Origin of the sequence: Shewanella sp. ECSMB14102, from assembly GCF_000813075.1 — a bacterium.
Classification (GTDB): Bacteria; Pseudomonadota; Gammaproteobacteria; order Enterobacterales; family Shewanellaceae; genus Shewanella; species Shewanella indica.
On sequence record NZ_JWGX01000013.1, the window covers coordinates 1 to 57,671 of the forward strand.

The 57,671-nt window shown below is 53.3% G+C and carries 52 protein-coding genes (1 of these 52 running past the window's edge); 27 read left to right on the forward strand and 25 right to left on the reverse strand.

The features are described from left to right. Window positions 1–362: 362 nt before the first annotated feature. Window positions 363–1,007 (forward strand): alpha/beta family hydrolase, encoded by a 645-nt coding sequence (locus tag RC73_RS05455; RefSeq protein WP_039033709.1) that lies wholly within the window; start codon window positions 363–365, stop codon window positions 1,005–1,007. 2 nt (window positions 1,008–1,009) lie between these two features. Then, the gene (locus tag RC73_RS05460; protein WP_039033710.1) at window positions 1,010–1,399 is read left to right on the forward strand and encodes a DUF423 domain-containing protein; all 390 of its coding nucleotides are present in this window, start codon (window positions 1,010–1,012) and stop codon (window positions 1,397–1,399) included. 180 nt (window positions 1,400–1,579) lie between these two features. On the opposite strand, the gene RC73_RS05465 is transcribed toward RC73_RS05460, so the two are convergent. Then, window positions 1,580–3,718, reverse strand: coding sequence for a M3 family metallopeptidase (locus RC73_RS05465; RefSeq protein WP_039033711.1), 2,139 nt, complete (start codon window positions 3,716–3,718; stop codon window positions 1,580–1,582). A 273-nt stretch (window positions 3,719–3,991) separates the two neighbouring features. Here RC73_RS05465 and RC73_RS05470 point away from each other — a divergent pair, with 273 nt between their 5' ends. Together RC73_RS05470 and RC73_RS05475 are read left to right on the forward strand one after the other, a co-directional pair. Beyond that, window positions 3,992–4,570, forward strand: coding sequence for a thymidine kinase (locus tag RC73_RS05470; RefSeq protein ID WP_039033712.1), 579 nt, complete (start codon window positions 3,992–3,994; stop codon window positions 4,568–4,570). Between the two features lie 78 nt (window positions 4,571–4,648). Next, window positions 4,649–5,659: a tetratricopeptide repeat protein gene (locus RC73_RS05475; RefSeq protein WP_039033713.1), complete on the forward strand. Its 1,011-nt coding sequence runs from the start codon at window positions 4,649–4,651 to the stop codon at window positions 5,657–5,659. Window positions 5,660–5,677: 18 nt separating this feature from the next. Here the strand turns inward: RC73_RS05475 and RC73_RS05480 are convergent, their stop codons facing one another. From RC73_RS05480 to barA, 13 genes are all read right to left on the reverse strand, one after another. Next, window positions 5,678–6,793, reverse strand: coding sequence for an FUSC family protein (locus tag RC73_RS05480; RefSeq protein WP_039033714.1), 1,116 nt, complete (start codon window positions 6,791–6,793; stop codon window positions 5,678–5,680). A 205-nt stretch (window positions 6,794–6,998) separates the two neighbouring features. Beyond that, a complete protein-coding gene (locus RC73_RS05485) occupies window positions 6,999–7,460 on the reverse strand; it encodes a methyltransferase family protein (protein ID WP_039033715.1) in 462 nt (153 codons plus the stop codon). Between the two features lie 214 nt (window positions 7,461–7,674). Beyond that, window positions 7,675–9,066, reverse strand: a complete 1,392-nt coding sequence (locus RC73_RS05490) for an NAD-dependent succinate-semialdehyde dehydrogenase (protein ID WP_039033716.1) — start codon at window positions 9,064–9,066, stop codon at window positions 7,675–7,677. Between the two features lie 340 nt (window positions 9,067–9,406). Further along, window positions 9,407–10,519, reverse strand: a complete 1,113-nt coding sequence (locus RC73_RS05495; protein WP_039033717.1) for a glycerol dehydrogenase — start codon at window positions 10,517–10,519, stop codon at window positions 9,407–9,409. Window positions 10,520–10,832: 313 nt separating this feature from the next. Continuing rightward, complete coding sequence (locus tag RC73_RS05500; RefSeq protein ID WP_313954992.1) at window positions 10,833–11,414, reverse strand: hypothetical protein; 582 nt, start codon at window positions 11,412–11,414, stop codon at window positions 10,833–10,835. 154 nt (window positions 11,415–11,568) lie between these two features. After that, on the reverse strand, window positions 11,569–12,609 hold the full coding sequence (locus tag RC73_RS05505) for a linear amide C-N hydrolase (protein WP_039033718.1): 1,041 nt from the start codon (window positions 12,607–12,609) through the stop codon (window positions 11,569–11,571). 80 nt (window positions 12,610–12,689) lie between these two features. Beyond that, on the reverse strand, window positions 12,690–13,133 hold the full coding sequence (locus RC73_RS05510; RefSeq protein ID WP_039033719.1) for a hypothetical protein: 444 nt from the start codon (window positions 13,131–13,133) through the stop codon (window positions 12,690–12,692). 64 nt (window positions 13,134–13,197) lie between these two features. Further along, window positions 13,198–13,620 carry a DUF1801 domain-containing protein gene (locus RC73_RS05515; RefSeq protein WP_052248011.1) on the reverse strand — a complete coding sequence of 141 codons (423 nt, stop codon included), beginning with the start codon at window positions 13,618–13,620 and terminating at the stop codon, window positions 13,198–13,200. Between the two features lie 100 nt (window positions 13,621–13,720). Next, window positions 13,721–14,110, reverse strand: coding sequence for an NUDIX hydrolase (locus tag RC73_RS05520; protein WP_039033720.1), 390 nt, complete (start codon window positions 14,108–14,110; stop codon window positions 13,721–13,723). A gap of 39 nt (window positions 14,111–14,149) precedes the next feature. Next, a complete protein-coding gene (locus RC73_RS05525; RefSeq protein ID WP_052248012.1) occupies window positions 14,150–15,292 on the reverse strand; it encodes a DUF5694 domain-containing protein in 1,143 nt (380 codons plus the stop codon). 506 nt (window positions 15,293–15,798) lie between these two features. After that, a complete protein-coding gene (locus RC73_RS05530) occupies window positions 15,799–16,065 on the reverse strand; it encodes a DUF3319 domain-containing protein (RefSeq protein ID WP_039033721.1) in 267 nt (88 codons plus the stop codon). Further along, the gene (locus RC73_RS05535) at window positions 16,058–16,666 is read right to left on the reverse strand and encodes a YjaG family protein (RefSeq protein WP_039033722.1); all 609 of its coding nucleotides are present in this window, start codon (window positions 16,664–16,666) and stop codon (window positions 16,058–16,060) included. Before RC73_RS05535 ends, RC73_RS05530 begins: the two co-directional genes overlap by 8 nt. After that, the gene (gene barA, locus RC73_RS05540; RefSeq protein WP_039033723.1) at window positions 16,656–19,439 is read right to left on the reverse strand and encodes a two-component sensor histidine kinase BarA; all 2,784 of its coding nucleotides are present in this window, start codon (window positions 19,437–19,439) and stop codon (window positions 16,656–16,658) included. The genes RC73_RS05535 and barA overlap by 11 nt, the downstream gene beginning before the upstream one ends. A gap of 99 nt (window positions 19,440–19,538) precedes the next feature. On the opposite strand from barA, the gene rlmD reads away from it, so the two are divergent. The 3 genes from rlmD to mazG all read left to right on the forward strand — a co-directional run bounded on the left by rlmD (window position 19,539) and on the right by mazG (window position 24,145). Then, window positions 19,539–20,876, forward strand: a complete 1,338-nt coding sequence (gene rlmD / locus RC73_RS05545) for a 23S rRNA (uracil(1939)-C(5))-methyltransferase RlmD (protein WP_039033724.1) — start codon at window positions 19,539–19,541, stop codon at window positions 20,874–20,876. 126 nt (window positions 20,877–21,002) lie between these two features. Further along, window positions 21,003–23,213 carry a GTP diphosphokinase gene (relA, locus tag RC73_RS05550; RefSeq protein ID WP_039033725.1) on the forward strand — a complete coding sequence of 737 codons (2,211 nt, stop codon included), beginning with the start codon at window positions 21,003–21,005 and terminating at the stop codon, window positions 23,211–23,213. Between the two features lie 122 nt (window positions 23,214–23,335). Then, complete coding sequence (gene mazG, locus RC73_RS05555) at window positions 23,336–24,145, forward strand: nucleoside triphosphate pyrophosphohydrolase (RefSeq protein WP_306295061.1); 810 nt, start codon at window positions 23,336–23,338, stop codon at window positions 24,143–24,145. Window positions 24,146–24,271: 126 nt separating this feature from the next. Here mazG and RC73_RS21105 read toward each other — a convergent pair whose 3' ends face one another. Then, complete coding sequence (locus RC73_RS21105) at window positions 24,272–24,418, reverse strand: hypothetical protein (RefSeq protein WP_232786079.1); 147 nt, start codon at window positions 24,416–24,418, stop codon at window positions 24,272–24,274. Between RC73_RS21105 and RC73_RS05560 the strand changes: the two genes are divergently transcribed. The 13 genes from RC73_RS05560 to RC73_RS05620 all read left to right on the forward strand — a co-directional run bounded on the left by RC73_RS05560 (window position 24,360) and on the right by RC73_RS05620 (window position 37,616). Further along, complete coding sequence (locus tag RC73_RS05560; protein WP_233962801.1) at window positions 24,360–25,940, forward strand: CTP synthase; 1,581 nt, start codon at window positions 24,360–24,362, stop codon at window positions 25,938–25,940. The two genes, RC73_RS21105 and RC73_RS05560, sit on opposite strands and share 59 nt — an antisense overlap. 147 nt (window positions 25,941–26,087) lie before the next feature. Beyond that, window positions 26,088–27,383 carry a phosphopyruvate hydratase gene (gene eno / locus RC73_RS05565; protein WP_039033728.1) on the forward strand — a complete coding sequence of 432 codons (1,296 nt, stop codon included), beginning with the start codon at window positions 26,088–26,090 and terminating at the stop codon, window positions 27,381–27,383. Between the two features lie 98 nt (window positions 27,384–27,481). Continuing rightward, a complete protein-coding gene (gene ftsB / locus RC73_RS05570) occupies window positions 27,482–27,784 on the forward strand; it encodes a cell division protein FtsB (protein WP_039033729.1) in 303 nt (100 codons plus the stop codon). 28 nt (window positions 27,785–27,812) lie between these two features. Continuing rightward, window positions 27,813–28,565 (forward strand): 2-C-methyl-D-erythritol 4-phosphate cytidylyltransferase, encoded by a 753-nt coding sequence (gene ispD, locus RC73_RS05575; protein ID WP_052248014.1) that lies wholly within the window; start codon window positions 27,813–27,815, stop codon window positions 28,563–28,565. A 15-nt stretch (window positions 28,566–28,580) separates the two neighbouring features. Continuing rightward, the gene (gene ispF / locus RC73_RS05580) at window positions 28,581–29,060 is read left to right on the forward strand and encodes a 2-C-methyl-D-erythritol 2,4-cyclodiphosphate synthase (protein ID WP_039033730.1); all 480 of its coding nucleotides are present in this window, start codon (window positions 28,581–28,583) and stop codon (window positions 29,058–29,060) included. Window positions 29,061–29,095: 35 nt separating this feature from the next. Then, the gene (truD, locus tag RC73_RS05585; protein ID WP_039033731.1) at window positions 29,096–30,160 is read left to right on the forward strand and encodes a tRNA pseudouridine(13) synthase TruD; all 1,065 of its coding nucleotides are present in this window, start codon (window positions 29,096–29,098) and stop codon (window positions 30,158–30,160) included. After that, window positions 30,157–30,903, forward strand: a complete 747-nt coding sequence (gene surE, locus RC73_RS05590) for a 5'/3'-nucleotidase SurE (protein WP_039033732.1) — start codon at window positions 30,157–30,159, stop codon at window positions 30,901–30,903. The genes truD and surE overlap by 4 nt, the downstream gene beginning before the upstream one ends. Continuing rightward, entirely contained in the window at window positions 30,900–31,535 is a 636-nt protein-coding gene (locus RC73_RS05595; protein ID WP_039033733.1) for a protein-L-isoaspartate(D-aspartate) O-methyltransferase, read from the forward strand. Before surE ends, RC73_RS05595 begins: the two co-directional genes overlap by 4 nt. 54 nt (window positions 31,536–31,589) lie before the next feature. Then, window positions 31,590–32,501 (forward strand): peptidoglycan DD-metalloendopeptidase family protein, encoded by a 912-nt coding sequence (locus tag RC73_RS05600; protein WP_052248025.1) that lies wholly within the window; start codon window positions 31,590–31,592, stop codon window positions 32,499–32,501. Between the two features lie 78 nt (window positions 32,502–32,579). Then, entirely contained in the window at window positions 32,580–33,536 is a 957-nt protein-coding gene (rpoS, locus tag RC73_RS05605; RefSeq protein WP_039033734.1) for an RNA polymerase sigma factor RpoS, read from the forward strand. A 695-nt stretch (window positions 33,537–34,231) separates the two neighbouring features. Continuing rightward, window positions 34,232–34,921 carry a phosphate regulon transcriptional regulator PhoB gene (gene phoB / locus RC73_RS05610; protein WP_025011640.1) on the forward strand — a complete coding sequence of 230 codons (690 nt, stop codon included), beginning with the start codon at window positions 34,232–34,234 and terminating at the stop codon, window positions 34,919–34,921. 74 nt (window positions 34,922–34,995) lie between these two features. Continuing rightward, complete coding sequence (gene phoR, locus RC73_RS05615; RefSeq protein WP_039033735.1) at window positions 34,996–36,297, forward strand: phosphate regulon sensor histidine kinase PhoR; 1,302 nt, start codon at window positions 34,996–34,998, stop codon at window positions 36,295–36,297. Window positions 36,298–36,644: 347 nt separating this feature from the next. Beyond that, window positions 36,645–37,616 (forward strand): PstS family phosphate ABC transporter substrate-binding protein, encoded by a 972-nt coding sequence (locus tag RC73_RS05620; RefSeq protein ID WP_025889126.1) that lies wholly within the window; start codon window positions 36,645–36,647, stop codon window positions 37,614–37,616. Window positions 37,617–37,669: 53 nt separating this feature from the next. Here the strand turns inward: RC73_RS05620 and RC73_RS05625 are convergent, their stop codons facing one another. Continuing rightward, window positions 37,670–38,572, reverse strand: a complete 903-nt coding sequence (locus RC73_RS05625) for a LysR family transcriptional regulator (protein ID WP_039033736.1) — start codon at window positions 38,570–38,572, stop codon at window positions 37,670–37,672. Between the two features lie 223 nt (window positions 38,573–38,795). Between RC73_RS05625 and RC73_RS05630 the strand changes: the two genes are divergently transcribed. Together RC73_RS05630 and recN are read left to right on the forward strand one after the other, a co-directional pair. Next, a complete protein-coding gene (locus RC73_RS05630; protein ID WP_039033737.1) occupies window positions 38,796–39,749 on the forward strand; it encodes an AEC family transporter in 954 nt (317 codons plus the stop codon). A 96-nt stretch (window positions 39,750–39,845) separates the two neighbouring features. Further along, complete coding sequence (recN, locus tag RC73_RS05635) at window positions 39,846–41,507, forward strand: DNA repair protein RecN (protein WP_039033738.1); 1,662 nt, start codon at window positions 39,846–39,848, stop codon at window positions 41,505–41,507. A gap of 148 nt (window positions 41,508–41,655) precedes the next feature. Here recN and RC73_RS05640 read toward each other — a convergent pair whose 3' ends face one another. From RC73_RS05640 to RC73_RS05675, 8 genes are all read right to left on the reverse strand, one after another. Continuing rightward, on the reverse strand, window positions 41,656–42,312 hold the full coding sequence (locus tag RC73_RS05640; RefSeq protein WP_039033739.1) for a CoA transferase subunit B: 657 nt from the start codon (window positions 42,310–42,312) through the stop codon (window positions 41,656–41,658). 15 nt (window positions 42,313–42,327) lie between these two features. Further along, window positions 42,328–43,029 carry a CoA transferase subunit A gene (locus tag RC73_RS05645; protein WP_039033740.1) on the reverse strand — a complete coding sequence of 234 codons (702 nt, stop codon included), beginning with the start codon at window positions 43,027–43,029 and terminating at the stop codon, window positions 42,328–42,330. 64 nt (window positions 43,030–43,093) lie between these two features. Further along, the gene (locus RC73_RS05650; protein ID WP_039033741.1) at window positions 43,094–43,984 is read right to left on the reverse strand and encodes a hydroxymethylglutaryl-CoA lyase; all 891 of its coding nucleotides are present in this window, start codon (window positions 43,982–43,984) and stop codon (window positions 43,094–43,096) included. A 2-nt stretch (window positions 43,985–43,986) separates the two neighbouring features. Further along, on the reverse strand, window positions 43,987–46,044 hold the full coding sequence (locus RC73_RS05655; RefSeq protein ID WP_039033742.1) for an acetyl/propionyl/methylcrotonyl-CoA carboxylase subunit alpha: 2,058 nt from the start codon (window positions 46,042–46,044) through the stop codon (window positions 43,987–43,989). A gap of 13 nt (window positions 46,045–46,057) precedes the next feature. Continuing rightward, entirely contained in the window at window positions 46,058–46,912 is an 855-nt protein-coding gene (locus RC73_RS05660) for an enoyl-CoA hydratase-related protein (RefSeq protein WP_039033799.1), read from the reverse strand. Window positions 46,913–46,923: 11 nt separating this feature from the next. Then, window positions 46,924–48,531 (reverse strand): carboxyl transferase domain-containing protein, encoded by a 1,608-nt coding sequence (locus RC73_RS05665; protein ID WP_025009397.1) that lies wholly within the window; start codon window positions 48,529–48,531, stop codon window positions 46,924–46,926. A 68-nt stretch (window positions 48,532–48,599) separates the two neighbouring features. After that, window positions 48,600–49,769 carry an isovaleryl-CoA dehydrogenase gene (locus tag RC73_RS05670; protein WP_039033743.1) on the reverse strand — a complete coding sequence of 390 codons (1,170 nt, stop codon included), beginning with the start codon at window positions 49,767–49,769 and terminating at the stop codon, window positions 48,600–48,602. Window positions 49,770–49,829: 60 nt separating this feature from the next. Continuing rightward, window positions 49,830–50,237, reverse strand: coding sequence for a MerR family transcriptional regulator (locus RC73_RS05675; protein WP_025009395.1), 408 nt, complete (start codon window positions 50,235–50,237; stop codon window positions 49,830–49,832). 391 nt (window positions 50,238–50,628) lie between these two features. Between RC73_RS05675 and RC73_RS05680 the strand changes: the two genes are divergently transcribed. The 3 genes from RC73_RS05680 to gndA all read left to right on the forward strand — a co-directional run bounded on the left by RC73_RS05680 (window position 50,629) and on the right by gndA (window position 54,847). Continuing rightward, complete coding sequence (locus RC73_RS05680) at window positions 50,629–52,545, forward strand: propionyl-CoA synthetase (protein WP_039033744.1); 1,917 nt, start codon at window positions 50,629–50,631, stop codon at window positions 52,543–52,545. A gap of 291 nt (window positions 52,546–52,836) precedes the next feature. After that, complete coding sequence (sugE, locus tag RC73_RS05685; RefSeq protein WP_039033745.1) at window positions 52,837–53,151, forward strand: quaternary ammonium compound efflux SMR transporter SugE; 315 nt, start codon at window positions 52,837–52,839, stop codon at window positions 53,149–53,151. 157 nt (window positions 53,152–53,308) lie between these two features. Further along, entirely contained in the window at window positions 53,309–54,847 is a 1,539-nt protein-coding gene (gndA, locus tag RC73_RS05690; protein WP_039033746.1) for an NADP-dependent phosphogluconate dehydrogenase, read from the forward strand. Window positions 54,848–54,957: 110 nt separating this feature from the next. On the opposite strand, the gene RC73_RS05695 is transcribed toward gndA, so the two are convergent. Beyond that, a complete protein-coding gene (locus tag RC73_RS05695; RefSeq protein ID WP_039033747.1) occupies window positions 54,958–55,833 on the reverse strand; it encodes a 1,4-dihydroxy-2-naphthoate polyprenyltransferase in 876 nt (291 codons plus the stop codon). 233 nt (window positions 55,834–56,066) lie between these two features. On the opposite strand from RC73_RS05695, the gene RC73_RS05700 reads away from it, so the two are divergent. Together RC73_RS05700 and tesB are read left to right on the forward strand one after the other, a co-directional pair. Next, the gene (locus RC73_RS05700; protein ID WP_052248016.1) at window positions 56,067–56,951 is read left to right on the forward strand and encodes an SDR family NAD(P)-dependent oxidoreductase; all 885 of its coding nucleotides are present in this window, start codon (window positions 56,067–56,069) and stop codon (window positions 56,949–56,951) included. A gap of 70 nt (window positions 56,952–57,021) precedes the next feature. Then, window positions 57,022–57,671, forward strand: partial view of an acyl-CoA thioesterase II gene (gene tesB / locus RC73_RS05705; protein ID WP_039033748.1) — the 5' portion only. It continues 214 nt past the right edge of the window; 650 of the gene's 864 nt are visible here — the first part of the coding sequence; the start codon lies at window positions 57,022–57,024; its stop codon lies beyond the right edge, outside the window.

Genomic DNA, 57,671 nt, shown 5'->3' on the forward strand with positions numbered 1-57,671 from the left:
AAGGCAGCCTAATTTAGCGAGTGGTGCACTTCGGAGTTGAATTCGCGAGCAATTTGGTAAGCTGAACTGGTTAGATGTTGATTCGACAGAGTTTGATTTCTCTAAACTGGAAAATATTCCAGTGGAACAAAGGTTGATATTTAAACTGGAAGAAGACTTTGGTTTGGTATTTATTCACCAAAGTGTGATTGATTTATTGAAAGAACATGTAAAGACAGTCTGGGTAAGAGGGGTGTAATTGCCACACGGGCGTTTTGGCGTGCTGTTTGTTAATAAATTAATTTGTTAGGTAAGTACAATATTTAATATTGTGGCTTATTCGAATCCAAGCATGAGAATTATTGTATTTTCGGACAGGGTTGATGATGAAATTGAACACTAATTGGCTGCTGGATCAAGGTAAGGACAGTGACACTCTGGTGTTGTTCGCCCATGGTGCCGGTGCCGATATGCACAGCGACTTTATGGCGGATTATGCCGCGCTGTTGGCCGCCAGCGGCCCGAGCGTGCTAAGGTTTAACTTTCCTTACATGGTCAAGCGCAGCGAGGATGGCAAGCGGCGCCCGCCGGACCGGGCACAGGTGCTGCTGCAGTCCTTCGAGCAGACTTTGACAGCTGCGGTTGCCGAGTTTGCGCCCAAGCGACTATTTTTGATGGGCAAATCCATGGGCGGGCGGATGGCGGCCGTACTGGCGGCCAATGATAAACTGGCGATGACCCCCAGCGGCGTTATCTGCCTTGGCTATCCGTTTTTGCCGCCGAAGAAGACCGAGCCCAGACTTGAGCCCCTGTGGGAGTGTGCCTCGCCTCTGCTTATTCTGCAGGGCGAGCGCGACAGCTTCGGCAAGCGCGAGCAGTTGGCCTCCTGGGCGCTGCCCGAGCAGGCCAAAGTACGCTTTATTACCGACGGAGATCATAGTTTTGTGCCGCGCAAGTCGTCCGGAACGGATCTTAAGGCTAACCTGCAGGATGCCGTGAAAGAATCACTTTTATTTATCGGGAGTTAGTTATGCGTAAGGGGTTATTGTTACTGGCGGCCATCAGTGGTTTCTTTGCCGTTGCTTTGGGCGCTTTCGGCGCCCATGGACTCAAGACCATTGCACCTGCCGAGTTGATTGCCATATTCAACCTGGGGGTGGAATATCAGTTCTATCACACCTTTGGTTTGATAGCCCTGGCTTTTGCCGGTCACTGGTTCAAGTCGCGTCTGATTGACTGGGCTGCCGGGCTATTTATCGTCGGGATCTTTATGTTCTCCGGTTCGCTGTATCTGTATGCCCTGACTGGCACCAAGTGGCTGGGCATGGTAACCCCCCTCGGTGGCAGCTGCTTCCTGGTGGGCTGGCTATTGTTGGCGGCAGCGGTATGGCGCCATCGGATGGATGAAACCGGTCTCTGAGTTGATGACTTTCGCAAACAATACGATTTAACTGGTCTCCTGACGTTGCGGCAACTGGATTGTTAGCCAGATAATCGTGACGCTTTTAGGAAACGAATAAAAAAGCACCTTAGGTAACAACCAAGGTGCTTTTTGTTATTTAAGCCACAGAGGTGTCTCTATGGCTTAGGTGAAGGCTTATTAGAGCAGACCGCGACGCTTGAGTAGGGCATCGGTTGTAGGCTCCTGACCACGGAAGTTTTTGTAGGCTTCCATAGGTGGCACGCTGTTACCCACTTCGCGGATAGTCTTGCGATACTTCATACCGATATCCCGCTTGAGGCCGCCTTGGCTCTGCACATAGGCAAAGGCATCGGCTGCCAGGATTTCGCTCCACATATAGGCGTAGTAGCTGGCGCTGTAGCCACCCGGGAAGGCGTGGGCAAAGTAGGTTGACTTGTAACGTGGTGGCACGGCTTCAATATTCAGGCCGTGTTTTTCAAGCGCCTTGGCTTCAAATTCGGCCACATTTTGCAGCGGTGCATCCTTGTCCAGCGAATGCCATTCCATGTCTACCAGGGCGGCGGCCATATACTCCAGGGTGTCGAAGCCCTGGTTGAAACTGCGGGACTTCAGCAACTTGTCCAGCATCGCTTTGGGTAAAGGTTCACCGGTTTGGTAGTGCTTGGCGTAGTTGGCCAACACTTGTGGATGACCGGCCCAGTCCTCTTCGAAGGTGGATGGGAACTCGACAAAGTCACGGGATACTGCAGTACCGGACAGGCTAGGGTAAGTCACCTTGGAGAACATACCATGAGTGCCATGGCCCAGCTCGTGGAACATGGTGGTTACTTCATCATAGCTGACGAAGGTGGCTTCGCCTTCAGGCGCCTTCTTGATGTTCATTACATTGACCACCACAGGCTTTTCACCCTTGAGCAGGTTCTGACTGACGAAAGAGCTCATCCAGGCACCGCCACGCTTGCCTTCGCGGGCGAAATAGTCGCCGTAGAAGATGGCCATGCTGCTGCCATCGGCATCAAACATTTCCCAGGCTTTGACGTCAGGGTGATAAACCGGCAGATCCGGCCGAGGCTTGAAGGTCACCCCATAGAGTTGGTTGAGGGTAAAGAAGACGCCATCTTCCAACACCCGATTGAATTCAAAGTAGGGCTTGAGGCTGGCCTCATCCAGATCATACTTTTCCTGGCGCACCAGCTCGGCGTAGAAGGCCCAGTCCCAAGGTTTGAGCTGGAAATTGCCACCTGTCTTGTCGATCATCGCCTGGATATCGGCGGCTTCTTTCTGGGTGTTGGCGACAACGGCCGGCACCATGGAGCCGAACATTTCATAGACGGCCTCGGGTGTCTTGGCCATCTGTGGGCTCAGGCGGTAGCTGGCCCAGTTATCAAAGCCCAGCAGGGCGGCACGCTCGGCGCGCAGCTGCGCCAGACGAGCCACCAGAGAGGCGGTTTCATTCTCACCTTCAAGACCGCGGTAGGCCGAGGCTTCCCAGATCTGCTTTCTCAGCTCTCGGTTTTTCAGCTGCGTCAGTACAGGCTGGCGAGTGGTGTTGGTGATGCTGATAAGGTATTGACCATCGAGACCGGCGGCCTTGGCATCGGCCGCGGCATTGCGAATGGCCGAGTCGGACAGACCCTCCAATTGGACGACGTCAGTCACAGTTACGGCAATCTCTTTGTTCATCCGCATCAATCGTTGCTGGAATTCGTTCACCAGCTTGGACTGTTCTTCGTTCAGAGCACGGATCTGGGCTTTCTCGCTCTCGGTCAGCTTGGCGCCGGCGAGCACAAAGCGTTGGTGGTACACCTCAATAAGGCGCACTTCTTCGCTGCTCAGGTTCAGTTGCCGACGCTGGGAGTAGAGGCTGTCGATACGGGCAAACAGCTCTGGGTTGAGGTTGACGTTGTCTGAATGGGCCGCCATCTTGGGCGCCATTTCACCCTGAATTTTACGCAGTTCAGGGTTGGAGTTGGAGCTGGTCAGGTTATAGAAAACGCTTGAGGCGCGGTTTAGCAGTTCACCGGACTTTTCCAACGCCACGATAGTGTTGGCAAAAGTGGGTTTCTCTGGATTGTTGGCAATGGCCAGCACTTCCTGGTAGTGCTCGGCGATACCGGCTTCCAGCGCAGGCTTGAAGTGTTCATCTTTGATTAGCCGAAAATCCGGAGCCTGATATTGCAAGGTGCTCTTGGCAAAAAGTGGGTTGTTTTGGGTGGCTTCAGCACTTGCCAGATTGGTATCCTGAGGCGTGTGGGTACTGCAGCCAGAAATAGCCAGAGTGGCGCCAACGGCCAGCGCCAGAAGAGATTTTCGCATTGATATGACTTCCATCTTTAGTTATGAGTTTTTTAGCGCAATTTAGCACTTGTTGCTTAAAAGTGGCTGAATTTGATGATTATAGCCTACCTAATCCGGATGTTTATATGCCAGAGGCTGATTGAGATAGAAGTGTAACAAATTGATTTTAATGAGTAGATTTAGTGAATGCTGAATCAATTCCCAAGTTTGGCCGCAAGGGGCACGCGTCCTGTATTTATGTGGTAAAAAGTGTAAAATTGCGGCCGGAATTTTTCTCAGGGGAGAGCCGTTTTGGCGCAACTTTATTTCTACTATTCGGCGATGAATGCCGGAAAATCCACCTCTTTACTGCAGTCATCCTATAACTATCGTGAACGCGGCATGCACACCCTGGTGATGACCCCGGCGATAGATGACCGTTTTGGCGTGGGAAAGGTCGCCTCCAGGATAGGTATTGAATGTGATGCACGCATTTTTGCCCATGACGATAATCTACTTGAGATGATCCGCGCCGAACATGAGCGCCAGCCTCTGCACTGCGTGCTGTTTGATGAATCCCAGTTCCTCAGTAAAGAGCAGGTCAAGCAACTGGCTTATGTGGTCGACATCCTGGATATTCCCGTACTCTGTTACGGTTTGCGTACCGATTTCCAGGGCGAACTGTTTGTCGGCAGCCAGTACCTGTTGGCCTGGGCCGATAAGCTGGTAGAGCTGAAAACCATCTGTCACTGTGGTCGCAAGGCCAATATGGTGATCCGTCGTGACGGTTCAGGCAACCCGGTACGAGAAGGTGAACAGGTAGCCATAGGTGGCAACGAGAGTTATGAGTCTGTATGTCGCAAGCATTATCGCGAACTGATTTGGGATTGATGCCAAGACGCAGTATTTGAAAACTCGAAAGATACAAATTTAATCGCGAAAAGCCAAAGATATAAAGAAAGGAAGCTTATGTCGTCCAGTTCTCTCATCGTAAATCGTCTATGCTGGCGGGTGTTGCCGGGTTTATTGTTGAGTCTGTCACTGGGCTCAAGCCTGTTGCAACATGCTGTCGCCGGGCAGAAAGTGCCAAACTCAGAAATTAAAGTGATTCAAAAGCTTATTTTTGAAAGGAAGATGGCAGAGGCGGCGCCCAGACTGGATTCGGCCATAGCAAATTACCCGGACTCCGCTCGGCTGGCATTTTTGCTTGGGCAGCTTTATTACTTCAGCAATCTCCCCAATTACCCCAAGGCGGTGGCGGCCTATGACAAGGCCGAGTCCGTGCTGTCCAAGGACTCTGAGCTGTATTTTTTCCGCGCCGCAGCCAAGGCTCAGGTGCTGTCCGCTTATTCCCAGCGCCTGAGCCCGGACTATATCGGCGCACTGGCCGATTACCGCAAAGCTGAGGCTTTGGGATCGGAGCGGGATCTCAGGTTGGATATTGCCAGGGCAATCTATGAAACCCGGAACTATCCGGCGGCGCTGGAACAGATAAACCGTTATCTCAATAACCAGCCTCAGCTTTGGGCCGATGGCCAGATGCTTAAAGGCAATATCCTGGCACAAATGGGCCAGCATGAGGCGGCGCTCAAGAGTTATCAACGCGCTGCGAGGCAGTATGACTATCTGGATAAGCTGCAGTTCTATCAGGCCGTCAGCTTGCGGGCGTTGGGACAATCTGATGAGGCTATGGCGCAGCTCGATAAGGGATTAAAGCGTCAGGGCCGTGCGTATTTTCAGCTTGTCTATCTCAAAGCCATGCTGAGCTATGAGCAGAAACAATACCAAGAGGCGGCCCTGTTGTACCAACAGCTGATTGAAAGGCGCCGGGACTGGGCCTTACCCTTACTCGGCTATTACAACAGCTTAAGCCAGATGGGTGAGGGACCCATCAGCATCAGCCATATACTGGATTTGGCACTCAAGCTCGACCCCGAGGTGGTGATCCACTTTCATCAGCAGGATCTGTTGCGACTGTAACGCCCGGCAATTGACGGGTTAATCGGGAATATCCAACTGGCGCTGGGAAGATGCTTTGCGCTTATAGGCCAGATCCAGGCTGGCCAGCTCGCCATGAATGGCCAGCAGTGCCTGGGCCAGTTGATAGATAAGCCAGCTGTAACCGCTGAGCGCAAAGTCTTGATGGGCCGCTTCCGGCGAGTCGTCGCTCGGCTCAGATGGCAGTTGCTTTAGTAGCTGTTGCTGCAATTGATAACCAAGTCCCAGGGGGAGTTTGGGACAGTCGGGTGTGTTGCCGGCCACATAGTCTGCCAGATAGGCGAACTCTCGCTGTAGCCCACTGGCCACCTGTTTGACTCTGGCGTAAGCCGCATCTTCTTCGGCCTTCCAGCGGGTGAGCAGTAGCAGCTCCAAAAGAGTGATCACCCTTATCTGTTTGTTGGCCAGCTCGGTCAGAGTAGCGGCCTCTTTCTTTAATGTTTGGCTTTCCCATTCCAGCGAAAAAAGCAGCTTTTTCTGCGCCAGCACCGCCTTCATTGCCGTCTCCAGCGATTTACGGGCATTTTCCGGCTCTTCCTGGCCGGCATTGAGATGTTGTTCCAGTACTTGGGTCATGATTTTCAGTGAGCTTGCCAGCTGGGCCCGCCAGTCTTGTTTGGCCTTGATTGGCAATACAAACAGGGAGACCAGCACGGCAATCACGCATCCGATAAGAATATTGGCGGTACGCCACAGAGCTTCCGAGGTGTCGTGGTTGGCGTCACCTATCACTATAATCATGGTGAATCCCGCCACCAGATAGGCATAGCTGTAACGGCCGGCGTTGAGATAACAGACTATGCTGACCCCGAGGATCAGCAACCCCATCAGATCCCAATAGCCATTCATCAAGATCACCAATGAGACCCCGTAAGCCGAGCCCAGGCAGGTGCCTATGGCCCGCTGCAGTGATTTTTCGATAGCGCCGCCCACTTGTGGCAGGCCCATCATGATGATCACTATGGTGACCATGCTCCAGACAAAGTGAGGCAGGGACCAGATGGCATTGATGGCGGCGGCAATAAACAGCGCCAAGGCTAGTTTTACCGTATGTACGGCACGGGAATGGCGGTAGATAAAATCGGCGAAGGCGGAGGCTCTGGCAAACAGGGGCATGGCAGTGTCTCAAAAATATGTGGTTGACCGTCAGCATCAATTATGCCAGAGATGTGCAGCGATAGCGTCTCGGGTATGAGCTAAAGATGCAAACTGGGAAGCTGAATTAGCGGCGGATAATATGGTTGTGAACTGGGTCACAGCCATAGTGCTGTGGGAGCAAGCATCTTAGGGGCAGCTATGCTTTCCTTCGCCAAATAAGCGGCTAAATCCAGCGCCTGACTTTTTGACAATACAAGCGGTAGCTGTCACCAAAGAGTTGCTGCATTGCCCTTTCTTCCGGAAGGATCTGAAAGCGTTGCAAATAGGCAACAAAAAGGGCGATTAAAAACAGTAACCATAGGCAGTTGAGAAAGACGGCCTGTGCCAGCAGCAAGAATACAAACCCCAGGTACATGGGGTTGCGTGAGCAGCGGTAAATACCTGAGGTCACCAAGGCCGAACTCTGTTCGGGCACCCTGGGATCCGGCGTGGTTCCATGGCGTTTGAAGCTCAGTACTCCAGCCAAAGGAATAACCAGCCCAGCAGTTAACAGAGAAACAGCGAGCCCCAAACTAAAGGTCGGATGCAGGTTTGAAGAGGGCAAATAATAGGATGTTAGCTGCAACAGTAGCGCAAACAGCAGCAAGAGCGCCAGGGGCGGCAGTTTCTTTTCCAGTCCGGACATGAATTACGCGGTTTTGAGTATTAGGTATCGGTTAAGATGACATGGGCAAGGTACTGAATACAAGGGTCATACCATTGGTTATTCCGCTTTGGGCGCTGCCGCGTTCTGTGCTTTGTGCCGAAACCTGTCAGTTTGCAAGTCGATTTGATTGTGGCGATAAAAGACCCGGCCAGGTGACCGGGTCTTAATCTAATCAAGTATGCTTCAAGCGAGATCAGAAGGGGGCGTTGATATCCACCACGTTGATCAGCTTGTGGTTAACGAACTCTTTCAATCCGAGGTCTATCAACTCACGACCATAGCCGGAGCGGCGGATACCGCCAAAGGGCAAATCAGCCTTAACCATGGTGGGATGGTTCACAAACATCATCCCGGTAGAGACTTGCTTGGCTACCGCCAGACCGCGTTGTTCATCGGCGGTGAACACAGAGCCACCGAGGCCGAAGGGCGAGTCGTTGGCAATGGCAATCGCTTCCTGTTCATCCTTGGCCTTGAGGATCATTGAGACAGGGCCGAAGAACTCCCAATAGTAAGCCGGGTTGTCCGGGGTCACATTGGTAAGTATGGTTGGCTGTACAAAAGCGCCTTGCTCCGGCACTTTGGGGCCAACTTCGGTGGCTGTGGCACCATGCTCAACCGCTTCACGAATTTTTTGCTTCACTTCATCGGCAGCACCCTGGGAAGACAGAGGTGCCAGAGTCGTATTCGGATCCATAGGGTCACCGGCTTTAAGCGCGGCTACGCCTTTGGTATAGCCTTCCATGAACTTGTCATAGATGGCTTCCACCAGGATCATCCGTTTGGATGAAACACACACCTGACCGGCGTTCCAGTGACGGCCGAATACCGCCCAATCTATGGTTTTCTCAAGCTCGGCATCTTCCAGCACGATAAAGGCGTCAGAGCCGCCCAGTTCCAGGGTGGATTTTTTCAGTGCCTTACCGGCCTGAGAGGCAATAACGGCGCCTGCACCTTCAGAGCCGGTCAGTGCCACGCCATGTACCTTGGGTGAGTTGATGATCTGCTCGACTTGATCCCGGGTAGCATACAGGTTCTGGAAGGCTCCCTGTGGTAGGCCGGCATCCCGCATCAGGCTCTCGAAAGCGGCGGCGCACTGAGGCACATTGGAAGCGTGTTTCAGCAGCAGGGTGTTGCCGGCAGAAAGTTGCGGTGCCAAGATCCTGGCTATCTGGTAATAGGGGAAGTTCCAGGGTTCAATGGCCAGCAAGACCCCAAGAGGTTCATTGACCAGCAGCGCTTCCCCTTCGGCGGGATCGGCCACCGGCAGTTTCTGTGGTGCCAGCAGTCTCTCGGCATGCTGGGCATAGTATTCGAGGATCTGCGCCGACAGTTCGACTTCAGCTTCGGCCTCTCCAATGACTTTACCCATTTCCAGGGTCAGCAGTTCGGCGTAACGGCGCTTGCTGTCTCTGAGCAGGGTTGCAGCCCGATTGAGTATTTCAGCTTTGTCGGTAAAAGAGGTATTGCGCCAACTTAAAAAGGCCTGGTGGGCCGACTCAATTGCCTGTGTGACTTCGGCGTCAGTGGCATTGGGAAATTCTTTGATGAGCTCTCCCGTGAAGGGATTAATTGTTGCATATGCCATGTGTTCCTCCCAGCGTTGCAAGTAATAGGGTATTGACGCCAACTCCTGGCATCGGGTGAAAATGTTTGAAGTTATCGTGGGTTCTGCCCCTCAGGGGCGAGTGGCAAAAAAAGCTCAAACCTTTCTACGCTTTAAATGGCGATGTTTGTGTGATCTTGGTCACGTCGGCAGTCTGATGTCTACCGGTTGGTGATTTTTAATCCTTTCTTGTTAGTTCTTTGTTTTTAAAAAACTTAAAAACAGCAGCGGTTAACAAAAGTGCAACCTATCGCCTTGTTCTTGCGTGAGGAAAGATGCAACCCCTCCCTTTCGGGAGAGGGGTTGTGCTGTTTGTATATCGTCAGTTTCGGTGGCTATAGCGCTCGGCCATGGCGTTGGCTGCGATCATCGCCTGATAAACATCATCGGCACTGACAGCCATAGGCATATTGCCCATGGTATCGCCTTCGGCACAGGCAATTTCGGCAACTTTACGCCACTCCTCCTCACGGAAGTGTTTCAGCCCCATATCCGCCAAAGTCAGCGGTAAACCTGCGGTTTTAATGATACGGACAACATTGTCGATTTCGCTCTGTGGGGCGTTTTCCAGCACCAGTTGGGTCAAGAGGCCAAAGACCACCTTTTCGCCATGCTGGGCACCATGCAGATCGGCAACCGCCGACATGCCGTTATTGACGGCGTGCGCTGCCGCCAGGCCGCCGGCTTCGGCACCAACACCGCTTAAATAGATGGTTGCCTCTATGGTTTGCTCCAGCGCCGGGGTCACTATTTTGTTGTTTACCGCATCCATGGCGGCGGCCACGTTTTCACTCAGCAATTGATAGCACAGTTGTGCCAGACCAAGACCGGTACGCGAAGGCTTTTTTAGCACCAGGTTGACACCATCGGCTTGATAACAGGCCCTGGCTTCAAAGTAGGTGGCCAGAGCGTCGCCTATGCCTGCAGCAAAGAAACGCGCCGGCGCGGCGGCGATGATGCTGGTGTCGGCAATCACGGCATCCGGATTCTGTGGCAGGAACAGATAGCGTTCAAATTCACCCGCTTCGGTATAAATCACTGATAAAGCCGTACAGGGTGCATCGGTTGACGCTATGGTGGGGTACAGGACAACAGGGTGCTTAAGATGGAAGGCAACGGCCTTGGCGGCATCCAGTGTCTTACCGCCGCCGACACCGACAATGACGTTGGCGTGGGCTTGTTCAGCCAGGGCGACAAGGCGCTGGATCTCGACTTCACTGCACTCGTAGTTGAATTTTTCCAGTTGGTTGCTGATGCCGTTTTGCTCAAGCCCCGTCAGGGCTTCATCCTCAAGCCTGCTGAGAATAAACTCATCGGCGATAATAAAAGCATTGTCGCCGAAGTCATGTACATATTCATGCATTTTTGACAATAAGCCTTTGCCAATAATGAACTTTTTGGGAGATGTGACGGTACGTGGAACTGCTGTGCTCATATGGCCTCCATTACGTTCAGACTCGGATCCTTGTTCATAGAGACTCTATCACAGCTAAGATTTAAAGCTATGGCGCAATTGTCTGGTTTTTGTTGTTTTGGTGGCGATAAAAACTGGTTTTTGGTTTGAGTGTCTAATTGGGTAACTGGGATTTCTCTTTTATTTGGTGAGTCTGTGGCGCCTGTAGCCAAGTCCTTGGCGAGCAAGGGGAGGGGAGAGCGGCGGTAAGATCCCAACAGTGATTGAGCTTTGCTTAAGCTGGTGGCAGGTAATGGATAGCCGCCACCTTTTCTAGCGGAATGACGTTCAGCCGTTATCCATTTCCTTTAGGAGAGGATTGGCGGCATTGGTTCAGCAGGGTTTGCAGGTGGCCACCGAGTTGCTGATCCTTAATATCAGTGCCGTTTTTCAGTAGCTGTTCGACATCTGCCAAAGCCTTGTCTATTCCCTGGGATTCGATAAGTGTGCTGACATAGGCGGCGAGATCCGCACCCTTATTCAGTAGTGCGGCCGCGTTTTCAAAGCTGAAGCCTTGCTCCAGTAGCTGTTGAATTTGGCCGAGCAGCTCGCTGACCCTGGCGGGCTCTGCCAGGACGCCATCGACCTGGATCAGTTCACCAAGCGGATCGTGACTGAGCTTTTCAGCGACGCAGGCGGTCATTGAGCTGACCTCGGCGCTGCGATTGATGGCATCCAGACCTTGAGAGCGGATCTGCTCAATGGCTTGTTGTAACTCTTGATCTTTGGCGAGCCACTGCTGCTCCAGTTGTGTCTTTTCATCTGCGGCAAACCAGCCGCAGCCGGAGAGTGAGCCAAGGGCCAGGGCCGAAAACATCCAGAGTACAGTTTTTTTGGCGGGGAAATATTTTTTGCCTAAGGTGTTGGACTGCTTCATCCACAGGACTCCTGCAAAGGTTCTTAGAGTTCACAGTATCAGCTATCAGCCTTAAGCCGGGCTGAACAGTTTGAGTCCTTTATTCGGTAGGTGCATTCAATAGCAGGTTGGGCAAGGCAGACTGGGAGTCTTAGGCTCCCAGTCTATTTAGAGATTAAAGCCCCACGAACGTAAAGGGCTTGGCCGTGACAAAGTCTTGCAACGCATTACCTGAGTAGATGCTGCTGTTGTTGATGGCCAGCTTTTTCACTTCTTGCAGCTTACCAAAGTCGATGCCTTTCATATCGACCCAGAAGGTGTTGGGGGTCAAGGCGGTTTCAAAGTAATACACCCGATTTTTATGATCAGAGACCGAGCGCCAACGGGTCGAAGAGATATTCGGTTCGGTCTCGGAAGCTATACCGAAAGGCACAGAGGCGTTACGTATGACGCTGAAGGCGCCGGCAACCGCCACCCGGGTATTGGCAGTCTTGGGAATGGCATCCATATAGAAAGAGGCCCTGACAAACCGGTCGGCGGCGCGGTTGGTTCCAGGCAACATGGTAAAGCCGCCAATCTGCTGCCAATACTGGTTCAGTGCCAGTTGCTGCTCGAAGATGGGGGAGTTGGTCATGACCCGGTACTTTGGATCGTGATGGATCACCAGCTTGCCGTCTATGTACTCGAATATGGCGCTGTCACCTGTGGCATCGGAAATCGACAGATGCAGGGTGGCAAAGCGTTGAGTACCGGGAATATTGGCGGAAACCACTACAAAAGGCTCGGCTCTCAAAGCATCGACGGCTTCGGCGACAGTGGCAAAGTTATCCAGCACATATTGCACCCAGGCGGCGACCGACAAGCCTTTTCGTTTACCCTGGTACTCGGGATAACTCGACTCTGCCAGCCAGAGCAGATTGGCCACCAGACCTTTTTCATTCATGCCGTCGGTGCTGGAGATATCAAAGGCGCTGGTGATCAGGCTGCCGTAGCGTGAGGTCCAGGTGACTGAGTTGTCGCCGACTGCCCCATGACGCAGCATGCCGCGGGGAAACAGCCACAGGCTCGCCGGGATCTCGTCGCGCCAGTCCATGGAGCGGGCGGTGATCACCAACTGCTGTTCGCCGTGATAGACGGCGCGGGTGCAGGCCTGCGCAGTAGTGCCGAAAACCAGGATTAAGGCGCTGCTGATTAAGGTGATGAGTTTCCGATTCATAGTGACTTCCCTGTTTGATTGTTAAAGAGAGTTAAAGGTGTTGAACGCGTACTGGCAAGCCGGGTTGTTAATTCTGCCCATCAGTGCTGTCTCAGGTGAAACAGTGCCTCCAGGCCAGGGTTTTCTGTGTCATGCCCCGGATGATACAGGTAACAGCTGATGCGGGCATAGTTATCCAAATCGCCGCGCCAAAGGCAGCTGGCTTCAATATCCCGCTCTTGTTGCTGAAAGCGGATCCTAAGTACCTTGGCATCGCCGTTCAGCACTGGCTCTATCGCCGCAGTCCCTTGAATGCTTAAGCCTTCTATCTCCCGGTGTACCTTAAGTTCGCCGCCCTGCTCATAAATGCTCATCTTGCCGGTGTAGCTGGCATTTGAATCAATGGCTTTGCCAACCAGCTGATAATTGCCCTGTAGATACTGCTTAAAAAGCTCATCCGTTTCGGCAAATGCCGCGGGCGCCAGGCAGAGGGAAAATAAGGGCAAACATAATATCGCTAAACGGCGAATAAACGGGTTATTCATTGATCTTCCTTAGATTTGTATATCTTTAGCTTGGTGTATCTATGCTGCCGCTGTGGCAGCCCTTTTAGCGCTTTGATTGTTTCAGTGCCTTGTTGTGGTTGAAGTCGGCAGCGGCGCTTATCAGTGCCTTGAAAGCCGTTTCATCCAAAGATTGGCCCTGGGTAATATCTATGGCTCTACGCTGTTTGCCCTCAAGGCCAGCATTAAACAGTTTGTGGGGATCCGCCAGCGAAGCGCCATTGGCAAATGTGAGTTTTAATTTGGCTTTGTATGACTCGCCGGTACAGAGTATGCCTTGGCTTGACCATACAGGTACACCGGACGGGTTGGTTGGCTTTACCCATTTGCACTCTTCAACTACCTCGGGAATAGCGGCCTTGATAAGTTCACGGATATGGCCAAGCATCTCGGCGCGCCAGCCGCCCAAGGCAGCAATTTTATGGTCGATAGAAACGCTACCGTCAGTTTGTTGCCGTTTTTTGTCCATTTGTGTTCTCCCTGGCTCGCTTGCGAGTGCGAGCCTGACTCTGTGTTATCTGGCGGCTGGATAGACCAAGTTGGACAAGGCTGCTTTAGCAAACGTCGATTCAATGGTCACAGTCAAGCAGTCTTGCAATCGCCTGCTGCGCCGCCGGTGCGCATTTTGCCATATCTGCTATACCTATCCACTCCTGACTTTCTATCTCGGCGGCAGAATTGATGTTGCCACTAAAGCCCGCGCTGAAACAGTGCATCGTCAGCTCAGTGTTCTCAAGGCCAAAGGCCTTATCCGTGATGCTGAATCTGTAGCAAATGGTGCTTTGCTGCAGTTCTATGCTGAGTTCTTCCTTTAACTCCCGAGTCAGGGCTTGTTCAAGGGTTTCACCCGGTTCAGGTTTGCCGCCGGGAATAAAGAATTTATCTTTGCCCTTGGATTTGACACACAAGACTTCAGCGTTTTTCTCATGTAGCCAGGCGACACTTTGTAATTGTTTCATGGGGTTCCTTGTTGACAACTAAAACCAGCCATTGGCTCTTTAGTGGTTGTCATGTGGACTTTTGGGGGGAGTAAAATACTGCTGCGGCTGGATCAGTTTAACCCCTAACATATTGGCCAAATACTGCTCCAGAAACACCTTGTGGCTGGCTCCGACTATCACCAGCACCCGACCTCCAGGGTTAGCCGCCACCACGCGCATTATGTGGGAGCTCATGTTGAGATTGCGTATCTCCCAAAGGGCAACCCGGGAGAGCGCCGCATCCGGGGGTAAATCTTTATCGATAAACAGGCTCCACTCCTGGTCAATGACGGCCGTCTGGTACTCCTGGCTGTTTAGCCAGGAAAAGAGCGGCAACCAGTTGCCTGTTTCAAGCGCCTCTGTCTTCAGTCTTTGTGGCTTGTTGATATAGTCGCTTTTGGCCAAAGCGGCGGCATGGGGCGACTGATTGTAAGACTCCAGCAGTCGCGCTTCGATGGGGCGGTAGAGATCTTTATCCAGATGATCATCTATCGGATAAATCCGCTTGAGCTTCAGTGTCATGGCCAGGTTGTTGCCAAGGGTGTTTTTCTCGTTATTGCTCGAGGCAAGTTGCTCCAGATAGTGCTGCAACTCGGTGGAAATAGTTGAACTCGCTGCGGTTTTGTCCAAATAATGCCAGTGCAGCAGGGCTAACTCTTTGTGATAGGCGGCAACGGCTAACTTGATGAGCCTTGCTCGCTGCACAGGTTCAAGGCTTGTTTCGTCCAATAAGGGCTCCAGACTCTCAAGCGCCTTTTGCGCCGAGAGTCGCAACGCCTGCTGCTCTTTTATCGCCAGCGCCAGAAATCTTTGTCCCACAAAATGATCCAACACAGTTTGATACTCGCCAGAGCCGTTGATCATGGCCGCGATATCCTGTGGCCGCAGTGACTCCACCGCTATGGCCGTAGGCTGGTAACGGGAGAGGGGCTCAAGGATGGAGGATAGCGAGCTGCTGTCCAATTGCTGTTGAATACTGCTTAGGTGCAGGGTGCCGAGTATCATCACCTGGGTCTTGGGCTGGCTTTTGCTACTGAGTCTTTGCAGTGCATGTTCAGACCCTGGCGCTTGATCGGCGACAGTGTCTGCTTTGGCCGTTTTTATATGGGCAATACCCGATGCCGACAGGCAGATAAGAAAAAGCAGCGCTTTAATGGTCAAGTTGAGTCTCCCTAAAGTGATTGTTTTTGGCTAATACCTGAGATGGTAGAGATATAACAATACTGGCCGTAGAGAAACTTCTGGTTAACTTTTCACACAGAGACTATTGGATGATGCTGATGAACTAAGCATCTTGAATTCCGCCAGACAGTATGTTGAGTTGATTTATTGCAACTGGGAGAGATGACAAACTTCCCTGTTACTTGGTGGATGATCCTGAGGGCATCCCATCTAGCCTTCACGTCCCGGCCTAAAGCGGTTGCTTTACATCAAGCTTTATGTCGCTTCTTAGGTTTGGACCTTATGGGCTGAAGTTAAGCTATCCATTGCCAATATGGTTTCAGAGTAATTGATAGCCAGGAGGGAGACAAGAATGATTTGATTAAATTCAAGGCCCTGGAGAGCCAACCCTTCAAAGCATCCAAACCGCAAAAGGGCAGGGTTTATGGATGTTGGATATGCTTGAAATAGATAAACCCTAAGCCGGACTATTTGCCCGTCCGGCCTTATGGTTTACTGCTTTTGCGGAAATGTTGCTTTGGGGAGAGCTGTTTATTTCTTGTCTTCCCTTGGGGAGCCGATGAATTGTCTGTGACCTGCTGATCAGTCATTCTGGGCTGTGGCAATACCCCCAACTCTTCAAAGAAGTTGATTTGCCTTCTCAGTTCGAACAAAGAGCCGGTGCGGCTGGTCTGGCCTATGGTCAGGGTCCAGCTGTCGGTAAGGCCATCGGTATTACTGAGGATATAACCGCGATAAACCAGCTTACGCATCTTGTTGAACGCTTATTCCTATGTTGGATACGCCGTTCATGACGATTTCCTTGCGCAGTGCTTTGACAAAATCTGCGGTTATCTGCGGGTTTTCCTCGATAATTTCCAGCAAGGATGCCTGCAACTCGCGCTCTTCCTGCATCACTTCGTGGCTGAAGACAAAATCGTCCAATGCTTCACCGTCCAATTCGGGATCGGCAATGGCTTCAATATAGTTGGCGACAGTACCGGATGACAACTTGGAGATATTGGTGATGTCGTCTTCCACCTTGCTTTCCAGCGCGCCAAGCAGTGAACTGAGCGCCACAGCAGCATCCATGGCAGGGTAGACTCCATAGGCATCGAATTGGGCCGGTTCCGGGGTGTTTTCTTCCAATTTAGCCATCTGCAGCTCAAGGTTCAACTTGAGTTTGCGGTCATATAAAGACTGCCACAGCAGGTTGAGCACAGTATCCAATACTTGGGGATCGCCGAACTCACACACTTCGGAAAACAGTTGGTAGTTGGGGTACATACGTTGGCATAATGCCACGGCAAAGAGTTTTTTTTGCGGCAGTTCCAGTGCCTTCAGGCGTTTAAAGAAGCCAGGTTTAGTTGTCATCGGTTAAATCCATCGAAAGTTGGGATATCACTTGTTTTGCCGCGGATTCTACCTTAGTTAGCTCATCAAGTAACTCCAGTATTTCCGGCTCCAGCTCGGTAATGTTATTGCCTTGCTTGAGACCGCCTTCCACGGTCTGACAGAGTTTTTGCAATGTCGGTACGCCGCAGTAGCAACAGGCACCGTGCAGTTTGTGAACACAGGCCTTCATTTCGTCTACGTCATTTTGTTCCAGTGACTCTTGTATGGTGGCTCTGGTTTTGGGCATGGAATCAATCAACATTCTGAGCATATCCAGTGCCAGATCCTGCTTCTGGTTGGCCTGGGTCAAACACAGTTCCCAGTTGAGAGTATGTTGATCAAAATGAGTAAACTTGGGCCGGGTGATCCAGCGACTGATCACTCCTTTCAGTGCGGCTTCATCGATAGGCTTGGGCAGATAGCCGTCCATGCCACTATTGAGGATCCGCTCGCGCTCCTCATTGATGGCATGAGCCGTGACCGCGACTATCGGTGTATTACGATTCAGCGAGTCCTGACGGATGAGCCGGGTGGCGGTAATACCATCAGTCCCCGGCATTTGAATATCCATAAAGATCAAATCAAAACTGCGTTTTTTGGCAAGGTTGACCGCCTGCTCGCCATTACTGGCCGTGGTTACTCCTGTAACCAGTTCATCGAGTAGGGTGTCAATCAGCTTGAGGTTGGCCGGGTTATCATCCACCGCCAGCACATTGAGTTTGTGGCGCTGCTGCGGCTCTACCAATTGGGGACGGGCGGGTTTGAGTTCCGACTCCTGTGGCAGATAAATCATATTGCGTGCCATCAGGTATTCGCTGGCGGGGATACTCAACACCAGATCCACCGCGGGACGGATATAACGCTCCAACGCTTCCTGGTCATGGCAGTCAAATAGGGCGATAAGGGCCTCGGTGACTTGTCTGGCGCTCTTAAGTACTGACTGCAATTGTGATGGACCATCGAAGCCGTGACAACCGAGCAGCACATAGTCGAAATGTGCCTTGTTCTGAGCAAGCTCGGCTTCCAGTTGCGGCACAGTGTGGACACTGTTGACCTGCATCTGCCAATGTTGCAGGCGGCGGTTGAGCACAGAGCGGGTCAAGGGTCTGGGTTCAAACAGCAATACCGTCTTGGCGCTAAGCTGTTCCAGTGGCAGTGGTTCACCTATGGAGAATTGGCTGGTCATCAGTGGTAAGGTAAACCAGAAGGTAGAGCCTTTGCCCACCCTGGAACTGAAGCCTATCTGGCCGCCCATCTGATTAATGAGGCGCTTGGTTATCACTAATCCAAGACCAGTACCGCCAAAGCGGCGGGAGATGGATGAATCGGCCTGGCCAAACGCCTGGAACAGCAACTCCTGCTGACTCTCCTCAATGCCAATCCCCGTATCCGATACCTCACAGTGCAGCAGCAATTTGTCTTCTTTGATGTTGCTGATATCTACCTTCAACAGCACACTGCCCTGATCGGTAAACTTGATGGCATTACCCACCAGATTGGTAATGATCTGGCCAACCCGCATGGCGTCTCCGCTAACGGCATCCGGCACTTCCGGGGCTACATCCACGACCAGTTCCAGCCCTTTTTCGTGGGCGGAACCGGACAGCAGCATCAGGGTGTCATCCAGGGTTTCCCTGAGGGCGAATGGCATGGTTTCCAGCACCATCTTACCGGCTTCCAGCTTGGAGAAGTCGAGGATGTCGTTGATGATCCCCAGTAGGTTGGTGGCACTGCGTTCAATGGTACGAATATATTCCATCTGGCTGGCGTGCAGCGGCGTTTTCAATAGTTGACGGGCAAAACCTATCACGCCATTGAGCGGCGTTCTTAGCTCGTGGGACATGTTGGCCAAGAATTCGGATTTTATCCGGCTGGCTTCCAGTGCCCGTTTCTTGGCCAAGTCCAGTTCGACGTTCTGAATTTCAATCTGTTCCAGGGTTTCCCTGAGATCCGAGGTCGCCTGATCGATATTTTGCTGCATCTCGTCGTGGTATTCCGACAAGGAGCCCGCCATGGCGTTAATCCCCCGTTTGAGCAGATCCAGCTCACCGATGAGATTACCCTCCAGTCGGGTATCCAGCTTGCCCTCACGGATTTTGGCCACCACCCGCACCATGTCGGTGATCGGCTGAGTGACATTCTTTACCAGGCGGAAGGTGAACAGCAGATTCAGCTGCACCCCGATAAGCACTATGATAAAAGCCGCCACCGCGGCTCTGTGCTGTTCCAGCAGCGCCTTTTCCTTGTTGAGCAGCAAAGAGATATAGCCCAGGGGTTTTTCATTGAAGCCGGGAGCGTCGTCTATCGCCAGCAGACTACCGGCAGCGAAAATCGGTGCCCTAAGCACCAGGCTGTCGCCTAGCTGATCGTATTCGGTGCGGGCCAGATCCGAGATGGCGCCCTTGTAGCGCATGATCTCAAAGTCTTTGTGATAATGGGAGGTGACAAACAGCTGGTTGTCGGCATCGAAGATGGCGATGGATTTCACCAAGGTCGACTTGTTGAGCTGAGCCGCGGCGAGCAGGCGTTTGGTGGCTTCGCGGTTGTTGGCAGCCAGGCCTATCTCGCTGGCGATGGCCAGCGGCTCTATGATATTACTGCCCTGTTCTATGAGCGTATCTTCAAGCTCATAAAAGCGATTTATGGTAAAGTAACTGCCCAGAAGAATACCGACCAAAATGGTAGGAGCCAGGGCCAATACCAGCACCCAGGATCTGAGGCTGTACTTGGTCATGTTATTCGCACTGTTCATGGGCGGTATAGGTATTCCAGCTAGTTTGTTTTACGGCTATAGATAGACTGCCAGATATCCCGGCGTCTTTGCCAGTTTTTTATTGTTTCAGGGGCCTAGATGGCACAATTTTTTAGAGAAAAACCAAACAGATCCAAGAAAGTCTCCGCAAAACTGTCACTCACGGCTTCCGGATTGGATCATCAGGGTGCCGGGATCGGTCAATATCAGGGCAAAGTGGTGTTCATTTCCGGCTTATTGCCCGGTGAGAGCGCCGAGGTGCAGCTCACCGAACAAAAAAAGAACTATGCCAGGGGTAAACTCATCCGCATCAGCCAAACATCCCCGGAGCGGGTTGAACCCCAATGCCCCCATTATGCGCTTTGCGGCGGCTGCGATCTGCAACACTTGTCAGATTTGAGCCAGCGGCAGCACAAGCGCCGGGCCCTGGCCGAGCTGTTTGCCAAGCTCTCTGGCTTATCCGAACTGCCGGAGATAGGCGAGTTGGCTTCTGCCCCTTGGCATTATAGACGCAAGGCCAGACTGGCGACCTGGTATGACAAACAAAGTCGCGAATTCACCCTGGGGTTCAGGGCTAAATCCAGCAGTAAGGTAGTTGCCATCGGCGAATGCCCTGTGTTGGCGGCTTCGTTGTCTGAGCTGATAAAACCGTTGGCGGCGCAACTGGCGCACCTGCAGGGTGTGGCTCAGCTTGGTCATGTGGAGCTGATTGAAACCGAAGCCGGTCGTTTTGTGGTGCTGAGAATTACCCGGCCACTGGTGAATAAAGACAAGGAAAAGCTCAAGGCCTTTGCCGGGCTGCAAGGATTGCAGTTGGTGCTGCAGGACAATCAGGGCGAGTGTGAATATCTTGCGGGCAGTCAGCCAAGCTACCGCTTGCCCGGCGTCGATGGCGATGAGCTGACGCTTAAGTTTAATCCGGGGAATTTTATTCAGGTCAACGGCGAAGTGAACCGCGCCATGGTGGCCAAGGCCATAGATTGGCTGCAACCCAAGGCCGGTGAGCACATACTGGATCTCTTTTGCGGCATGGGTAACTTCAGCCTACCGCTGGCGGCCACCGGCGCCAGGGTCACAGGTGTCGAGGGTGTGCCCGCCATGGTTGAGCAGGCCAGGCAAAATGCCAAACAAGCCGGGCTTGAAGGTGTGCAGTTCTTTTGCGCCGATCTTAGCGCCGACCTTTCGGCCGAGCCCTGGCTTGGCAAGGTGGATAAGCTGCTGCTGGATCCCGCCCGTGCCGGGGCCTATGAGACGCTTTCTTACCTGAAAAACATCGCGCCAGAGCGAGTAGTGTATGTTTCTTGCAATCCGGCGAGCCTGGCGCGGGACAGCGTGTTATTGCTCGCGCAAGGCTATCGCCTGGAGCGCCTCAGTGTGTTGGACATGTTCCCTCAGACTCATCACACCGAAGCCATGGCATTGTTTGTGCGGAATTGATGCTTTTATTGTCTATCGAGTCAATTTTATCAATAAAGGTACTCACGGGGGTTTGACATACCATCGGGTATGCTCAAGATAGGGAGTCTTGTTGAGTCTGTTAATCGGACACTAAAGGAAGGTGAGATGGTATCTGTTCGCGAAGCACACTTTAAGGATCCTGATTTCAATCTGAATGAGTGGGTTAATCGTTATGTGGCCGACTCCGCCGATGCCGGGCGTTTGTTGGAGCTGATAGCCAAGGTGGAAGCACTGCCTATGGGCAAGTGCAAGCGTCCTAAAGCCGAGCTTCAGGCCAAGGCGCGGGAGATGATAGAGATCCTCGCGCCGCTCAACATGGATATCGAAACCCTGCAGGCCGCCATCTTATTTGTGTTTTTCGAGGTGGGCATAGTCGATGAAGCCAAGCTCACTGAAGACTTTGGTCCCGAGTTGGCTACCTTGGTCAACAGCGTCAAGACCATGGATGCCATAGGTGCACTCAAGGTGGGCAATGACAGCCGCAGCAGTGAGCCGCAAATCGACAATATCCGCAAGATGTTGCTGGCCATGGTGGAAGATGTACGCGCCGTGGTGATAAAACTGGCCGAGCGGGTATGCCTGCTTAGGGCCGTGAAAAACGACGATGAAGAAACCCGGGTATTGCTGGCCCGGGAAATTGCCGACATCTACGCGCCGCTGGCCAACCGTTTGGGTATAGGTCAGCTCAAGTGGGAGCTGGAGGATATCTCGTTTCGTTATCTGCATCCCGAAACCTATAAAGAGATTGCCAAGCAGCTGGACGGCAAGCGCCTGGACCGAGAAGTCTTTATCGACAACTTTGTCAATCAGTTGCAAACGCGGCTGGATGAAGAAGAGATTCGTGCCAAGGTTTATGGTCGTCCCAAACATATCTACTCCATCTGGCGCAAGATGCGCGGCAAGCAGCTTAAATTTGACGAGCTGTTTGATGTGCGTGCAGTGCGAATCGTCACCGACCGGCTGCAGGACTGCTACGGCGCGCTCGGTGTAGTGCATACCCTTTGGCACCATATTCCCAGAGAGTTTGACGATTATATTGCCAACCCCAAACCCAACGGTTACCAGTCGATTCACACTGTGGTGGTGGGACCGGAGGGCAAGACAGTCGAAATCCAAATTCGCACCCAGCAGATGCATGAAGATGCCGAACTCGGGGTGGCGGCTCACTGGAAATATAAAGAGGGTAATCACTCCGGTAAACAGAGTGGCTACGAAGAGAAGATCAACTGGCTGCGCAAGATTTTGCAATGGCAGGAAGATGTGGTCGAGAGCGGCAACCTGGTGGAGGAGATCCGGGCTCAGGTCTTCGAAGACAGGGTCTATGTGTTTACCCCGTCCGGCGAAGTGGTGGATTTGCCAGCCGGCTCAACCGTGCTGGACTTTGCCTACTATATCCACTCTCAGGTGGGCCACAAGTGTATTGGCGCCAAGGTCGATGGCCGCATAGTGCCGTTTACTTATCAGGTGGAAACCGGTGAGCGCATCGAGATTATCACCTCCAAGCATCCCAATCCGAAGCGCGATTGGCTCAACCCCAACCTGGGTTATATCAAGACCTCCAGAGCCCGCAGCAAGATCCAACACTGGTTCAAGCAGCAGGACAGGGACAAGAACCTGGTGGCCGGACGCGAGATGCTGGAAGCCGAACTGGCGCGGGTGGGGCTGACACTCAAGGATGTCGGCAGCGCAATTGAGCGCTTCAACATGACCAACATGGATGACCTGTTGGCGGCCATAGGTGGCGGCGATGTGCGCCTCAACCAAGTGGTCAATCATGTACAGAGCCGACTCAGGACTCAGGAGCCTTCCGACGAAGAGGCGGTGGAAGAGCTGGTCAAGAAAGGTCAGCAGAAGCCCATAGGTGCCAATCGCGGCCAGATAGAGGTCAATGGTGTCGGTAATCTGATGAGCCATCTGGCGCGCTGCTGTCAGCCGGTGCCCGGGGATGAGATTTTCGGTTTTATCACCAAGGGACGCGGTATTTCGGTGCACAGAGCCGATTGTGAGCAGGTCAAGGAACTGATGCGTGCCCATCCCGAGCGGGTAGTGGATGTGGTCTGGGGCGAAAACTACTCCGGCGGCTACAAAATCCGTATTCGAGTGGTGGCCAATGACAGAACCGGTCTGCTGCGGGATCTCACCTCTGTGCTGGCGGCGGAAAAGTCCAATGTGCTGGCGATGAGTTCCTCATCGGATCTCAAGAACCAGACTGCGGCCATTGAACTTGAGATGGAGCTTTATAACCTCGACGGTTTGTCCAGGGTTATCTCCAAGCTGACCCAGATAGACGGGGTAATAGAAGCCCGCAGGCTCTGAGGCCAGTTCGGTATTCGACCGGTATTTAAAACAGGACGCATAGGTTGCGTCCTGCTGTTTTTTAAGACTTATCAAAGAGTCGTTGGATTGGTAAGCGTATTAGCAACAAAGGAGTAACGGCGGTGGCGGCAGATATCAATGCATTGCTTGAGATTATGGCAAAGCTCAGGGACCCTGAGCTGGGTTGCCCATGGGACAGGGCGCAGGATTTTGACTCCATAGTGCCCTACACCCTGGAAGAAGCCTATGAAGTGGCCGACGCCATAGAGAGCCGCGACTGGCAGGAGTTACCTTCTGAGCTTGGCGATCTGCTGTTTCAGGTGGTGTTCTATTGCCAGCTTGGCAAGGAAAAGGGCTGGTTTGATTTCGCCACTGTGCTCGAGCGGATATGTAACAAGCTTATCAATCGTCATCCCCATGTGTTTGCCGCCGATACCGACTTGAGTTTTGACTCGGCGCCGGATGCCAAGAACAACTGGGAGCGCATTAAAGCGGCCGAGCGCGCCGGGCGCGAGCTGCACTCAGTGCTGGACGATATTCCCAAGGCGCTGCCGGCGTTAGCGCGGGCGGGTAAGATCCAAAAGCGGGTCGCCCGGGTAGGGTTTGATTGGCCCGAGCTTGAGCCTGTAGTCGACAAGGTACAGGAAGAGATTGAAGAGGTGTTGCACGAAGCGCGTCAAGCCACGCCGGATAAGGCCAGGGTTGAGGATGAAGTGGGCGATTTGCTGTTTGCTGCGGTGAATCTGGCGCGCCACTTGGGGGTGGATCCCGAGCAGGCCCTCAGAGGAGCCAATAACAAGTTTGAGCGGCGTTTTCGAGCTGTCGAGCAAAAAGCCAATGCCAGCGGCAAGCCGTTTGCAGAACATGATCTGCAGGCACTGGATGCTTATTGGGATCAGGTCAAGCGTGAAGAGCGCGGTGAAATCCAGTAGCAGGTTAAGCCTGGATTAAAAATGCGCGAATGAGATCAGCGCGTAAAAATTATCTTCATTCCTGTTTGGTAAATGGCAGGGGCTTTGATATACTGTCGCCCCGTCCTGGTGCTTTCATTCGAGCACCTATTTATCATTCTTTTTTCTCAGGTTCAGCATGACTACAAGGTATATCTTCGTTACTGGTGGCGTTGTTTCATCACTAGGTAAAGGCATTGCAGCGGCATCGCTCGCAGCAATTTTAGAGGCCAGAGGCCTGAATGTAACCATCATGAAGCTGGATCCTTACATCAACGTTGATCCGGGAACCATGAGCCCAACCCAACACGGGGAAGTGTTTGTCACTGAGGACGGCGCAGAGACAGATCTGGACTTGGGCCACTACGAGCGTTTCATCCGTACCAAGATGAACCGTCGCAACAACTTCACTACAGGTCGTATCTACGAGGAAGTGCTGCGCAAGGAGCGTCGTGGTGACTACCTGGGTGCCACCATCCAGGTTATTCCGCACATCACCAACGCCATCAAGGAAAAAGTCCTCGAAGGCGGTGAAGGCCATGATGTCGCCATCGTTGAAATCGGTGGTACTGTGGGGGATATCGAATCTCTGCCTTTCCTCGAGTCTATCCGTCAGCTGGCTGTTGAACTGGGCCGCGAGCGCAGTTTGTTTATGCACCTGACTCTGGTGCCTTTTATCGGCCCGGCTCAGGAAGTGAAAACCAAGCCGACTCAGCACTCGGTAAAAGAGCTGCGTTCTATCGGTATTGCGCCGGATATCCTGGTTTGCCGTGGCGACCGCGCCATTCCGGCTACCGAGAGAGCCAAGATCTCCCTGTTCTGTAACGTTGAAGAGCGGGCGGTTATCTCCCTTAAAGACGTGGATTCCATCTACAAGATCCCGGCGCTGCTGCGCTCACAAGGTCTGGATGAGCTGGTCGTCAAGCGTTTTGGCCTGAGCTGCCCTGAAGCCGACCTGTCCGAATGGGAAAACGTGGTTTATCAGGAAGCCAATCCAAACAATGAAGTGACCATAGGTATGGTCGGCAAGTACATCGAACTGCCGGATGCCTATAAGTCTGTCAACGAAGCGCTGAAGCATGCCGGCCTTAAAAACCGGGTTTCAGTGAACATCAAGTATATCGACTCCCAGACGGTTGAAGTCAAAGGCGTTGAAGTGCTGGAAGGCCTGGACGGCATTCTGGTTCCCGGCGGCTTTGGTGAGCGTGGTGTTGAAGGTAAGATCCTTGCCGCTCAATATGCCCGTGAAAACCAACTGCCATACTTTGGTATCTGTCTGGGGATGCAGGTTGCCCTGATTGAATTCGCCCGTCATGTCGCCGGCATGGAAGGTGCCCACTCTACCGAGTTCAACAAGGAAACACCTTTCCCTGTTGTGGGCCTTATCACCGAATGGGTTGATGAAGAAGGTAATTTGGAGCAGCGTGATGAAGCTTCTGATCTGGGTGGTACCATGCGTCTTGGCGCTCAGCTGTGCCATCTGATTGAAGGCACCAAGGCCGCTGCCGCCTACAAGAGCAACACCTGTATTGAGCGTCACCGTCATCGTTACGAAGTGAACAACGCTTTCCGTGAGCGTTTGGAAAAGGCTGGTCTGGTATTCAGCGGCTTGTCTTCCGATCGCAAGCTGGTGGAGATGATTGAGATCCCGGCACATCCTTGGTTTGTTGCCGGTCAGTTCCATCCGGAATTCACCTCAACACCTCGCGACGGTCACCCTCTGTTTGAAGGTTTTGTCGCCGCTGCCAGTACTTACCAAAAGCGTAATCTGGGTTAAACTAGAAGAGCCGGACTGCTATGGCAGCTCCGGCTTTTTCATCCCCGCTGCACCGGGAAGTGTGAAGTGAAAGTCCAATACCCATATGAGAGACGCTGAACGCTCAGATGGGTATGGTTTTTTTCTTTAACTTTAATCGAGGACATTATGGCTAAGATCATTAACGTCATAGGACGCGAAATCATGGATTCTCGCGGTAATCCCACTGTAGAAGCTGAAGTGCATTTGGAAGGTGGTTTCATTGGTATGGCAGCCGCTCCATCAGGCGCTTCTACCGGTAGCCGTGAAGCGCTGGAACTGCGTGATGGCGACAAGGCTCGCTATCTGGGTAAAGGCGTGCTCAAGGCTGTTGATAATGTCAACGGTCCTATCCGTGAAGCCCTGCTGGGTAAAGATGCCACGGCTCAAGCCGAGCTGGACGGCATTATGATCGCGCTGGACGGCACCGAAAACAAAGACAAGCTGGGCGCCAATGCCATTCTGGCTGTGTCTTTGGCTGCTGCCAAGGCCGCTGCTGCCTTCAAAGGTATGCCGCTTTACGCTCACATCGCCGAACTGAACGGGACTCCTGGCCAGTACAGCATGCCGGTTCCTATGATGAACATCTTGAACGGTGGTGAGCATGCCGACAACAACGTCGACATTCAGGAATTCATGGTACAGCCAGTCGGTGCCAAGAGTTTCCGTGAAGCCCTGCGTATGGGCGCTGAAATCTTCCACAACCTGAAGAAGGTGCTCCAGTCCAAGGGCCTGAACACTGCCGTGGGTGACGAAGGCGGTTTTGCGCCTAACCTGTCATCCAACGCCGATGCCCTGGCTGTTATCAAAGAAGCCGTTGAAGCTGCTGGCTACAAACTGGGTACAGATGTGACTCTGGCACTGGACTGTGCCGCTTCCGAGTTCTACAAAGACGGTAAGTATGACCTGGCCGGTGAAGGCAAGGTATTCGATTCCAACGGTTTTTCTGACTTCCTCAAGTCACTGACCGAACAGTATCCTATCGTTTCTATCGAAGATGGCCTGGATGAGTCTGATTGGGACGGCTGGGCTTACCAGACCAAGATCCTCGGTGATAAGATCCAGCTGGTGGGTGATGACCTGTTCGTGACCAACACCAAGATCCTGTCTCGCGGTATCGAGCAGGGCGTTGCCAACTCGATTCTGATTAAGTTCAACCAGATAGGTTCTCTGACCGAGACTCTGGCCGCTATCCGCATGGCCAAGGAAGCCGGTTACACCGCCGTTATCTCTCACCGCTCAGGTGAAACTGAAGATGCGACCATTGCCGACTTGGCAGTAGGTACCGCAGCCGGCCAGATCAAGACCGGCTCTCTGTGCCGCTCTGACCGTGTTGCCAAGTACAACCAGCTGCTGCGCATTGAAGAGCAACTGGGTGCCAAGGCAGCCTACCGTGGCCTGAGTGAGATCAAAGGTCAGGCGTAATTTTCGCCTCCAGTTTCAAAAGGCCACCACTTGGTGGCCTTTTTTGTTGTACTATCAACACTAATCGTATTTTTAGGGCATGAGCTGAATTTATCACCATGAAACGACTGCTTTTTGTCATCGTCTTGCTGCTGGGGTTACTGCAATATCGTCTTTGGCTGGGAGAAAACAGTCTGCCGGAGTACTTTCATCTTGAGCAGCAGATAGCGGCTCAAAATGACAGCAATGCCAGGCTCGAAGAACGCAACCAGGTACTGAAAGAGGAGATCCGCGATCTGCGCAGCGGTACCGAAGCCCTGGAAGAGCGTGCCCGCAATGAGCTGGGGTTAATCAAGAAGGGTGAAACCTTTTACCGGGTTGTTGGTGGTGAACAGCGTTCTATGTCTTTGGCCAATCAATAACGGCCCAATTTCAACATAACGGATATCCATGAGTGAAGCTATTTCCTCCCGAGCCATAACGGCCGGGCTCCCCAGTGATGAACAAGTGATTGCCATAGTACCGGCCGCTGGAATAGGCAGTCGCATGGGCGCTGACTGCCCTAAGCAATATCTGCCGCTTGCCGGCTCATGCATTTTGGAGCAAACCCTCAAGGTTTTGCTGAGCCACAGTGGTATTTCAAGGGTGATAGTGGCGCTGAACCCGGAAGATAGCTTCTTTGGCAAACTCTCTGTGGCCAGTCATCCCAAGTTGGAGACTGTCACTGGCGGTAAAGAGCGCGCGGATTCTGTGTTGGCGGCGCTTGAGAGTCTGGTTGCCGACAAGCCATTGCCTGCCACTACCTGGGCCTTGGTGCATGATGCCGCCAGACCCTGCTTGACCCATGGCGATATTGATAAGTTGCTTGCTTCACGAAAACAATATCCGCAAGGGGCGATACTGGCAGCGCCGGTGCGCGATACCATGAAACGCAGCGGCATCGATGGTTGCATCAGTGAAACGGTTGCCAGAGAAGCGCTCTGGCATGCGCTAACGCCGCAGCTGTTTCCACTGCTTACTTTGACCGAGGCGCTGAAAGCTGCGTTGGCCGCCGGTGTGCTGGTGACAGACGAAGCCTCGGCGATGGAGTGGCGCGGAGTACACCCGGCGCTTATCAGCGGCCGTAGCGACAATATCAAGGTAACCCATCCGGACGATTTGCCGCTGGCAGCGCTTTATCTGGCGCATCAGCGGAGTAACTGACTACAGGAACAAGCAATGAATATACGTATTGGACACGGTTTTGATGTACATAAATTCGGTGGTGAGCCGCCCTTGGTTCTGGGTGGGGTGGAAGTACCGCATCACACAGGCTTGTTGGCGCACTCCGATGGTGATGTGGTATTGCACGCGATTTCAGATGCGATACTCGGCGCCATGGCACTTGGTGACATAGGTAAACACTTTCCCGATACCGAGGCCGAATTCAAGGGAGCCGACAGCCGGGTGCTGCTGCGTCATTGTTACCGCCTGGCACTGGACAAAGGCTTTCGTCTCGGCAACCTGGATGTGACCATTATTGCCCAGGCGCCCAAGATGGCGCCGCATATTGAAGCCATTCGACAGATGTTGGCCGAAGATCTGCACACAGATCTTGACTCCATCAACGTCAAGGCGACCACGACAGAAAAACTCGGCTTTACCGGCCGCAGTGAAGGCATTGCGGTAGAAGCCGTGGTGCTGATGTTCGGTATGTAATACCGACTCATTTACAGGAAAAGATTTCAAATAAGATGAATTCATTACACTTTCTTTATGGCAAGCCGCTCTCAAAAGGCGATATGCGCACCAGCAACAGCGATTTTCAGGTGCAGGAAATACTGCCTTTTCTGCCCTCGGGCGAGGGTGAGCACCATCTGCTGCATATTCGTAAAGATGGCCTGAATACGGTTCAGGTGGCCGAGATGCTGGCCAAATTGGCCAAGGTGCACCCCAAAGAGGTGACCTTTGCCGGTCAGAAGGATAAGAATGCCATCACAGAGCAGTGGTTCGGCGTACGAATTCCGGGCAAGGAAACGCCGGATTGGCTGAGCCTCAATAGCGAGTCCATCACGGTATTGAGTGCGGCGCGTCATAACAAGAAGCTGCGTATTGGTGCGCTTTCCGGTAACCGTTTCAAGCTGGTTCTGCGCCAGATAACCCAGCCGGCAGATGTATTGCAGCGGCTGGAATCGATTGCCGAGAGCGGCGTACCCAACTATTTCGGTGAACAGCGCTTTGGTCACAACGGCCGTAACATAGAAATGGCACGGCAGATGTTACAGGGGCGCAAGGTGAAAGACAGAAACAAGCGCTCCATCTACCTGTCGGCGCTGCGCTCATTATTGTTCAATCAACTGGTCTCTCAGCGCCTGGCGACCCATGGGCTTGAGTGTCTGGACGGTGATTGTGTCATGCTGGCCGGCAGTCGCAGCTTCTTTGTTGCCGAGCGCTGGGATGAGGTGTTGCAACAAAGGCTGGCAGAGAAAGATATTTTGTTGTCGGCGCCCATGTGGGGTAGGGGCCAGCCACTCAGCAGTGCCGATGCCTTGGCCTTTGAGACTCAGGTGCTGGCCGAATACAGCGCCGATTGTGAAGGTTTGGAAAAAGCCGGGCTCGAGCAGGAAAGGCGACCATTGTTGCTGCGTCCCGAGGGGATGAAGTACCAATTTATCGAGCCGGACACTTTGGAGCTGGAGTTCAGCCTTCCCGCGGGCAGCTTTGCAACCTCAGTGCTGCGGGAACTGCTCGACTATGATGATGTGACCGAACGTCTGTGGCGTGAGCGCCAGGCGGCTCAGGAAGGAAATCCCGCATGAAAATCTTGGTCAGCAACGATGATGGGGTAACGGCACCTGGGATCCGCGCTCTATCAGAAGCCTTGTCAGCCGTTGCCGAAGTGCTGACTGTGGCACCGGATCGCAACTGCTCCGGTGCCAGTAACTCTTTAACCTTGACGAATCCCTTAAGGATTAATAAGTTAGACAATGGCTACATCTCGGTAAACGGCACGCCGACCGATTGCGTTCATCTGGCGATTCGTGAACTCTATGAAGGCGAACCCGACATGGTGGTCTCGGGGATCAATGCCGGTGCCAATATGGGAGACGATACCCTCTATTCAGGCACAGTGGCGGCAGCGATGGAAGGGCGTTTTCTGGGGTTACCGGCGGTGGCCGTATCCTTGGTGGGGCGTGAGTTTACGCATTATGACACTGCGGCGGCCTATGCGGTGAAGATCATTATGGGGCTTAAGAAGCATCCCATTGCCTCGGATCAGATCCTCAATATCAATGTGCCGGATCTGCCTCTCGATGAAATCAAGGGGATACGGGTTACTCGGCTCGGCGCCCGCCATAAGGCGGAGGGGATGGTCAGAGCCAGAGATCCTCATGGCCGCGAGGTATTTTGGTTGGGGCCCCCCGGGATTGAACTGGATGTGGGTGAAGACACCGACTTTTATGCTGTGTCTCAGGGATATGTGTCCATCACCCCATTAACTGTAGATTTAACCGCCTATCGGCAGCTTTCTCAATTGCAACACTGGATAGAAAAACTATGACCCGGGTAGCCTCCACATCGGCATTGAATTTAACCAAAAAACTGCAGGAAGCGGGGATCCGTCACCCGGGTCTGTTGCAGGTGGTGGCCAAAACCCCCAGAGAGTTGTTTCTTGATGGCGCATTGGCGCATAAGGCTTATGAAAATACTGCTCTCCCTATAGGCTCGGGTCAGACTATATCCCAGCCTTATATTGTGGCGAGAATGACCGAGTTACTACTGGAGCATAATCCTGCCAAGGTGCTGGAAATTGGTACCGGCTCCGGGTATCAGGCGGCGGTATTGGCGCAGTTGGTGCCTGAACTTTTTACCGTCGAGCGGATCAAAAGTCTGCAAATCCAAGCTCGTCAACGTCTCAAGCGGCTGGATCTGCATAATGTCCATTTCAAATATGGTGATGGCTGGCAAGGCTGGCCCAACAGGGCGCCCTTCGATGCCATCATGGTGACCGCGGCGGCATCTGATATCCCTGCCGCCCTGCTGGAACAGTTGGCTGAGGGGGGCGTATTGGTGATCCCTGTCGGTGATGAGAGCCAGCAGTTGTTGAAGATCCGCCGGGAGAAGGGACAGTTTACTTCTCAGGTTATCGAGGCGGTGAAATTTGTGCCTTTAATCAGTGGCGGCTTAGCCTGATAGTTATTACATCGTGCAGGAGTATTCTTGAATCCATTGCATTTCAGCCGGTTATTGCAACGAAAGACATCATTATTTTGGCGTCTTGGCTCAGTGCTGTTGGTTACTCTGGTTTCTGGATGTAGTTTTCAGGCTCACAGACCCGCTCCGGTCGAATCTATTTATGGTGTAAAACGGCCGGCAATCGAAAGAGGCTCAATCCAATCTGATACTTATAAGGTGAGAAAAGGCGATACCCTCTATTCCATCGCCTGGGGAGCCGGTAAAGACTATGCGCAAATAGCCAAGTTAAATCAGCTAGATAAGTCTTATACCATCTACCCTGGACAGGTACTCATCCTGGAAGGTAAAAAAAATGTTAAGAGCGGTTCGTGGCTGAAATCGAGTAAAAGCTCCAAACCTCAACCTCAAAAATCAAAAGACAAGGTCTATAAAAAACAAACGGTTAAACAGAAACAGGCCGTTGCTAAAGCCAAGCAAAATAAGCCGAAAAAAACACTTGATCCCAAACCAAAGTCTGCTTACCCTGTATCCAATGGTAAACAAAATGTTAACCATGTTGTCCATAAGCCGAGTTCGACTCTGCCGGACAAAGTCAGTCGCTGGATATGGCCGGTCAATGGCCGGGTGATTGGCGCATTCTCTGCCAAAGAGCAGGGAAATAAAGGAATCAAGATAGCCGGTAACCGAGGCGATATTATTAAAGCCACTGCCGATGGTCGGGTGGTCTATGCGGGTAATGCTTTGCGGGGTTATGGAAACCTCGTCATTATCAAACATAGTGATGACTATCTCAGTGCTTACGCCCACGCCGATAAGATCTTGGTCAAGGAAAAGCAGCATGTGTCTGCCGGGCAGACGGTTGCGAAGATGGGAAGCACAGGCACCAACCAGGTCATGCTGCACTTTGAGATCCGCTACCATGGTCAGTCTGTCAATCCACTCAATTATTTACCCAAACGCTGATTGTTTGGGAGCCAAAATTGGCATATGGAGGATAAAAAACGATGTAAATTAGTTTGTTAAGGTTTGGGAGAGAATATTATGAGCCGCAAAAATGCTAGCGCACCCGTGGAAGAGCTTGTAGATTTATCCGTAAACGACACGGAAGTGGCGTCAAAGAAGGAAGAAGCTCTGGCCGAAATGGTTCAGGATGACCTGCAAAAAAACTTAGACGCGACCCAACTTTATCTGAGTGAAATCGGATTTTCCCCTTTGCTGAGTGCAGAAGAAGAGGTTTTTTTCTCGCGCAAGGCCCTCAAAGGTTGTGAAAAATCACGCAACCGCATGATCGAAAGTAATTTACGCCTCGTGGTCAAAATAGCCCGTCGTTACAACAACCGTGGCTTGGCACTCTTGGATCTGATTGAAGAAGGCAATCTTGGTCTGATCCGTGCCGTAGAAAAGTTCGACCCCGAGCGCGGTTTCCGTTTCTCCACTTATGCCACTTGGTGGATCCGCCAGACCATAGAGCGAGCCATAATGAATCAGACCCGTACTATACGTCTGCCTATTCATGTGGTTAAAGAGCTCAATGTGTATCTGCGTACTGCCCGGGAGTTGGCCCATAAGCTGGATCACGAACCCACAGCCGAAGAGATAGCCGAAAAGCTGGAACTACCAAGCAGCGATGTCAGCAAGATGCTGAAGCTGAATGAGAGGATCACCTCGGTCGACACCCCGATAGGCGGTGACAACGACAAGGCCCTACTCGATGTGTTGGCAGACGATGATGATATGACACCGGATGCCCAGGTGCAGGAAGAAGACATTTCCAACTCTGTGGTTAAGTGGCTCAATGAGCTCAATACCAAGCAAAGAGAAGTGCTTGCCAGACGCTTTGGCCTACTGGGATATGAACCTTCCACTTTGGAGGATGTAGGCTCGGAAATTGGCCTGACCCGAGAAAGAGTGCGGCAAATTCAGGTGGAGGCATTGAAACGCCTGCGCGACATACTCTCCTCTCAGGGATTGTCGGTAGAGGCCTTGTTCAAGGCCTAGATAAGTTTGCAATAATGCCCAAAGAATGCAATCCCGAACATATCTATCTGGCGACTTTAAGGGGTTCATGCAAAAGATAAAAATCCGATGTAAATATGTCATCGGATTTTTGTTACTCAGCTTCATTGTTCCCCAGCATCATCAAGCCTCTTGGTAAATAAAACTCGTTAGCATGGCGTCGCCAGCCTCAGGTTCGTACTCTAAGGTGATGAGCTGCTTTCGTTTTCGGGCCGGTTTCAGGTATTAACCTGGTGGCGCTTCATTGAACTCCTGTGGTTGTTTATCGCCAAAAATCGCCGGTAATCACACTATTTGACTTGATTTCAGACCGGCAAGTTGGACCGGACATGCGATCACTTTAAGCATCGGCAGAATATGTGTCAGCGCCTTGGTCTGTGTCATATGTTCCGAGCCTGGTTCAACTTGATTATTATCTTTTGGGAAATGTGGGATTTATTTCCAGGTAAGATATTGTTTGGTATATGTTTTTGTTATGGATTTACACGCATTAGGATTGTTGTCGATAGCGGCTAATGGAGAGGTTTTAAAGATATTTTTATCAGGGTTTCAAGTGTTTAATCCGGAAAATTATGACAAAATGGTGGCGTTAATAGGGCTTAAACGAGTCTTTTTCATAATTTTGTAATAAAACTGTCCAATAATGGCCACGTGGAAATTCACTGACAGAAACCGTTATGACTGCAAGGATTTTAATAGTAGAAGATGAGTTGGCTATCCGCGAGATGCTGACTTTTGTTATGGAACAACACGGGTACACCACCAGTGCCGCCGAGGACTTTGACTCTGCCCTGGCACTGCTCAAGGAGCCTTATCCGGATCTTATTCTGCTGGACTGGATGTTTCCGGGCGGCAGCGGTATTCAGTTTGCCAAGCGATTGAAGCAAGATGAGTTTACCCGTCAGATCCCCATTATCATGCTCACCGCCCGCGGTGAGGAAGAGGACAAGGTCAAAGGCCTGGAAGTGGGCGCCGATGACTATATTACCAAGCCGTTTTCCCCTAAGGAGTTGGTGGCCCGCATCAAGGCGGTTCTCAGACGCGCCGCGCCAACCCGCCTGGAAGAAACCATAGATGTGCAGGGCCTGACCCTGGATCCTGTCAGCCATAGGGTCACTGTGGGTGATTCAGTGCTGGAGATGGGGCCGACCGAGTTTCGTTTGCTGCACTTCTTTATGACTCACCCGGAACGGGTCTACAGCCGTGAGCAGCTGCTGGACAATGTTTGGGGCACCAATGTCTATGTCGAAGACAGAACCGTGGATGTGCATATTCGTCGCTTAAGGAAAGCCGTGGAGCTGTCCGGGCACGATAAACTGATCCAAACGGTTCGCGGCGCAGGTTACCGCTTCTCTACCCGTATCTAGCGGGGTAACAATGGGCACGGGTCGGTTTTTGCGTTATCTTGTGCAACCATCGGCCTTTTGCCTGGGCATTTTCTATGTTTGATTCCTATTCGGGTTATCGGCTGTTTTCCCGTCTGATGCTGTACCTGGCGGCTTGTCTGCTGCTTGGGTTGCTGCTTGGTCAGTTGCTCTTGGTGTTGTGTCTGGGAGCTTTTCTATTATTGGGTTGGCACTATCGCCAGCTTATTCGGCTCAATTACTGGTTGTGGCGCGATCGCCGCTTAACGCCGCCTCAGGGCAGCGGCAGCTGGGAAGGGGTGTTCAATGGCATCTATCGCCTGCAGGGTAAAAACCGCAAGCGGGTGAGTCAGTTGGCAGGGTTGCTGGGACGGTTTCGTCAGGGGGCCGAAGCGCTTCCTGATGCGGCAGTGGTACTCGATTCAGAGCACAATATTCTCTGGTGTAATAAGCTGGCGCAGCTGCTGCTTGGCTTTGTCTGGCCGCAGGATAATGGTCAGCGAATAGATAACCTTATCCGGCATCCCGACTTTTCGGCCTATTTGAAAAAGGGTCATTACAAGGAGCCGCTGGAGCTGCCGTCCCCGGTTTCGGATAGACGTTTGCTGGAAGTGCGTTTGATGGCCTATGGCGACAGGCAGCTGTTGCTGATCGCCCGGGATATTACCCGGGTTAGGCAACTCGAGGGAATGCGCAAGGAGTTTGTTGCCAACGTCTCCCATGAGCTGAAGACGCCGCTCACTGTGCTGCAGGGGTATCTTGAGATGATGCAGAGCATGGCCGAACCCGACTCCCCCAATGTTAAGGCGCTGGAGTTGATGCAGCAGCAGACCGGCAGGATGCAATCCATGGTAGAGCAGTTGTTGGCGTTGTCGCGGATTGAAGATGCCGCCGATATCAACCTGGAACACACTGTGGATATGAAGCAGTTGATGACCACCTTAAAGGAGGAGGGCGAAGCGCTCTCCCGTGGTCGCTACCAACTGAGCTTCCATGCCGAACCCGGGCTCAATACCCATGGCAATGAGTTGCAGCTGCGCAGTGCCTGCTCCAACTTGTTGTCCAATGCCATACGTTACACTGAACCGGGCGGCAGTATTGAGGTGCGCTGGCAACGGGTGGCAACCGGCGCCATGTTCAGTGTTAAAGACAGTGGTGAAGGAATTGCACCGCAGCATATCAGTCGACTGACTGAACGTTTCTATCGGGTCGACAGTGCCCGCTCGCGGCAAACCGGTGGCAGTGGTTTGGGGTTGGCGATAGTGAAACACGCCCTTAGTCATCACCACAGTGAACTCAAGGTGACCAGCGAGTTGGGTAAGGGCAGTACTTTCAGCTTTGTGATCCCGCAGCATCTGCTGGAGCAGCAAGATTCTTGAAGCGCTGGAATAGACTAATGTTATTAAGGAGCCGTAGGCTCCTTTTTTACTATCTGGTGCGAAGGGGATTTATTTTGCTGCTTGTGTCACCAGCAGCAAGCTTCAGATTATGATTATACAAACTCTTTGCTACAGAAAGTGAGCTGCTTAAACAATACTTTTACTCGAAGGCCCTTAATGTTGAAACTATTGACAACTGTGCTATCCGCTAATTTCAATCCCTCATTTGCTGCGAATTTATCTTGGCCTGTCATGCAACTGTCATTTTAAAGTCATAGACTTGTCATTGTGGCAATTGATACTGGCTGCGTTTTAGAAACCAATTTCGGTAAACACTGGAGCAAATAATGAAATTGAAACAGCTTGTCGGTGCGGTGACTCTTACAGCCGCTGGTGTATTCTCAGCAGCATCTATGGCTGCTATCGATCAGTCACTGCCAACCTACGAGAAAACAAGTGGCGTATCCGGTAACTTGTCTTCTGTCGGTTCTGACACTCTGGCCAACATGATGACTCTGTGGGCAGAAGAATTCAAACAGATGTACCCTAACGTCAACATCCAGATCCAGGCTGCCGGTTCTTCAACTGCGCCTCCAGCCCTGACCGAAGGGACTTCTCAGTTTGGCCCAATGAGCCGCAAGATGAAGCCAAACGAAGAGGAAGCGTTTGAAAAGCACTATGGTTATAAGCCTACTGCGATTCGTGTAGCCATTGATGCTCTGGCAGTCTTTGTGCACAAGGACAACCCCATCAAGGGGCTGAGCATAGAGCAGGTTGATGCCATCTTCTCCTCTACCCACAAGTGTGGTGGCAGCGATATCACTCGTTGGGGTGATGCCGGTTTGGACGGAAGCTGGTCTGCCAAAGACATTCAGCTGTACGGCCGTAACTCAGTATCCGGTACATACGGTTACTTCAAGAAGAAAGCGCTGTGTAAGGGCGACTTCAAAGCCAACGTGAACGAGCAGCCAGGCAGCGCCTCAGTGGTTCAGTCTGTATCTCAGTCGCTGAATGCTATCGGTTACTCAGGCATAGGTTACAAGACTGCCGGTGTGAAAGCTGTGGCTCTGTCGAAGAAGGGCGACGACTATATCGCGGCAACGCCTGAGAATGCTGCCAGCGGTACTTACCCACTGTCACGCTACCTCTACGTTTACATCAACAAGCACCCAAACAAAGAGCTGTCACCCATGCAGCGCGAGTTTGTCCGCTATGTCCTGTCCAAGCAGGGTCAGCAGGTTGTTGAGAAAGACGGTTATGTTGCACTGCCAAGAAGTGTGATTGCCAAAGACCTGGAGAAGGCTGGTATCCGTCTGTAAGACTTACCCCTTCGAAGAAAAGCCCGCGTCGCGGGCTTTTTTGCGTCTGCGTTTTAGTCCATGGAAAACAGCGCAGGGGCGCGCTGCTGCATGAACTCGATAAAGAGTTTTACCTTGAGAGGTTGCTGGCTGCGTTGATGATAGAGCAGGGAAATACGCCGTTTTTCTCCTTTCCACTCCGGTAGCAATACCTGTAGCCGGCCATCTTTCAACTCCTGTTTGCAAAATAGCTCTGGGCCGTAAAGAATGCCGCCGTCATTTAAGGTCGCGCGGATGGCACCGTGGAGATCCGTCAGGGTTAGGTTGGCTGGGCCATCATAATAGAAGGCATCGCCATCGGGATGGCGCAGCGACCAGTTGAACAGAGGCCAGACCTTGATAACCTTGTGCTGACTGAGCTGTTGCGGATGGTTAAATACCGGCGCTTTTCGAAGATACCCGGGGGAAGCCACCAGGCGATAATCCAATACTCCGAGAGAGCAGGAAACCCAGGAGGAGTCAGGCTGGGTGCCGCCGACTATGGCAACATCTATGCCTTTATCGATGAGATCCACCACCTCGTTACTTTGGGCGATATGCAGCTTGATATCCGGGTAGCACTCGCAAAATTCGTTCAGTGTCTCGATGAATATCATAGAGATAATCGAGATGGGAGCGGCAATTCTCAGGGTGCCTTCGGGCTTGTCGGCGCAGGTGCCGCTGGCCAGGGCATCAAACTGGGCTATCAGTTGCTGATAGCGTTGGAACAACTCCAGTCCCTCTTCGGTCAACCTCAGTTTGCGGGTGGTTCGCATCAGTAGTTGTTTATCCAGCACAGATTCCAGCTTGGCTAGTTTGCGGCTGACGGTGGCCACCGGCATATTCAGTACTTTGGCGGCCTGGGAGAAACTGCCGGCATTGACCAGATGTACAAACAAGTAGAGCAGTTGCAGTTCGGGAGCCTGATTGTCACTCATTGCTGTTCCTCAATGTGCCAAGGATATGTTTAAAACGCTTGTCTGCCGATGTCTACGACCATAGCGCAATGGCTGGCAGATAACGGCTGTGGTAACTTGTCGGCAATCTCTGCCGAACTTACTTAGCTGTACTGATAAGGGCAGGCAAGATACAGAATTCCCCGCCATTTTCGCAGATCCTCGGCGGGAGTACGACAGCCAAAGTCAGCAAAATGGAAGAAGTATGACTGGAATCATTACTCCGCTGATCTCTGTGTTTGGCATTATGCTCGCAGGTTCACTGGTACAGAAAAGCAAAATCCTGCCGGATGGTACGGACGCCGCCCTCAACCAATATGTTTATTACATAGCTTTTCCGGCCATTATGATGATAGTGCTGGCAAGAACTTCTTTCGAGGAGATCTTCCAGTGGCATTTCATCGTCGGTTTCAGTGTGGCAATGATGCTGACCTATCTGCTGGTGCTGCTGATTTCCGGTTGTTTCAGGGCCGGTCAGGGGGTAGGGGCGATTCGCGCCTTGAATGCCACCTTCGGCAATACCGCCTTTATCGGCATCCCCATGATGATGATAGTCTACCCGGGAAACCAGTTGGCGCTGGCTGCGGCGGCCATTGCCAGCCTGTTGTCTGTGGTGATGTTTGCCATCGCACTGGTGTCGCTGGAGCTCGCCAGAGATACAGAAAATAAGGCGCATCCTTTGTTGATTATTGTTGAAGCGCTGGCGAAAAACCCGATTGTTATCGGCAGCGCCCTGGGCGTTGCTGTCTCGGCTTCCGGTATGGCTCTGCCGGATGGGATAGCGATGATGATAAGCCAGATAGGCGCTACCTCCAGTCCCTGCGCCCTGTTTGCCATAGGTATGGTGTTGGCCAAGGCGACTCGGGTTCGCGGCGCCACCCGCTTACCTGGGCCTTGGCAGTTGGCCGAGCTTTTTGGTATCAACGCTTGCAAGCTACTACTGCAACCTCTGCTGGCTTATCTATTATTGAAAGCCATGGGGATCAGCGGCACCAATCTGCAGATGGGGGTTATTCTTGCGGCCCTGCCTACTGCAGCGAGTGTATACTTACTGGCGCAGCGTTATGACACCAAGGCTGGGGTCAGTGCCCAGGGTATATTACTGGGCACGCTAATCACCTTTATCAGTTTGCCTTTGATAGCGGCATGGGCTGTTTAGGCTGGGTAGAACACAGGGAATAATTAATCGACAGATATTTACTGTATAAAAAATCAGTATATACTGTTTATCAATACAGTGTTTTGGGAATTCATTATGCTTTGCCAACTCAGCATCAATAACTTTGCCATAGTGCGTTTTCTGGAGCTGGACTTCCGTCCGGGAATGACCAGTATTACCGGCGAGACCGGGGCGGGTAAATCCATTGCCATCGATGCCCTGGGGCTTTGTCTCGGTAACCGGGCCGATGCCGCCAGTGTGCGCCCCGGCGCCAGCAAGACGGAAGTCAGTGCCCGTTTCTCTCTGGCGGATGTCCCTCTGGCCAAGCGTTGGCTGGAAGATAATGATCTCGAACTCGAAGATGAATGTATTCTACGGCGCACCATTGGCAGCGATGGCCGCTCCCGCGCCTATATCAATGGTAACCCTGTGCCGCTGACTCAGCTCAAGGCGTTGGGACCCTTGCTGGTGGGGATCCACGGCCAGCATGCCCATCACGCCATGCTCAAGACAGAGCAGCAACTTTACCTGCTGGACAGCTATGCCAATCATAAGCTGTTGCTCGATGGGGTCAGCAGTGCCTATCAGCGTTATCGCCAAATCGAGCAGGAACTGCGGCAACTGGTGCTGTCGCAGCAGGAGAGAATTGCCCGCAAGCAGTTACTCAGCTATCAGGTGGAAGAACTCAATGACTTTGCTCTCGGGGAGCATGAATTTGCCGAGATAGAGCAGGAGCACAAGCGTCTGGCCAACAGTACGGCGCTGATCGAGTCCTGTCAGTTGGCCTTGATGCTGCTCAGTGAGGGCGAAGAAGCCAACATAGAGTCATTGTTGAACCGGGCCGTGCATATCAGTGCCGATCTTGAGAGTGTCGATGCTGAGCTGGCCAATGTCGGCGGCATGCTCAACGATGCCCTGATCCAGGTGCAGGAAAGCAGCAGCGAACTGCAGCGCTATCTGGACAAGCTCGAGTTGGACCCTGAACACTTTGCCATGCTGGAGGCGCGACTTTCCAAGGCGATGCAACTGGCGCGCAAGCATCAGGTGATGCCCTCAGAGCTGTATCAACACCATCAGCAATTGCTGGCCGAACTGGGGAGTCTCGACTCGGATGAGCAGAAGCTTGAAGAGATAGAGCAGCAATTGGAAGCCAGCAAACAGAATTATCTGACTCAGGCGCAGAAACTCAGTCAGAGCCGTAGCCGCTATGCCAAAGAGCTGGACAAGTTGGTCACAGCTTCCATCCATGAGCTCAATATGCCCAAGGGCAAGTTCAGCATAGCGGTGGAGTTTAATCCTGGGCAGATGTCGGTCAACGGCAGTGACAGGGTGGAGTTTCTGGTGACTACTAATCCGGGGCAGCCACTGCAGAGTCTGGCCAAGGTGGCCTCGGGGGGCGAGCTTTCCCGTATCGGCCTGGGTATTCAGGTGATAACCGCCCGTAAGGTAGCGACTCCGACACTGATTTTTGATGAGGTGGATGTGGGGATTTCCGGACCAACAGCCGCCGTGGTGGGCCGCATGTTGCGCACCCTGGGAGAGTCGACCCAGGTATTGTGTGTGACTCACTTGCCGCAGGTGGCAGGTAACGGCCATCAGCATATGTTTGTTGCTAAACATGCCAAGGGCAGCGGTACCGAAACCTCTATGGTGGCGCTGGATAAAGAGCAGCGAGTGCAGGAGTTGGCCCGGTTGCTTGGTGGCGATACCATCACCAGCAATACCCTGGCCAATGCCCGTGAGTTGCTCAGCAGCTAAAAGCGGCGTTTTGCAAGTTTTGAGATAAAACCGTCACACCCAATATTATCCGGGGGTTTTTGAGTCGCGATGGCGACTCAAAAACTAAAATCGGCCCGGTCAAGGTCGGCCTATTGTGAGTGATAATAGGCCTCAGAGACTTAATTTCTTACAAGGCCATCTCTGGCACATGTTCCGGGACAATAAGCTTGCCGGCGGTTTTGGCAACTATCTCCTCGACACTCACACCTGGTGCCCGCTCCAGCAGGTGGAAGGCGCCGTCCTTGATTTCGATAAAGGCCAGGTCTGTCAGTACCCGCTTGATGCAGCCATAACCCGTGAGCGGCAACTCGCATTTACTCAGCAGTTTGGAGTTGCCGTGTTTGTCGGCGTGCATCATGGTGACTATGATATTGTCGGCGCCGGCCACCAAGTCCATGGCGCCGCCCATGCCTTTAACCAGCTTGCCGGGGATCATCCATGAGGCGATAGAGCCTTGGACATCCACCTCGAACGCGCCCAGTACCGTGAGATCCACATGCCCGCCACGGATCATGGCGAAGCTCTCGGCGCTGGAGAAGAAAGACGCGCCTTTGACGGCGGTAACGGTTTGCTTGCCGGCGTTGATCAGATCCGGATCTATAGTGTCTTCGGTGGGGAATTCACCCATGCCCAAGAGGCCGTTTTCCGATTGCAGCATCACCTGCATACCCTCGGGGATATAGTTGGCCACCAGAGTCGGGATACCTATCCCCAGATTGACGTAGTAACCGTCTTTGAGTTCCTTGGCGACGCGTTGGGCCAGTTGTTCTCTTGAAAGTGCCATTTTGCTCTCCTGCCCTTATGCCTGTTTGACTGTGCGCTGTTCGATACGCTTCTCGAACACACCCTTGATGACGCGATCCACATAGATGCCCGGGGTGTGGATATGATCCGGGTCCAGCTCACCCGGCTCGACTATCTCTTCCACTTCCACCACAGTGATCTTGCCGGCGGTGGCCATCATGGGGTTGAAGTTGGCGGCTGTCTTGCGAAATACCAGGTTACCCATGGTATCGGCCTTCCAGGCGCGGATCAGCGCGAAGTCGGCGGTCAGAGCATCTTCCAGCACATAGTGGCGGCCATTGATTTCGCGGGTCTCTTTGCCATCGGCCACAGGGGTGCCGTAGCCGGTGGCGGTAAAAAAGGCGGGGATCCCGGCGCCGCCGGCGCGGATCTTCTCCGCCAGAGTGCCTTGCGGAGTGAGGATCACATTGAGCTCGCCACTGAGCATCTGCCGCTCAAAGGTGGCGTTTTCACCCACATAGGAGGCGATCATTGTGCTTATCTGCTTATGTTGCAGCAGCAGCCCCAGCCCGAAGTCGTCTACCCCGGCGTTGTTGGAGATGGCGGTCAGGCCGCTGACACCCAGCTTGACCATTTGATTGATAAGGCCTTCGGGAATGCCGCAAAGGCCGAAACCACCCACCATGACTGTCATATCATTGGTGAGACCTGCGAGCGCTTCGTCGTAGCTGCCGACGACTTTATTGAGTCCTGCCATAGTGATGTCCTTGCTGTTTATTATCTGTCGTTATACTGCTTATCTGTTGTGCCGCCTGGAGCCCTTAATCTCCCAGGGCTCTGGCTACTTTTGAACCGGTTTGCCGGCCAAGCTGCTGGCTTATCTGCCGTCCGGCCCGGGCCAGTTTGTTGAGATCTATGCCTGTGTCTATACCCATACCATGCAGCATATAGACAAGATCTTCACTGGCCAGATTACCGGATGCGCCTTTGGCATAGGGGCAGCCACCGAGTCCGGCGACCGAGGTATCTATTACACTGACGCCGGTTTCCAGGCAGGCGAGAATGTTGGCCAGCGCCTGACCATAGGTATCATGGAAGTGTAGCGCCAAGCGCTCTACCGGTACTCGCTCGGCCACTGTTTCCAGCATTTTGCGGGCCTTGAGCGGTGTACCTACGCCTATGGTGTCGCCGAGGGATATTTCATAGCAGCCCAATTGATGCAGAATGTCGGCGACCCGAGCCACTTCTGCCGGGGCGATTTCACCATCATAGGGGCAACCCAGTACGCAGGAAACATAGCCGCGAACCCGAACGCCTTGCTCCTTGGCCCGGCTCAGCAGGGGCTCGAAGCGGGCGATGGACTCTTCGATGGAGCAGTTGATGTTCTTCTGGCTGAAGCCTTCGGAGGCGGCGGCAAATACCGCCACTTCATCGGCGCCGGCATCCAGCGCCAACTCCAGGCCCTTGAGATTGGGAGTCAGGGCGCTGTAGCAGACGCCGGTGCGGCGTGAAATGCCGCGCAGCACCTCGCCCGAGTCTGCCATTTGCGGTACCCACTTGGGCGATACAAAGCTGGCGGCTTCGATGCGCTTCACCCCGGCATCGGCCAGGGCTTCAACCAGGGCTATCTTGGCTTGAGTGCTGACCGAGGTTTCATTTTGCAGGCCGTCTCTTGGGCCCACTTCAAACAGGCTTACCTTGGGAGGCAGCATTTTTAAGCCTCCTTGAGTTGTTCGCTGAGCTCCAGCAACTGGGCGCCATCGCTGACCAGTTCGCCGGGCTGGAAGAAAAACTCACTCACAGTGCCATCGAAAGGCGCGGCTATGGTGTATTCCATCTTCATCGCTTCCATCACCATCAGCCCTTGGCCGGCCTTAACGTTATCGCCTACAGCCACCAGGTGGGTGACTATGGTGCCGTTCATCGGCGCCTTGAGCAGATCGGCGTGGTTGGCCTGCTCCTCTTCCAGTTCATTCTGAATGGCGCGGAAATGACAGGCGCTAAGCTCGCCGGAGCGGCCAAGCAGGGTAAAGTCCATACCCTGGCGGCTGATTCGCTGGCTGCTGATATGCCCATCGACCATACAGCGAAGCGTGTCACCACCGGCCTCATCTGTGCTCAACTCGCCTTCGATAACCAGGGTTTGACCATCCAGTGTCAGTTGCCAGCTATCGGCTTTGGCCAGCTCAGTCAGCTGCAGGTGATGAATATGGTGTTCATCGTCCATCAGGGCAATATCGTGGCGCTTGGCGCTGTTGAGTCTAAAGCCATTGGCGCTGCCCCAGGGCGAGGATGGGTCCTGACTGTTTGTCTGTTTGGCCCGGGAGTCGCGTTTGCGCCACAGCATTTCATACAGTGCGGCTTTGGCCAGCAGCGGCAAGGGCAGAGTGCTGTCTTTCGCTTGAGGCAGCAGCTGTGCTTGATAGCGCTCAATAAAATCTGTGCTGAAGTCGGCGCTGGCAAAGGCCGGGTGAGCGGCGATTTTTCCCAGGAAACCGATATTGTGTTTCAGGCCGGTGAGCTGGAAGTCATCCAAAGCCCTTTGCAGGCGCTGCAGCGCTCTTGGGCGTGATTCATCCCAGACAATCAGTTTGGCTATCATGGGGTCGTAGAAGTTGGAGATTTCATCGCCTTCACGAACCCCTGAGTCGATACGTACATGGCGCGATGACTTGGGCTCGCGCAGGAAGTTGAGCTTGCCGCTGGCGGGCAGGAAGTCGTTATCCGGATCTTCGGCATAAATTCGCACTTCAAAAGCATGGCCCTTAATGGCAACTTGCTCCTGAGTCAGGGGCAGAGGCTCTCCGGCAGCGACCAGAAGTTGCCAGTGCACCAGATCTGTCCCTGTCACCAGTTCGGTAACCGGATGCTCTACCTGCAAACGGGTATTCATCTCCATAAAGAAGAAGCTGCCGTCTTCCTCTGTGGCATGGGTGTCCAGCAGAAACTCGACCGTGCCTGCACCCACATAGTCGATGGCGCGGGCGGCAGCCACGGCGGCTTCACCCATGCGGCGGCGCAGGGCGTCGCTGAGGCCGGGGGCCGGCGCTTCCTCCACCACTTTCTGGTGGCGGCGCTGAATCGAGCAGTCCCTGTCTGACAGATAAATGACATTGCCTTGGGTGTCGGCAAATACCTGTACTTCCACATGGCGCGGCTGCTCCAGATAACGCTCCATCAACAGCTTGTCATTGCCAAAACTGGAGGCGGCTTCACGGCGGGCCGAGTCGATGGCCGACTTGACTTCCGTCAGGCTGCGGACAATCCGCATTCCCTTGCCGCCGCCACCGAAGGCGGCCTTGATCAGCAGCGGGAAACCGATTTTTTCGGCTTCACTGAGCAGCACTTCATCGCTCTGGTCATCACCGTGATAGCCGGGCACCAGCGGCACTCCGGCGCGGCCTATGATGAGTTTGGCGGCGCTCTTGCTGCCCATGGCTTCTATGGAATCGGCCTTGGGACCGATAAAAGCGATATTGGCCCGTTCACAGGCGGCGGCAAAACCGGCGTTTTCCGACAGAAAACCATAACCCGGGTGGATCGCCTCGGCGCCACAGGCCTTGGCGATATCGATGATGGCATCGCCCCTGAGGTAGGAGTCGGCAGGCGCCGAACCCCCCAGATAAAAGGCTTCATCGGCCATAGCCACGTGGGCGGCATGGCGATCGGCATCCGAGAACAGTGCGACAGTGCGCACTCCCAATGACCTGGCGGTACGTATGATGCGACAGGCAATTTCGCCGCGGTTGGCAATCAGAATCTTGTTGAACATCTTACATCCTTCCTTAGTCACGGCGCTGTGGCGGGTTTGAGCTATTGCCTGGATTGCAACTGGAGTTGTTGCCCGAATTGTCACTTGAGCCTTGCCAGCTCGGCGGGCGTTTTTCGAAAAAGGCGTTCAGCCCTTCCTGGCCTTCAGCAGACACCCGGATCCGGGCGATGGCCTCGCCGGTGAGCGCCAGCGTCTGTTCATCTATCAGTCCGTGGCGGATATCGCTTATCAGCTGTTTGCACCAGTTGAGCGCCTGCGGACTGTTGCCCAGCAGCGACTCGATAAAGGGCGCGGCGGCGACCTCGAGATCGTCTGCTACCTGATGCACCAGTTGCAAAGTTTTGGCGGCTTCGGCATCGAAACGCTCTGCGGTCAACATATAGCGTCTCGCCTGACGCTCGCCCATGGCGCGGCGCACATAGGGGCTGATAACCGCCGGGATCAGGCCAAGCTTCACCTCTGACAGGCAAAAGCTGGCCTTGGGTGTTGCTATGGCGATATCACAGCAACACACCAGCCCCAGCGCTCCGCCAAAGGCCGCGCCCTGTACCAGGGCCAATGACGGCTTGGGGAATTGATCCAGGGTTGCCATCAACCGGGCCAACTCGGCGGCGTCTTTGAGGTTGTCGTCAAAGTCCATCGCCGCCTGTTTGCGCATCCAGTTCAGGTCGGCGCCGGCGCTGAAATGTTTGCCGTTGGCTTTCAGCAGCAGCACCCGGCAGGCGGGATCCCGGGCCAGGGACTCCAGCGCATCAATGAGCTCGGCAATCATCACTTCATCGAAGGCGTTGGCCAGCTGCGGGCGATTCATCACCAGGGATGAAACGCCGCGGGAGTCGGTGGTTAAGGTCAGATATTGATAATCCATACCGGCCTCCATTACATGCGGAACACGCCGAAACGTGTGTCCTCTATGGGCGCATTCAGCGCCGCCGACAATGCCAGGCCAACCACATCACGGGTCTGGGCCGGGTCGATAATGCCATCGTCCCACAAGCGGGCGCTGGCATGGTAGGGATGCCCTTCTTTATCGTATTGGGCTATCACCGGAGCCTTGAAGGCGGCTTCTTCCTCGGCGCTCATGGTCTGCCCCTTGCGGGCCAGGCCGTCTTTACGCACTGTGGCCAGCACTCCGGCGGCCTGTTCACCCCCCATGACTGAGATGCGGGCGTTGGGCCACATCCACATCATGGTGGGTTCAAAGGCGCGGCCGCACATGCCGTAGTTACCGGCGCCGTAGGAGCCGCCAATGATCACGGTAAACTTGGGCACAGTGGCGCAGGATACTGCGGTCACCATCTTGGCGCCGTGTTTGGCTATGCCTTCATGCTCATATTTCTTGCCGACCATAAAGCCGGTAATGTTTTGCAAAAACAGCAGCGGGATCTTGCGCTGGCAGCAAAGCTCGATGAAGTGAGCGCCTTTTTGCGCCGACTCGGAAAACAGAATGCCGTTGTTGGCCACTATGCCAACCGGGTAGCCATGAATACGGGCAAAACCGCATACCAGAGTGGCACCATAACCGGCCTTGAACTCGTCGAAGTCTGAGTCATCGACGATGCGGGCAATCACTTCTTTGACATCGAAGGGCTTTTTCAAGTCGGTGCCGACTATGCCGTAGAGCTCATGAATATCGTACTTGGGCGGCTTTACCTGGCTCAGTGTCTGGGCAATCTGCTTTTGGTGATTGAGGCGGGAGACGGCATTGCGGGCCAGCTCCAGCGCGTGGTCGTCGTTTTGCGCCAGATGATCGGCCACACCGCTTATCTTGGTGTGTACCTCGGCGCCGCCGAGCTCTTCGGCACTGACCTCTTCACCTGTGGCGGCTTTCACCAGCGGCGGGCCGGCCAAAAAGATGGTGCCCTGTTCACGGACAATAATCGACTCATCGGCCATCGCCGGCACATAGGCGCCACCTGCGGTGCACAGGCCCATGACCACGGCGATTTGCGGGATCCCTTTGGAGGACATGCGGGCCTGATTGAAGAAGATGCGGCCGAAGTGATCCCTGTCCGGAAACACTTCATCCTGGCGCGGCAGGTTGGCACCGCCCGAGTCCACCAGATAGATGCAAGGCAGGTGACAGCGTTCGGCTATCTCCTGAGCGCGCAGGTGTTTTTTCACCGTTAGCGGGTAGTAAGTGCCACCTTTGACCGTGGCGTCGTTGGCGATAATCATGCACTCGACTCCGCTGACCCGGCCGATCCCGGCTATGATGCCGGCGGCGGGCACTTCCTCGTCATAGACTTCGAAGGCGGCAAACTGGCTCAGTTCCAGAAATGGCGAGCCGGGATCCAGAAGTTTCTCTACCCGGGTACGCGGCGCCAGTTTACCGCGGGACAGATGGCGCTCCATGGCCACAGGGCCACCGCCTTCGACTATCTTGTTGAGTTTTTGTTGGACATCGGCCACCAGGTGGGACATGGCGGCTTGTTTTTCCCTGAATTCATCGCTGCGGGCGTTGATTCTACTGCTGATTTGAGGCACGGCTTGTCATCCTTTTCGACTGAATGGGGGAGCGTGAAGGGCCGCTTGAACGGCCCCGGCATTCGCCATTACTTGGTTTCGTTGAACAGCTCTCGGCCGATGAGCATGCGGCGGATTTCCGAAGTACCGGCGCCGATTTCATAGAGCTTGGCATCGCGTAGTAGGCGACCTGTAGCGTATTCATTGATATAGCCGTTGCCGCCCAGCAGCTGAATGGCGTCCAGTGCCATCTTGGTGGCGAGCTCGGCGCTGTAGAGAATGGCTCCGGCGGCATCTTTACGTGTGGTTTCGCCGCGATCGCAGGACTTGGCGACGTTATAGATATAGGACTTGGCGGCATTCATGCCTGTGTACATGTCGGCCAGTTTGCCCTGCACCAGTTGGAATTCGCCGATGGATTTGCCGAACTGCACCCGCTCGTGCATATAGGGCATCACTATGTCCATGCAGGCGGTCATTATCCCAAGAGGGCCGCCGCTGAGCACCACCCGCTCGTAGTCGAGGCCGCTCATCAGTACCTTCACACCCTGGTTGAGGCCGCCGAGAATATTTTCTTCCGGGACTTCGCAGTCTTCGAATACCAGTTCACAGGTGTTGGAGCCGCGCATTCCCAGCTTGTCGAGCTTCTGTGCCTGGGAGAAGCCTTTGAAGCCGCGCTCGACGATAAAGGCAGTGATCCCGTGCGGGCCCTTGTCCAAGTCGGTTTTGGCATAAATCACATAGGTGTGGGCATCCGGGCCATTGGTGATCCACATCTTGTTGCCGTTGAGAATGTAACGGTCGCCTTCCTTGCGGGCATGCAGCTTCATGGAAACCACGTCCGAACCTGAGTTGGGTTCACTCATCGCCAGTGCGCCTATATGTTCGCCGCTGACCAGCTTGGGCAGATATTTTTCTTTCTGGGCCTGATTGCCGTTGCGGTTTATCTGGTTGACGCACAGGTTGGAGTGGGCGCCGTAGGACAAACCTATGGACGCCGACGCGCGGGAGATCTCTTCCATGGCGACGACGTGCGCCAGATAACCCATGTTGGCACCGCCGAACTCTTCGGGGACTGTGATCCCAAGCAGCCCCATGTCGCCGAACTGAGGCCAAAGCTCATTGGGGAAGGCGTTGTCCTGATCCACCTTGGCGGCAATGGGGGCAATTTCATTGGCGGCGAAACCGTTGACTGCATCCCGCAGCATATCGATTTCTTCACCGAGTCCAAAGTTGAGGCTTGAGTAGAGAGAGTTCATTGGCTTGATGTCCTGTAAGTTAATATTTTTATTTTATTATTATGGTGTTTGGTCAATGGCTCAGGCTTTTTCCTGCTCCATGTCATCCAGCGCCTGACGACACTGAAGTTCGGCAGAATTGAGTTCCATCAACACCACCTTGATATCGTCCATCTGCTGTTGCAGTGAGGTCTTTTTTTCCTCAATCAGGGCCAACATGGTATTGAGCTGTGCATGGCTGCTCTTGTCGGCATCGTAGAGTTCAAACAGTCGGCGGGTTTCCGCCAGGGAAAAGCCCAGACGCTTGCCGCGCAGAATAAGTTTCAGTCTGACTCTGTCCTTGAGACTGTAGATACGGGTCTGGCCACGACGCCTGGGTTTGAGCAGCCCCTGATCTTCATAGAAGCGGATGCTGCGGGTGGTGATATCAAATTCCTTTGACAGATCACTGATGGAGTAAGTGGTTTGTGGATTGTGGTTTGCGCTCATCGATAACACCATAAAATTGAACCTGTTTGGCAAGATATATGAAGTTTACGTAAAGGTAAAGTTTGTTGTGGCATTTTGCGAGCAGCTTGGTGTCCACCGCCGCTGCCATCGGCCTTTGCCCGTATTGAAACACTTGCTTCAGTAACTTGTTTATTTGTCTTCCAATCTGGGTAACGGTACATGGCACCCTTCACTATGCATATTTGCATTCCAATCGTTTTGATGTCCGCTTCGGATGGACAGCAAAACTCTCGGAAGCCAAAAGGCGCAGTTCGAACGGGGTTTTAGGCTAACGTCTAATTGGGTACAAGACCAAAAAGGACTTTAATTGTCCCAGGAAGGAAGGGAACGCAGTGCCGTCGCAGAACGGCGTCCTTTGGGAGGACAGATAATGATAGATCCGGGTTTAGCCCTGCATAAGGCGTCACTCGAGGACAAAACACAGTTTTGGGGTGAGTGTGCCCGCGCCATAGATTGGCAACAGCCCTGGGAGCAGGTGCTGGATGAGAGTGAGGCGCCATTTTACCACTGGTTTCGCGGTGGCATGCTCAACACCTGCTACAACGCGGTGGATAGGCATGTGGCCGCCGGGCGCGGCGAACAGACCGCCATTCAATATGTCAGTCCGGTAACCGATACCGAGTACGGCATCAGCTATAACGAATTACAGCAGCAGGTGAGTCGCCTGGCGGGCTGGATGCAATCTGTCGGCATCAATAAGGGCGACAGAGTCGTTATCTATATGCCCATGGTGCCGGAAACCGTGTTTGCCATGCTGGCCTGTGCCCGCATAGGCGCCATACATTCAGTGGTTTTCGGCGGCTTTGCCGCCAATGAACTGGCAACCCGGATTAACGATGCCAAACCCAGATTGGTATTGTCTGCCTCTTGCGGCATAGAACCTTCAGGTGTTGTGCCTTATAAGCCCCTGCTGGACAAGGCGCTGGAACAGTCTGAGCACAAGGTGGAAAACTGCCTTATTCTCGGTCGCAGTCAGTATCAGGCCGAGTTGCAGCCAGGGCGGGATCATGACTGGCAGAGTGCTATCTGTCAGGCGACTCCTGCCGATTGTGTGGCGGTCGAAGCCACCCATCCCTTGTACATTCTCTACACCTCAGGCACCACAGGGCAGCCAAAGGGGGTTGTGCGTGATAATGGTGGTCATGCGGTAGCGCTGGCCTGGTCGATGAAGGCCATCTATGACATAGAACCAGGAGATGTCTTCTGGGCAGCCTCGGATGTGGGTTGGGTAGTGGGTCACTCCTATATTGTCTATGCACCGCTACTGGTAGGTGCCACCACCTTGCTGTTTGAAGGCAAACCTGTGGGCACCCCGGATCCCGGTACTTTTTGGCGCACCATAGCCAAGTACAAGGTCAAGAGTTTCTTTACCGCACCGACTGCGATTCGCGCTATCAAACGTGAGGACCCGGAGGCAAGCTATGTGGCTCAAAGTGACCTCTCTTGCCTGAAAAACGTGTTTCTGGCCGGCGAGCGTTGTGACCCGGATACCCTGAAGTGGGCGGCTGAGAAGCTGGCCAAGCCAGTAATAGATCACTGGTGGCAAACCGAAACCGGATGGGCCATTGCTGCCAACTTGATGGGGGTTGCCCCTATTCAGGTCAAAGCCGGGTCACCGGCAAGAGCCGTGCCCGGTTATCAGGTGGAAGTACTGGACGAAATGGGGGAGCAGGTGGCTCCCGGGCAGTCGGGCAATGTGGTTATCAAACTGCCTCTGCCGCCTGGAACCCTGACTACGCTGTGGCAAAATGATAAGCGCTACCATGACAGCTATCTGGCCATGTATCCCGGCTATTATCTCACCGGAGATGCCGGCTATATGGATGAAGAGGGCTATCTCTACATCATGAGTCGCATCGATGACATTATTAATGTGGCCGGTCATAGATTATCGACCGGGCGCTTTGAAGAGGTGCTTTGTCAGCACCCGGCGGTGGCTGAAGCGGCGGTTATCGGTGTGGAAGATAAGCTAAAGGGCCAGGTGCCGCTGGGGTTGGTGGTGCTCAAGATGGGCAATACCCTGAGTGAAGAACAGCTACACAAGGAGCTGGTGGCCCTGGTGCGCCAGGAAATAGGCCCGGTGGCGGCGTTCCGTTTGGTGAGCGCTGTACCCAAGTTGCCCAAGACCCGCTCCGGCAAGATACTGCGCGGCACCATGCGTAAAATTGCCGACAATCAGGAGTTCAAGGCGCCCGCGACCATAGAAGATCCCGCTACTCTGGATCTGGTACGCACCGCACTGACCCGTATGGGCTATGCCGATTCTCTGGTGAAAGAGCACGCCTGAGGCTGACTTTCTCCTTTTGCGCCTGCCGTCGGCAGGCGTTTTTTTAACTGTTTTTCATGTTGCAAAGGCGCGCCTCTTACACTTTGCCCTTTTAGTCGGCCTTTGCTAAGATGCCGCTGCTCCGTTCGGGGCAACAACAAGTAGTTACATACAAAGTAGTAGCATCCAAGTTTTACATTCAGGCTTGCAACTTAAGCTCACTATGTAGCCTTATCACTCTGGCCGCAGGGACGACCCTGTAAGCGCCTTTTCCACTATCGGGGACGACCCCTCTTAAAAAGGGACGGGTTCATGAACTGGTTACTCTTAATCCTCGCAGGTTTGTTTGAAATAGGTTGGGCCATAGGCCTTAAATATACCCAGGGTTTTACCAAGTTAATTCCGAGTCTGTTGACCTTGGGCGCTATGGCTATCAGTGTCGGTTTGCTTGGGCTGGCGACCAAGTCATTGCCTATAGGCACGGCTTACGGTGTTTGGGTAGGCATTGGCGCTATGGGCACGGCATTGGTGGGGATCTGGCTATTCGGCGAGAGTGCCAGTCTGATGAAAATCGGCAGTTTGCTGTTGATTTTTATTGGTGTTTTGGGACTGAAACTGGCTAATTGAACCCGGATGTTTGTCTGTTAATCGTGTTTTTCAAACAAGGTTATCGTCAAGGGCGGCTGGTAATTAACTTTCGTTAATCAGTATAATTAATCCACTCAAGGCCGGTTGTTGGCTCACAAAACGACCGGCTCCTCTGCTACCCGTGGAATTAATAACAATGCAAACCCACAAGCATCTTTCTGACATCGGGGTCATAGGCCTGGGTGTGATGGGCAAGAATCTCGCTCTCAATATCATAGATAACGGCTATCGGGTCGCGGCGTTCGATCTGGACAGTCGCAAAGTGATTGCTGCCGAAAACCAGGCCAAGATGGAAGTGACCGAGAGGGAACAATTGCTGTTTGGCTGTAATAATCTTACTGATTTGATGGGGAATTTAGCAACGCCGCGCATTCTGCTGCTGTCCATTCCGGCCGGTGCGGCAGTCGATGCCGTATGCCAATCCCTGCTCGATGCCGGAATTGAGCGCGAGGATATAGTCATAGATACGGGCAATAGCCTGTGGACAGACACCATAGCGCGGGAGCTGCGCTATCGCGATCAGTTTATCTTCTTCAGCTCCGCCGTATCCGGCGGTGAGGTGGGGGCCAGATTCGGGCCCTCGCTGATGCCCAGCGGCGATATCAAAGCCTGGGGGCGGGTTGCTCCTATTTGGCGGGCGATAGCTGCCAAGGTGGATGGTGACACCGGATTACCGTTGGAGCGATTCGAGCCCGGCAACCCGGTTACCCAAGGGGAGCCCTGCACGGCTTACATAGGCCCGGCCGGTAGCGGTCACTATGTGAAGATGGTGCACAACGGTATTGAATATGCCGATATGCAGTTGATTTGCGAGGCTTATCATCTGCTAAGCCAAGTGCTGGGTCTTGATGCCTACGCCATTGCCGAGGTATTCGAGCGCTGGAATAAAGGTGTGCTTTCCAGTTATCTGATGGAAATCAGCGCCGAGGTCTTGCGGCAACAGGACCCATTGAGCGGTAAGCCTCTGGTTGAGATGATCCTAGATAAGGCAGGGCAGAAGGGCACAGGCCTGTGGACGGCAGTTAGCAGCTTGCAGATAGGTTGCCCGGCGCCCACTATCGCCGAAGCGGTTTATGCCCGCGCCATCAGTACTCAAAAAGTTCTGCGCCAGAGTTTGGCTACCAAGCTGGCCGGTCCCGAAGCGCGAGACACTCAATCGGCGGCCCCGGACGAGCAACAAAGTTTTATTGATGGCTTGGAGAGTGCACTCTATTGCGCCAAGGTGAGCTGTTATGCCCAAGGGTTCCAGTTGATGGCGATGCAGGCTCAGGAGCAGGGATGGCAGCTGGATTTTGCCGCCATTGCCAGGATCTGGCGCGCCGGCTGTATTATTCGCGCCAGATTCCTGCAATCCATAGCCGCAGCCTACGACAAGGAGCCGGAATTGGCCAATTTGCTGTTGGCCGATGGCTTTGCTTCAACGCTTTCTACGCACCAGCAGGCATGGCGGCAAACGGTTGCCAAGGCGGTACTTGCGGGTGTGCCAGTGCCCTGCATCTCATCGGCGCTTTCCTACTACGACAGTTATCGCACCGAGACCTTGCCGGCCAACCTGTTACAGGGGCAACGGGACTTTTTCGGAGCACATAGTTTTGAGCGCATAGACCAAGCTGCCAACGAGCGTTATCACCTGGATTGGAGTGACCCCAAGCGGCCGCTGATTAAGCTGGATTGAGGGAAACCGGGTCGGGCAGAATACTATCACCGGCCAACAAAAAGGCTTCCAACTGCTTGGCAGTGGAAGCCTTTGCTATTTCTATCCCTTTGTTTATAGCTATCCCAGTGCTAAAGGGTAAACACCAAGCCTAAGCTGAACAGGGCGCTGAATATCATAGTCAGTTTGGCGGTGCGCCCCAGTAAAGGGTTTAATGCTGCGCCTGACTCCTGGATAAAATCACTGGACAGCTTGCGGGCCATCAGCAGCGCGAGGCCTGTCAGCAGCACAGGTAGCCCAGGTAGCAAGCCCAATAGGAAACCAGCGATAATCAGGCCGAAGGGTAAGTATACCAACGCCTGGTACAGCACCTTGGATTGGGCTTCACCTATACGTACCGCCAAAGTGCGCTTGCCGGCTTTCTCGTCAGTATAGATATCGCGGGTGTTGTTAACTAGGCAGATGGCGGCATTGAGCAGGCCCACGGCGCTACCCAAAATCCAGGCTGCAGTGCTGGTATCACCGGCCTGCAGATAGTAACTGCCGACAACGGCTACCAAGCCAAAGAAGATAAAGGCCGCCACTTCACCCAGGCCGTGTGAGGCCAACGGGTATGGGCCACCGCTGTAACCCAGGGCGCCCAAAATGGAAGCCGCCGCCAGGATGGCAATCGGCCAGCCACCGTGCCAGATGAGGAAAGACCCCACCGCCAATGCCAGCAATAGGCAAAAAATCATTGCATTACGCACTTTCAGCGGGTCGAGTAAGCCGCTCTGGGTGACCCTTATCGGCCCAAGTCGCTCTTCGGTATCTATACCATTTTTGAAATCAAAGTAGTCGTTGGCCAGGTTAACGGCAATCTGCAGTAACAGGGCACAGACCATAGATGCCACTGCAATGGTCCAACTAAAACTCTCCAGTTGCAGAGCCAGAATGTTGCCTATCAGCAAGGGTCCTATTGCCGCAGGCAAGGTGCGCGGCCGTGAGGCTAAAATCCAGGGATTCATCTTGTTAATTCTTCAGAGTTAAAGATGGGAAAACATGCTAAGGATACCAATTTTCCACTTGAAAGTTAGCACAATCGGATAAATGCATTTAACAGAGTTTGAGTCAGCGCACATTTGTACCCGTGCGGATTAAAAAAATGCAGCCATAATCAAATAACCTTAGGGGATTATGTGTTCTTATTGTTAAAGAATACCCGGTATTTCATGAGCTTATTACTAAAGCAGAGGTTAATATGATGGGGTTTGGGGGCAGGACAGCCCTTGTCAGCGGTGCCGCCTCGGGGTTGGGGCGCGCCTTTGCCATAGGTTTGGCTCAGCGTGGCGCCAGTCTGGCACTGCTGGACATAGACAGCTGTAAAGATACCTTGAATGCGATTTCTGCTTTGGGGGCCGATGCCAAAGCCTGGCACTGTGATGTTGCCAATGAGCAAGATGTTGCTTTGGTGCTGCAGGAAGCTTGTGACCACTTTGGCACCATAGAGTTGTTGGTGGCCTGTGCCGGGATCCATACCCCTTGCTCATTTGAAAAACTGACACCACAGCAGTGGCGACGGCAGTTGCAGGTGGATCTAGATGGCAGCTTCTTTCTCTGTCACGGCCTCTGGTCGCGAATGAAGGCACAGGAGTATGGCCGGATCCTTTTGTTGGGGGGTGTTAGTGGACTGTTTGGAGATCTTTTTGAAAGTGCCTGGGCTAGCGCCAAGATGGCTTTGTTTGGATTAACCAATAGTCTCAGTCGTGAAGGCGGCAATCATAACATCCGTGTCAACAGTCTCTATCCTTTGGCTACCACCCCTATGACGGAGCAACATCTGGCACTGCCGGTACAACCTTTATTTGGTTTGAGCGCACCATTGGCAGCCGGGTTGTTTCTGCTCAGTGAGCAGGCGCCCAATGGGCAACATTTGTTGGCTGCAGCAGGCAGTATCAGCCGGGTGAGAATAGCGCAGACAGAGCCGGGTTACTTTAATGCCGATGCTTGTACTCCTGAGCTTTTGGCCAGAGCCTGGCCAGAGTTGAGTGTGGCCACACCGCTGGGTTTCAGCGACAGCGGTGAGGCGCAAATTGTTAACTGGGCCAGACAAGCTGCCGCTGAGCATGATATAGAGATAGAGTAAAGTCATCTGGTCACGGAGGGCGGTTCTGGGTTAATCTTTGCGGTATATGTCAGCCAGTTAGTAGAGTTTTATGAGCCAGGTTTTAGATGATCTCTTGTCACTGCTCGCGCTTGAACAGATAGAAATCGGACTTTATCGGGGCCAGAGTCAGGATCTGGGTTTTGGTCATGTGTTTGGTGGTCAGGTCATGGGTCAGGCCCTCAGTGCCGCCCGTCGTACTGTGCCGCAAGAGCGCCAGGTGCACTCACTGCACTCCTATTTTTTACGTGCAGGCGATGAAAAGCTGCCGATAGTCTACGAAGTTGAAAATATGCGTGACGGTGGTAGTTTCAGCGCCCGTCAGGTGAAGGCGATTCAGAAAGGGCGGCCGATTTTCTACATGACTTGCTCCTTCCAGGAGCCGGAAGTTGGCTTCAGCCATCAGGCAGAAATGCCAGAGGTTCCCGGCCCAGAAGGGATACTCAATCAGCAGGAGTTGGCAATGACCATGAGGGATAAGGTGCCCTCCAGAATGCTGGAAAAGTTTATGGCCGATGCCCCCATTGAAATGCGCCTGGTCAATCCGCTTAACCCTGTAGCTCCGGCGGCCACTGAGCCCGTACGACATGTATGGATGCGGGCAAATGGTGCCTTGCCGCCCGAACATGAAATGCACGACTACCTATTGGCATACGCTTCGGATTTCAACTTTTTGGTGACAGCGGCTCAGCCTCATGGGGT

Bases quoted from the DNA above. Each gene is read 5' to 3' on its own strand.
- RC73_RS05645 (WP_039033740.1), bottom strand. From the start codon at position 43,029: ATGGCAGGACTCAATAAAGTCGTCGGCAGCTACGACGAAGCGCTCGCA.
- RC73_RS05505 (WP_039033718.1), bottom strand. From the start codon at position 12,609: ATGAATCGGAAACTCATCACCTTAATCAGCAGCGCCTTAATCCTGGTT.
- eno (WP_039033728.1), top strand. From the start codon at position 26,088: ATGGCTAAGATCATTAACGTCATAGGACGCGAAATCATGGATTCTCGC.
- gndA (WP_039033746.1), top strand. From the start codon at position 53,309: ATGCAAACCCACAAGCATCTTTCTGACATCGGGGTCATAGGCCTGGGT.
- RC73_RS05480 (WP_039033714.1), bottom strand. From the start codon at position 6,793: ATGCCCCTGTTTGCCAGAGCCTCCGCCTTCGCCGATTTTATCTACCGC.
- RC73_RS05655 (WP_039033742.1), bottom strand. From the start codon at position 46,044: ATGTTCAACAAGATTCTGATTGCCAACCGCGGCGAAATTGCCTGTCGC.
- phoB (WP_025011640.1), top strand. From the start codon at position 34,232: ATGACTGCAAGGATTTTAATAGTAGAAGATGAGTTGGCTATCCGCGAG.
- RC73_RS05530 (WP_039033721.1), bottom strand. From the start codon at position 16,065: ATGCGTAAGCTGGTTTATCGCGGTTATATCCTCAGTAATACCGATGGC.
- RC73_RS05495 (WP_039033717.1), bottom strand. From the start codon at position 10,519: ATGAGCACAGCAGTTCCACGTACCGTCACATCTCCCAAAAAGTTCATT.
- ispD (WP_052248014.1), top strand. From the start codon at position 27,813: ATGAGTGAAGCTATTTCCTCCCGAGCCATAACGGCCGGGCTCCCCAGT.
- RC73_RS05485 (WP_039033715.1), bottom strand. From the start codon at position 7,460: ATGTCCGGACTGGAAAAGAAACTGCCGCCCCTGGCGCTCTTGCTGCTG.
- RC73_RS05490 (WP_039033716.1), bottom strand. From the start codon at position 9,066: ATGGCATATGCAACAATTAATCCCTTCACGGGAGAGCTCATCAAAGAA.
- RC73_RS05460 (WP_039033710.1), top strand. From the start codon at position 1,010: ATGCGTAAGGGGTTATTGTTACTGGCGGCCATCAGTGGTTTCTTTGCC.
- RC73_RS05630 (WP_039033737.1), top strand. From the start codon at position 38,796: ATGACTGGAATCATTACTCCGCTGATCTCTGTGTTTGGCATTATGCTC.
- relA (WP_039033725.1), top strand. From the start codon at position 21,003: ATGGTATCTGTTCGCGAAGCACACTTTAAGGATCCTGATTTCAATCTG.
- RC73_RS05620 (WP_025889126.1), top strand. From the start codon at position 36,645: ATGAAATTGAAACAGCTTGTCGGTGCGGTGACTCTTACAGCCGCTGGT.
- phoR (WP_039033735.1), top strand. From the start codon at position 34,996: ATGTTTGATTCCTATTCGGGTTATCGGCTGTTTTCCCGTCTGATGCTG.
- surE (WP_039033732.1), top strand. From the start codon at position 30,157: ATGAAAATCTTGGTCAGCAACGATGATGGGGTAACGGCACCTGGGATC.
- RC73_RS05475 (WP_039033713.1), top strand. From the start codon at position 4,649: ATGTCGTCCAGTTCTCTCATCGTAAATCGTCTATGCTGGCGGGTGTTG.
- truD (WP_039033731.1), top strand. From the start codon at position 29,096: ATGAATTCATTACACTTTCTTTATGGCAAGCCGCTCTCAAAAGGCGAT.
- sugE (WP_039033745.1), top strand. From the start codon at position 52,837: ATGAACTGGTTACTCTTAATCCTCGCAGGTTTGTTTGAAATAGGTTGG.
- RC73_RS05595 (WP_039033733.1), top strand. From the start codon at position 30,900: ATGACCCGGGTAGCCTCCACATCGGCATTGAATTTAACCAAAAAACTG.
- rpoS (WP_039033734.1), top strand. From the start codon at position 32,580: ATGAGCCGCAAAAATGCTAGCGCACCCGTGGAAGAGCTTGTAGATTTA.
- RC73_RS05680 (WP_039033744.1), top strand. From the start codon at position 50,629: ATGATAGATCCGGGTTTAGCCCTGCATAAGGCGTCACTCGAGGACAAA.
- rlmD (WP_039033724.1), top strand. From the start codon at position 19,539: ATGGCACAATTTTTTAGAGAAAAACCAAACAGATCCAAGAAAGTCTCC.
- recN (WP_039033738.1), top strand. From the start codon at position 39,846: ATGCTTTGCCAACTCAGCATCAATAACTTTGCCATAGTGCGTTTTCTG.
- RC73_RS05520 (WP_039033720.1), bottom strand. From the start codon at position 14,110: ATGAAACAATTACAAAGTGTCGCCTGGCTACATGAGAAAAACGCTGAA.
- RC73_RS05670 (WP_039033743.1), bottom strand. From the start codon at position 49,769: ATGAACTCTCTCTACTCAAGCCTCAACTTTGGACTCGGTGAAGAAATC.
- RC73_RS21105 (WP_232786079.1), bottom strand. From the start codon at position 24,418: ATGATGGTTACATTCAGGCCTCTGGCCTCTAAAATTGCTGCGAGCGAT.
- RC73_RS05640 (WP_039033739.1), bottom strand. From the start codon at position 42,312: ATGGCACTTTCAAGAGAACAACTGGCCCAACGCGTCGCCAAGGAACTC.
- barA (WP_039033723.1), bottom strand. From the start codon at position 19,439: ATGAACAGTGCGAATAACATGACCAAGTACAGCCTCAGATCCTGGGTG.
- RC73_RS05625 (WP_039033736.1), bottom strand. From the start codon at position 38,572: ATGAGTGACAATCAGGCTCCCGAACTGCAACTGCTCTACTTGTTTGTA.
- RC73_RS05660 (WP_039033799.1), bottom strand. From the start codon at position 46,912: ATGGATTATCAATATCTGACCTTAACCACCGACTCCCGCGGCGTTTCA.
- RC73_RS05700 (WP_052248016.1), top strand. From the start codon at position 56,067: ATGATGGGGTTTGGGGGCAGGACAGCCCTTGTCAGCGGTGCCGCCTCG.
- RC73_RS05465 (WP_039033711.1), bottom strand. From the start codon at position 3,718: ATGCGAAAATCTCTTCTGGCGCTGGCCGTTGGCGCCACTCTGGCTATT.
- RC73_RS05535 (WP_039033722.1), bottom strand. From the start codon at position 16,666: ATGACAACTAAACCTGGCTTCTTTAAACGCCTGAAGGCACTGGAACTG.
- RC73_RS05695 (WP_039033747.1), bottom strand. From the start codon at position 55,833: ATGAATCCCTGGATTTTAGCCTCACGGCCGCGCACCTTGCCTGCGGCA.
- RC73_RS05675 (WP_025009395.1), bottom strand. From the start codon at position 50,237: ATGAGCGCAAACCACAATCCACAAACCACTTACTCCATCAGTGATCTG.
- RC73_RS05515 (WP_052248011.1), bottom strand. From the start codon at position 13,620: ATGGACAAAAAACGGCAACAAACTGACGGTAGCGTTTCTATCGACCAT.
- ispF (WP_039033730.1), top strand. From the start codon at position 28,581: ATGAATATACGTATTGGACACGGTTTTGATGTACATAAATTCGGTGGT.
- RC73_RS05510 (WP_039033719.1), bottom strand. From the start codon at position 13,133: ATGAATAACCCGTTTATTCGCCGTTTAGCGATATTATGTTTGCCCTTA.
- RC73_RS05455 (WP_039033709.1), top strand. From the start codon at position 363: ATGATGAAATTGAACACTAATTGGCTGCTGGATCAAGGTAAGGACAGT.
- RC73_RS05650 (WP_039033741.1), bottom strand. From the start codon at position 43,984: ATGCTGCCTCCCAAGGTAAGCCTGTTTGAAGTGGGCCCAAGAGACGGC.
- ftsB (WP_039033729.1), top strand. From the start codon at position 27,482: ATGAAACGACTGCTTTTTGTCATCGTCTTGCTGCTGGGGTTACTGCAA.
- RC73_RS05500 (WP_313954992.1), bottom strand. From the start codon at position 11,414: ATGAAGCAGTCCAACACCTTAGGCAAAAAATATTTCCCCGCCAAAAAA.